Raw genomic sequence first — 57,671 nt, 5'->3', positions numbered from 1 at the left:
CTAGCTGAAGAATATCAAATATTCGCGCGCTAGCCAAACTCCCGTTTTCACAGTGCGAGTGCAACATTCCAGGAAGGGTTGTGGGTTGAGGGAAAGATTACAGGTCCCAGAGACAGTTGCATTGATGTCATCCTGCAGCCATTTGTTGGCGGACGAGCGGATTGTGATTTCTGGGCTGCATATCCGCGAGAACTGGATGGTATGCCAGATTGCGGCGGTTACCGGTCGCAGCGCGTCCATTATCAGCCGTGAGTTGAGATGCTACCTGTGAAATCCGTTTGATGAGGGCGAGTCGTGTCGCGCGTACTGTTCTGCGCGTCAGGGGAGCCGTTCAGAATGGGTGACGAAGCTGTCCGGAAAAAGTGACGACACCGTACGGGTTTGTTTGAGAACATGCAACCTAGGGGAAACGAGCTTGACGGGATCACCCGGCGGACTGACATACGTCTTTGACGGTGCTCTGCTGACTCATGCCCGCAGAGGCGTGGGACGAGCTGATGATGCGACTCGTTGCCAAACAGAACGCCCATCACCGGGTGTTTGTGTAATCTAGCCCCAAACTGCGTCCCAAGGCAATGTTGCATTGCAAACTAGAAAACGGAGCCGGCCTGGCACAGGCGTTGGGGAAAGACGAATGCGGGTCGAGTTTCATGGTTATGGAGATTGACGATTGCTGTTGATGTATTCTCGCTTGGGAGCAGCGACAGTTGGGGGAAGTTGGATTGACATATCCCGGGCTCTCGGGGAAAACCAAGGAAGATTTCGGACATGGCGACGCACGATTCGTAACCTACATGAACGTGTATTCGAATGCTGTGGCGAATCCAGATGGAGTCGAAGCGATTGAGAAAGATGATCGGCAGCACGAGGTGATGAACGGTGACGTGTTCTTCACCGGTAGTTCAGAGACACCTGATGAGGTTGGCCTTTCTTCCGTATGGCTTGGAAATTCAACCGATACATACTTGAACAGCTTCTGCTTTGGCTACCGTCCCAGTAAACAACTCGATTCGCTTTTCCTCGCGTCATCTCTTCGAAGCCCCCAGATGCGTTCTCGAATAATTCTTCTTGCACAGGGAATATCACGTTTCAACATCTCGAAAACGCAAGTCATGCAACTACCGCTATGCTTCCCCTCTCTCCCCGAACAGCGCCGCATCGGCGACTTCTTCTCCACCCTCGACAGCCTTATCGCCGCCGCCGAGCGACAGGAGACCCTCCTCAGGCAGAAGAAACAAGCCTACCTGCAGCTCATGTTTCCGCAAGAAGGCGAAACCGAACCGCGTCTGAGGTTCAGCGGATTCATCCAAAACTGGCGCATGCACAGGATGAGTGAAATGGTTGCTCCGCTGAACTCAATTCAGCAGATAATGCCTGATCGGGATATCGAATACAGATTGTGGAGTGTCCCCTCTTTCCAACTTGGAGTGCCTGAGAACGTCAGGGGATCGCGAATTATGAGTTCAAAGCTTGTGCTTGAACGTGATGACATTCTTCTAAGCAAAATCAATCCACGAATTCAGCGCATTTGGAGAGTTGACTCGGATGGAACGTTACCAGACGTCGGCTCTACAGAATGGGTCGTTTTTCGAGCAAAACCGTCCAAGGCTTCTCCACTCTTCTTGAAAGCCTTGTTGTCTTCGCCGCTCTTCTATCGATACATGGTCAGCACAGAAAAGGGTGCTACCGGCTCTCAGAAACGTGCCGATAAAACACTATTGATGAGCTCTTGTTATTGGCTTCCGTCACTCTCGGAACAACAACGTATAGGCGCATTCTTCCATCTGGTCGATGCTACCCTTTTGACAGTTCAAAGAAATCTGGCAGGGCTCAAAGAGCTTAAGAGAGCATATCTTCAAAGAATGTTCATTTGAATTTCGAATTGCTTGTGGCCTGAAACGGTTACACGCTTCAGGCCACAAGCAGCTTTGTTTTTATACGAACAACTTCTGCAAATACGAGGATTTCATCTTTCTAAGTTGCGCGATTCTGCCTTCGGCATTCTCTATCAAGCGATCCAATGTTTCGAAGAAATCACCAATTTCCAATTGCTCTTGGAGAGATGGCATCGGAGTCCGTTGCTTGAGGAAATCATCGACCACGAGTTCGTTCATGAGAGTCCCTCTCATCGTTGAGCGCAACAGCAAAGGCGTCATTATATAGCGATTTTGGAGCAGGTATTTCCAGAAAGGAACACAGATTAGTTGTGTTGGCCGAAAACTACGGAACCGCGATGACATCAACCCATCACCTATATCGTTAATCACCACGTGTCCATATGGGTATTCCTTATGGCGGTTCCCCTCGAATGCGACATCGCCCACTCGCAGCACCCGGTATGTTTCGAGGGAAGCATGGGCTGCGCCATTGCCTTCGGGTTTGAAACGCATCGTTGACACCGAGATGGTTTTGTCGAAGCCGAATTCGGAAGCAGTGTTGCGCTCCTCATTGATTTTCAGTACCGATCTCAGTGCTATGCGCTTCCATGCATCATTGAAACCGCTGAACCTGAGCTGGGGTTCGGTCTCGCTTTCTTGCGGGAACATGAGCTGCAGATAGGCTTGTTTCTTCTGCCGGAGGAGGGCCTCCTGTCGCTCGGCGGCGGCGATAAGACTGTCGAGCGTGGAGAAGAACTCGCCGATGCGGCGCTGCTCGGGGAGCGAGGGATAACCTATCGTCCACTTTTTCAGCTTGCTACCACTGAGATTGGGCTGAGTACCTGTCGAGACTAGTACATCCCATTCATGCCTTGATTCGGCACATTGAAGTCGAGAATACACAAAATCCCGGGTCACGTTTGAGCGAAAGACAATATTGAAGAACGCTTGGCTTGTTGCCATAGGTCGCGCGAGAATCGCTGATTTCCCATAGCTTGCATACATTGCCAATGAGATAGCCCCCTCAGGAACAATCCACGCGGCGCTGTTCGCCACGCCTTCCTCAGTAAGCGTTTTCTGCGTCGTATCTACATAACGGCCATTGATGTCGCCGATGCCGAGGAAAGGTATCGAACCGCCATAATACCGAGGATTAGATGATACCGGCGTGCCACCGGAACCAGTCTTCTCCGCCACCTCTCCCAACTGTCGCTGCTCCCAAGCATGAGAATCCGTTCTCAGCTCTCCCGTTGAACAGGAGATTCGAGAAATTTCGTGCTGTATCAATTTGGATTGAGTTACGGCTACGGCACTTCACAATGAGTGGCATGGCGCCGGATGTAGTGTCAGACCACACAATCGAAAACATGTTCGCATCATGTTAAGTATTTGTTGAGCGATGAACATACAATGACAATCTCAACCGTCTTCTGCATGCATTTTCTAATCTCTCCTTTGCCTGCCGCCACGCTTGGGAGCAGCGACAGTTGGGGGAAGTGGCGCAGCGAGTCACTCGAAAGAATCTGAATAACGAGTGTTCACGTGTGCTTACCGCTTCCGCCGAAGCCGGGCTGATAGATCAGCAAGAGTATTTCCAGAAACGTGTCGCTTCTCATAACCTGTCGCACTATTACCTACTTGAGCGCGGGGATTTCGCATACAATCACAGTTCTTCGGGAAATGCGGTACTGGGCATTATCAAGAGGCTCGACGCTTACGATTCCGGCTGCCTTTCAACGCTCTACATAGTCTTCCATCCCAAGCGTGACATTGACTCGGACTATCTGTTGCATTACTTTGAATCTTCTGCGTGGCATGGCGATGTAGCGGGAATGGTTACTGAGGGAGCGCGCAATCACGGTCTACTGAATATTTCTCCTGATACGTTTTTCACGGCTCGCTGTTCCTTCCCCTCGCTCCCCGAGCAGCGCCGCATCGGCAAGTTCTTCATCATCCTCGACAACCTTATCGCCGCCGCCGAGCGACAGGAGGCCCTCCTCAGGCAGAAGAAACAAGCCTATCTACAACTCATGTTCCCGCAGGAAGGAGAAACACAACCCCGGTTGAGGTTCGCCGGATTCAGCGGCAGATGGGAGCGGCGACAGTTGGGAGATGTTATTTCTGCTGCCGGCATCAAGAATAAAGAGCGGCAGAATCTCCAAAGCTATTCCATCTCAAACCAATCCGGATTTGTCCCGCAATCAGAACAATTCGATAATGGCGGGAAGCCTCTCGACGCGGACAAAAGTTCATACTGGATAGTCGCGCCTCATTCTTTCGCATACAATCCCGCAAGAATTAACGTAGGATCAATCGGATACTGGGACGGCAAAGAGCCCGTTATTGTCAGTTCACTATACGAGGTATTCCAGACGCATGAGTCCGTGGATGATTCTTTCCTTTTGAACTGGTTCCAGACATGCTTGTTCACAAATCAAATCGCAAAACGACAGGAAGGCGGAGTACGACAGTATTTCTTCTTCGACAAACTCCAAGAAAGCCTGATCTCCCTCCCTACGCTCCCTGAGCAACAACGAATCGGAGAGTTCTTCTATATTCTCGATTCCCTCATCGCCACCGCAGAAAAGCATACGGAGTCTTCCCGTGCGTTAAAGTCCTCCTACCTGCAGCGCATGTTCGTGTGAGGAGATGGTCTCTATCGTTTCTTTCCGGCCCGCTTCAATTCGAACGCATACGGGTCGGAAAGGATTCACAATGTATCGAAACCAACTCTTGTCTAGGTTCTTCGCAGAATGGGTGGATACCTACAAGAAAGGTGCTGTCACACAGGTCACTTTGTGCAAGTACCGCATGACCCAACGTCAGCTGGAACTCCTTGCGCCGGAAACCACGCTCGCTGATTTGACGCGTCTCGAATACCAGCGCATCCTCAATCAATATGCCGCCGACCACGAGCGGCAGACGGTGATGGACTTTCACCACCAAGTGCGTGCCGCTGTGCTGGACGCTGTTGAGGACGGTGTCATTAGGCATGATCCAACGCGCAAGGCCGTCATCAAAGGCAAAGACAAGGCTGAACGTAAGCCCAAGTTCCTCAATCAACATGAGCTTGCCAATCTTCTTGCTGCTCTCACGGTGGACGCTGAGCACCCGACGGATTCGATGCTCATGCTGATTGCGAAAACCGGACTGCGTTTCGCCGAGGCACTTGGCGTGACACCCGGGGACTTCGACTTCCATCACCAGACGTTGAGGGTGTCGAAGACATGGAATTACAAGAGCCCCAATGGTGGTTTCGCGCCAACCAAGAATGCGTCGAGCAACCGACTTGTGCGGCTCGACTGGATGCTGTGCATGCAGATGAAACAGCTGTGCGAAGGCCAATCCCAGGAAAAGCCCCTGTTCGTCAAGGAAGGCGAGCGTGTCTTCAACGCGACCGTTAATGACCGTCTCGCATCCCTATGCAGGAAGAATGAGATACCCGTAATCTCCGTGCACGGTCTGCGTCACACGCATGCCTCGCTGCTACTGTATGCCGGGGTCTCCGTGGCGTCGGTGGCCAAGCGGCTGGGGCATTCCAACATGACGACGACCCAGACAACGTACCTGCACATCATCAAGGAGCTTGAATCCCAGGACAACGACAAGGTGATGCAGTTCCTCAGCACGCTGTAGGAACTGCATGAGAGATGACTGTTTTGCCCCTGCGAAGCAGGGGCAAAACCTCAGGCGAACATGCGCTGTAGATAGACGGACTTCAGGGCTGTTAGGGCTTTCGTTCGCTCCTCTGCAGCAGCGATGAGACTATCTAGTACTTTGAAGAACTCGCCAATGTGATGTTGCTCAGGAAGGGAAGGATAACCAATTGTCCACTTTTTCAGCTTGCTACCGCTGAGGTTGGGCTGAGTCCCGGTTGAAACCAAGGCATCCCATTCATGCCTCGATTCGGCACATTGAAGTCGAGAAAACACAAAATCCCGGGTCACGTTTGAACGAAAAACAATATTGAAGAAGGCCTGGCTCGTTGCCATAGCTCGCGCGAGAATCGCAGATTTGCCATAGCTCGCGTACATTGCCAATGAGATAGTCCCCTGAGGAACAATCCACGCAGCGCTGTTTGCCAGGCCTTCTTCAGTAAGCGTTTTTTGTGTTGTATCTACATAACGGCCATTGATGTCGCTGATGCCGAGGAAAGGTATCGAACCGCCATAATAACGTGGATTAGATGATGTCGGCGTGCCACCGGAACCAGTCTTCTCCGCCACCTCTCGTAGCTGTCGCCGTTCCCATCCTCCACTGAATCCGGCAAACCTCAGCCGTGGTTGTGTCTCTCCTTCGCGGGGAAACATGAGCTGCAGATATGCCTGTTTCTTCCGCCTGAGGAGGGTCTCCTGTCGCTCGGCGGCGGCGATAAGGGAATCGAGCGTGGAGAAGAACTCGCCGATGCGGCGCTGCTCGGCGAGGGAAGGGTATCGCACGGTTGCGTTGCTCACCGTTGTTCGAGAGAGCGAGATGACTTTTGTCCCTTGCATCTTGGGAAAAAGCTGATTTCGGAAACTTGCTGAATTCAGATACTGTCCCCAGTATCCATGGCTTGACGGTGTGGCTGGACGCAAGGGAATGGTGTGCAATCCAGCAACAACATTTTGGTGCATAATACCTTCAATTTCAACGCATTTCCCTGCGCTCGTGTCTTCAGCGGTATCTGCCATGATGATGTCGCCATCAGTCAACCGATCGCCCAAGAAACGATTATTGGTAATGTTGATGGACGGTCCTTGCAGCGTGGAAACATCAACCACCGCTCGATAACGAATGAGCACGTCGCCGTAATGAATATCCAAGACCCCCTTGCGGTCATTGCTCAAGTCCGCACGAGAAAGTGTGTTATTACGGAGCATGTTGAAGGATTCCCCCAACTGTCGCTGCTCCCAAGGGTCAGTGAAGCCGCGGAAACGTAGATCTGGCACCGTTTTCTTGCTGTTCTTCTTAGCCATTATTACCTCGTGTTCGTGAAAATCAATGCACATTCTTGGGTGTGCTAAACCCGGTCGGGATGGAAGAAATCGTCATCGAGCACCCATGCCGTGACTTCTTGGGCGTGCAGATGGTAGCGTCTGACGAGTTCGGCGATTTTCGCGCCGTTGATCAGCGTGACCATCCGTGTGTAGGAGCGAGATGCGCGGATGGCGTCTTGCGAAAAGTCGGACGTGGTGATGAAGATACCGTATTCGGCATTGAACTTGTCCATTGCACCACGGAATCGGTCAATCTCCGGGCTGGACACCATTCCCTGCCAACGCTTCGCCTGGATGGCGACGCGAGTGGTCCGAAAATCGTCGCCAGTCACGTAGCCGAAGCCGTCAATCCCGCCATCACCCGTTGCTTTGATGCCGAGGTCGGGGTCAATGGTGACGCCCATTTCCTTCACCAGCTCGCGGGCGAATTCCTCAAACCGTATCGGTGTCAGGCCCATGAGCGCGTTGTGCAGCCTAGATTGGAACTCGGTTTCAGGGTCTTCGGATTCGGGAAGCTGCATCTCGGTTTGTTCGATGGTGTCACCGGTGCCTTCCGCCTGTTCCACGGTAGGCACAGGTGCTTCGGTCTCGACGGGTTGCACGGAATTCTCCGAGTTGGCTTCACGCAATTGCTTGTTGCGCTTCGCACGGCGGTTCCACTCCGCACGAGCCGGCTTGAACACTTCCTTCATGAGATCCCATGAATTCATGTCCACTTCACGGCCCTTGTCCGTCAGGGCAACCGTATGCCTGTCTTCGTCAGACAGGTACCCAGTGAAGACCAGGTCCTTGATACTCATGTAGAAGGGGAAGTCGAAGGGGCGGAACGTCTCGCCGGGCCGGTTCGGGGAGTCCTTCTCCGCAGTGATCGTCTCTACATCGATGACGCGTGAGGAATTCTTCAATTCCTCACGAATCTGAGCGCGCGTCGCACGTCCGCCCAACAGGCGAACGACGCGGATGATCTCCGGGTAGAGCAGTCTGCTCATTTCCGGGTAAGTCAGTCTGTGCTGTTCGTCTTGCTGCAGATTGTGGAATTCGGTCATTCCTGTGCCTCCGGCTTCGCGTCGCCGGCATGCTCCGACCCGGTGCCATTCATCGCCGACGTCGGCACGAGCTGGTCGATCATGGCCTGGAGCTCCTTCTGAAGGCGTTCCATCTCCTTGGCGTTGCTCTCGAGCTCGCGGTTGACCTCGTCGAGATCGATGGGCTCCTCTTCCTCGAAGGTGTCGACGTAGCGGGGAATGTTCAGGTTGTAGTCGTTTTCCTTGATTTCGTCGAGTGTCGCCACATGAGCGTACTTGTCGACATCCTTGCGGGCGGCGTAGGTGTCAATGATCTTCTGGATATCCTCGTCGCGCAGATGATTCTGGTTCTTGCCTTTCTCAAAATCCTGGGACGCGTCGATGAACAGGATATCGTTCGTTGTCCGATCCTTGCGGAATACCAGCACGACGGTAGGGATTGAGGTGGAGTAGAACAAGTTCGACGGCATACCGATGACCGCATCGAGATAGTTCTTTTCGATGATTGCCTTGCGGATGGTGCCTTCGGCGGCACCGCGGAAGAGCACACCGTGGGGGAGCACAATGGCCATGCGTCCGGTTGGCTTGAGATGGTAGATGCAATGTTCCACGAAAGCGTAGTCGGCCTTGGACTTGGGTGCAAGCTTGCCGAACGGCCTGAACCGTGGGTCTTTCAGCTTGGCTTCAGCGTTGTCCCAATGCTGTGAATATGGCGGATTGGCGACGACTGCATCAAAAGAATGGGGATGGTCGATGCCGTTGGCATCGCTGCCATCGGGCCAATCCTGCTCCAGCGTATCCGCATTGCGCAAATCCATCCACTGATAGTCCACGTCGTGCATCATGAGGTTCATGCGGGCGAGGTTGTACGTAGTGCGGTTGAGTTCCTGCCCATAGAAATGCACATGCTTATCTGCTGGCATAGTGCCGCCGTTTGCGTTCTCCAGCTCCTGACGTACCGTAAGCAGCAAAGACCCTGAGCCGCAGGTCGGATCATACACTTCGAAATCCTCGCCGGGCGAATGCACGGCGTCCTTCTCTTCGTCGCTTGAATCATCCGGGGTGAAGGTGACAAGCTTCGCAAGCACTCGCGAAACCTCGTGCGGAGTGTAGAACTCGCCTGCCTTCTTGCCGCTGTTGCCAGCGAACTGAGCGATGAGGTACTCGTAGACGTTGCCCAGAATGTCATGCCCGGATTCGTCAAGGAAATTCACCTCGTCGATGCGCTCGACAAGATCTGCGAGGGCTTTTGTACGTGCCGCGGTTGAATTTCCGAGCGAAGAGTTCATCAGGTTGATATCGTCGAACACATCGCGGAAGTCGCGGCTTGCATTTGCATTCAGCTGGGCGTTCTGCTTGAAGTGGTCGAAGATGTTGCCAAAATCCTCAGGACGGACTTGCTGGTCTTTCACTTTGTGCACGAGTGTCGCCCATGTGTCGTCCGGGTCAATCGCGTAGCCCAGTTCCTCGGAGAGCGCTTGGTGCCACTCGTCAATACCTTCCTCCTGCACATCGCGTGCGAAGGCATCGTTGATGGTTTCACCATCATTGACAATCAGCAGCCCGGAGTCTTTCAAGAAGCGTTCCTGTTTTGCAGAGAGGTAACGGTAGAAGATGAAACCGAGGATATAATCACGGAACTCGCTGGCATCCATCTTGCCGCGCAAAGAGTTCGCCATAGCCCACAATTGGGATGTGAGCTCTCTTGCTTTGCTTTCGTCTGTCGATATCGTAGTCGAATTAGTCATTGCTACCTTTTTCGAGTCTGTCATGATGTTCTTTCTGATGTTGGTTTACTTGTGTCCAAGTTGATTTCCGTGTTAACGGTTATCAGTAATCACGAACCATCCGGTCGGCGAATTCCCGCAGCGCCCCGCTGAGCTTGTTGCGATATTGCAATCTGGAAAGGGAGCGGATTTCAGGGTCTTCGGCATCATGTTGGTAGTAGCATCCGTTACCGTCGCGTGTGAGCGCGCCTTTGAGGAGTTTTTCCAGTTCGCTGCCTTGGTTCAAATCGTCGTTGCCTTCAACATGCCGATCGATGATATGGTCAATGAGAATCTGTGCTGTAGTAACGTCGACCAGGCCCCATTTCTTCTTGAACTCAAGCACTTCATGGCGTCGGGTTTCCTGAGTGTGTTGGTTGATGACATCGTCCATATCTTCAGGTTTCGCCGGATAATTGACAATACCATTATCGAGTTGTCCACTCAGCGCTGCCCTTGCCGTGCTGAGCACGCGAGTTGCCTGATGGCGATTATCCATAGCAGCTGTCTGCTGTTCGAGTTCGTTATAACGTTGTTGTACATCATCATCGCCGTTATGGACAGCATTCAGCAGGTCGGCTAGAAGCTTGGTGATGTAATCGTAGTTCACGCGGACATCGGTGATATGTTCAACACGGAATACCAATGAGGGCATGACGGGGTTTGGAGATGGCGGCTCTGGTGCAACCATCCGCCACAAAGTCGATACCGTCCATTCGTATTGTTCTTTTTCTACGTCGAGCAGATTGTACAGCTGTTCCGGATGGTCATAATCGAACTCGGGATACTGTTTCAATGCGGCGACGTCATCGCTGACCTGCATAATCAGCTGAGCGAGATGTTCCTTCTCGTTCTCGCTTGGCGGGCAAATCCGGAATCCATCAGTCATGTTGCTGATTTCAGCGAGTAAATCTGCTGTCTGTTTTGTTTTTTCCTTGAAGGCAGGCATGATGATGGGGTTGGGTTCAGGTGTCGGAGGTTCCGGTTCGGGCAGCGTATCCTGGACGACAGCAGAGTCGCGGTTGGCATACACGCTGATTGCTTCGTCCATGAGTTTCTTCGCAACTACCGGATAGCGGTAGTTGACGATATGTCCAAATGGCTTGAGATGTGGGTCTTCGATGCGATTAGTGCGGGAATACGCTTGAATGAGGTTAGCGCCGGCGAGCAAGCGGTCGACGTAGAGTGTGTTGACTTTGGGGGCATCATATCCGGTGAGCAGTTGATCGACCACGATGACCAAATCGAGTTTTTCACCTTCGCGCTGCTTGTCTGCTAGTCTGTCCATGATGTCAGAGAAATAGTCATCGACATTCAACTCATCGCCCGCGAATGAGGTGTTGAACATACTGTCGTAATCTCGAATGGCTTCCCTTAATCCGTTATTGTCATCGAATTGGCGAGAGCTGTTGTCCGTTGCATATGAGAATGTCACCGCCACTTTTATAGTGCGTTTGCCTTCGGATGCCAGTCGGTTATTTGCCTTCTTGAACTCCCGGTAATAGGCGAGTGCCATAGGAATGGACGAGCCACCGCTACGCACATGCGTGGTCAGGATTGCATCATAGCGGAAGTTCTCAGACCGGTTGCGCCACTTCTTGACGATGTCCTCGACGACCTTTTCGATATGTTGTGGATTGTTGTCATAGACTCCGGAATCCACATAATCCTCCGCCTCGTCATTCGACATGCGGGCAATGGCATTGTCTATTTCTTTATCGGTCCATGACGGATACTTCTCTTTGAGAACGACAGGCAGCACTTTCTCACGGATTTCAGCATCTGGAAGCGTGTGCTCGAAATCAACATGGAAACCAAGAACATTCTTATCTGCTATCGCTTCGCGAATCGTATATGCGTGGATGAGATCGCCGAAAGCTGCTTGTGTGAGACCGCCGTCGAATGCCGGGGTACCCGTGTACCCGACCCATGCCGAGCGCGGGAATTTCTTCTTGATTTGAGGGAGCATTTCGCCGTTCGTTGAGCGGTGTGCTTCGTCCACGATGAAAACCACGTTCTTATTGTCTTGAGTCGGAAACGCATCTGATTTGCAGAGTTTCGCGAGCTTCTGTATCGACGTGACGATGATTGAATGCCGCGTTGAGCTGCTTCTGAGCTTTCGTCTTAGATCGTTGACATTGGCGGTATCGGAAATGATACCCTGCTTGTCGTCGCTGCCTACTGCCTGTTCGGGATCATAATCGGGGTCATACGCCTGATAGTTGTCGAATGTCTGTCTGGTCAGTGCCCTGCGGTCAACAACAAACACGACCTTGTCAACATTCGGCAAGCGCGAAGCGAGCCAAGCAGTTTTGAAACTGCTGATGGTTTTTCCCGAGCCCGTGGTGTGCCAAATATAACCCACCTCTTGGTTGTCGGTTCCGAATGTATGGTTGCGCAGACGCTCCAGTACGCGCTTTGTTGCATATACTTGGTAAGGGCGCATAACGATGAGATTCTTGTGATTCTTGGCATTGTCAAGAATCATATAACTTGTCGCCATTCGATGCGCTTGCGGAATCGACAAGAACGAGTTGCAGAATTCCTTCCATCCAAACACGGGTGTGCTTCGTTGCTCGTCTTGCCAGTGGAATGCGAATGCAGTGTTGAAGGAATCGGCGTCGGTGTTTGCCATATATCGCACGTCCGTGGGCGTCATGCCGATAAGAATCTGGACCGTTGAGTAGATGTCCCCGTACAGACCGCATCCGATATATTGGCGAATCTGGTTCAGCCCCTCAAGTGCATCGTGCGATGAGGTCTTTTCCTCGATTTGGATAATCGGCAGCCCGTTGATGAGTAGCGTGGTGTCGAAGCGGCAGTCTTTCGTTCCTGCTTGGACGTGGTGCCGCTGCACTTGGTTTACTATCTGGTAAGTAGTATTTCCGGCGCCGACTTGGTCTTGGTCGAACACCGTCAGATAAATGACGTTGCCACCATTGACGTCATCGCGTTGAACGGTGACCTGTGTTACGCCACCAACTCCGTAAATCCATTGTCCTGCTTTGAACGGTGATGAAAGGGCTTTGATCTCCTTTTGAATCTGGGCGAACTCCTGATCGCTCAGCGGTCGTCCTTGAAGCTTATCTGCATTATTGCGTTCAAGGATTTCGCGAAAATTCTTCCACAGCCCCGGAATGGTTTTGATATCCGGCCGATACTCCCACTGCTTGCTACCACCGATATGCTGCAGATAATCAATGAGGTTCTGTTCAAAATCGAGTTCGCTCTGTGGTTTTTCAATGAACTCCATAGTTCTTGTATCCTCTCCTCAACATGACCTTGCATGTCCTTGCCGCTGCAAACAAGCGACAATGCTGAGAAAAGCTTAGCACCGGTAGACGGTGTTCCGAAAATGATGGTATATGGACATGATGCTTGTTACGAAAAATATGCCATTCTACGGAGAAAAGGGCAAGCTTGAAAAATGTTATTATCTGACAGGGTACAGTCCGTTCTCTTCCACAAGATCCCCGGACCACAGCAATACGTTCATGGCATCCGTAACAGAGGTGTCGCACATGAATGTTGTCATTCCATGCATATACCGTTCGACGCCCGTCAACCAAGGTTCGGCGCGCTCCCGGGCATGTCGTGGCGTCACGCCGTATGTTCCGCCATATCCATCGTCAATGCACGCTGCCTGGATCTGGAACCGAAGGCTGGATTGCAGCGTTCTCATCCAACGCGATTGCTCATCCTCGTGGGGGAGCGGCACAATCCCTAGGTCATCGGCAATCGCCCTCAATACATCAACGGACATGATGATGCCCGTCCAACGCCGCAAGCAAATCCTGAACCGCGTCAACCGGACCGAACCCTCCGCTCAGCGCCTGCGCATGTTTCGCATCCTGCGCTGCATTGGTCCGCACAGTCAACTGATACTGCAGCCAGACGTTCGCACCGCCGAGTCCCTTGGTGGCGGCACGGAATGCGGCGAGATGTGCAAGCGATTTGAGGGGGAACGGTATCGGCAAGCGTGAAACCCAAATCGTTCAGTTCGTCCACGACCTGCAGGGAGTTGAGCGGTTCGGTGGGAGGGATTTTCACGCAATGCCGCACAGCACGATGCGCCGCCGGGACGCGACCAGTTGCTCGGAGAGAACAAGCAGCATGTTCTCCCACACTTCCGGGGCAATCAACGGGAGATTCGTGTATGCGCCTACCGGGAAGATAAGCGTCTTCTTGCTGTCTTGCCTTGTCGGCGAAAACAGCAAAGCCTCGTTGACTATGTCCGGTGTTCCCTCAAGCACGATAATCGAGGACGGACACTGGTCAATCGCTGCGGCCACTGACCTTGAACCGAATGCTCCTGGCTCGTATCAATCCGGAATGCGGGCGTGCCATCGAGCGCAAACGACCATGCATTTGCGACTTGCATGACGATATTCGAAGCCACGGCGAACAACGGGGTCACCGCACGGCTGCGTGTGAGCAGCGTTGCGAACGGTTGCAACGAAACCTCCTCCTGCATGGATCTCACGCCGAGTGTCTCCAGATTATATGCGAGCGCATCGGGCAGGTAACGCTGCCCGTATTCAACTGTTCCATGCCAGGGATTTTGCTCCCATGGCGCCGAAGAAGATGCGGAGATTCACCCCCGTACCGGGTATATCCCATGGAGTGACGCTAAGCAGGCTTGTGTCAACGCGGAAGAATCTTATCGGGGCGATATCCCCGATGCAGATTGTGTCAGGGTAAGGGTCAAGGGCAGTAGCTGTCAGTCTGAGCTCCCGTCATTCTGAGCTCCCCGTCATGCTAAGTTGCCCATATCGGGGCGATGACAGTATCTCGTATATCAGTGGTATCGAAGAGCGAGTATCTCCCTTATCTGTAGTACCCCGCGAACGATATCTCCACTATCTGTGTTCGTGCGTGCCTGATACCGCGAGTATGATCCGCGGAATATCGACAGTCGTACTTGCGGTATCGCCAGTCGTCGAACCCTGATAAGCGAGATGGTCTCCGGCAGGTACTACAGATACCGCAGATACCCGCAGATCGGCGTGCGGTGTTCCGGTGTCGCGACGCCAGTGCCGCATCGTAAGCTGCGTCTGCCGCGATCTTACCTGGTTGCCTGCCATGCCCAGTCGTATCGGCATGGCCCGGGCAGACGATTATCGTAACAGCGTATGTCTGGAGTTTTTGCCTACGGGACAGGCAGATGAAACCATTGGCCGGTGTGATACAACCACACTGCTGGCTCCAATTTCCCGTTGAAAAGTCTTGAAGTGTTGCGCCGCCATTGTGATAATGAACCTGCATTCAGCGTTTCTGCGTATCGCCAGGACGCGACTCGTGCAAGATTTGTCTCATACCGAATACAGAAAGAGAGGCGTTATGGCCAAAACAACTGTTTCCGAATCTGTCGTGAGTACCGGAATCAACGAGAATCTTCCCATTCTTGATGACACGACCACCTCTCGCGTAGTGGTGAACAACCCGTTGTTGCGACACGTGTTCTTTACGTTCGGTGAAGGGCAGGTGCTCACTGATCACGCGTCAGCGCGCGCGGTGATCGTCAATATTCTTGAAGGCAAGTTCGATTTCACGGTCGGCGGGACAAGGAATATCGTCTCAGCGGGCGACGTGATTTATCTGGCGCCGGGGGAGAGGCATGCGTTGACGGCATTGGAGCCGAGCCGTATGTCGTTAACGCTGATTGACGTGGAATCGATGCGTCAGGCGCAAGAGAGCGATGCTCGCAATGCGCAACCGGATTCGTGTGACCCGTCTCACCGGGGTCATCATGGAACCTGCGGATGCCATGGGCATGGGGGTCGGCACGGTGAACGTCTTCAAGAACAGGAAGATTTGCAACTCGAACAGCAGGATGGTGATCGGTGATCGCTTCGGACATGTCCAATAAGCCAAATACTTCGGGCACTCCTTCAGACGAGCAGAGCGTCATTGGCTCGCGGAATGCCCGGATAACGCAAAGTGTCCACGGACAGCGTTCCGGCCCCGAGGAACAGCGCCTGCAGGGGCACTGGTTGCTCGCCAAGATGGGCAAACGCGTGCTGCGCCCTGGTGGCATCGAGCTGACTTATGCCATGCTTGATGCCGTTGGCGTGAATGCTGACGATGACATTGTAGAATTCGGCCCCGGGGTAGGCAAGACCGCAGCGTTACTGCTCGCAGTGAATCCCCGCAGTTATACGGGTGTCGATCCGAATCCGGAAGGCGAAACGGCGATGGGTGAGATCGTCGGTGAACACCGTCAAGCGAGAATGGTCAAGGCGGATGCCGCGCGTACCGGTCTGCCGGACGCGTCTGCGAGCCTTGTCATTGGTGAGGCCATGCTGACCATGCTCCCACTTGAACGCAAGCGTGCCGTAGTGCGTGAATCCGCGAGAATCCTCAAACCCGGGTGTCGCTATGCGATCCATGAGATGGGATTGAAACCGGAAGATGCCGACCGGCAATTGCGTAGTGACCTGGAACGCGGAATCTCGCGGGCGATTCATGTCGGGGCAAGACCGTTGACGCTCCCCGAATGGGTGGACATGCTCGACGGCGAAGGATTTGACGTCACCGCCACAATGGAACGTCCGATGCACCTACTGGAGCCTGCCCGCATCGTCAGTGACGAGGGATTCGGCGGCGCGATGCGGTTCGCCGGCAATATGATACGCAATTCGGCGGGTAGAAAGCGGGTTCTTGCTATGCGCAAGGTGTTTCGCCGGTACGATGCGAACCTGTGCGCGTATGCGATTGTCGCCGTGAAGAGGGCGTAAGACGGAAGGACGGTAATTTGCTGATGGTCGGATGATGACTTGCCGGATGATGCCGGTCGCATATCTCTTTTGAGCTGATATATAGCTGATTGTGGCGATTGTGGTCCGGCCGTTGACAATTGCGTTGTCTATTGTCATTGTCCGTTTGATGACCAATGGCTGTCTGCTGGGTAGATTATGGATTATTCTTGATGCTTGGTTCACGCGAAATGTGACGTCGGTCACAATTAGCTCGTTGACTGTGCACTGTCCGATGCACATAAGCTGTGAATCTGCGCCCGGTCAGTCGTTGACCGGGCGGTCAAGGAATTCACGCGAGGGCTTCTGCGGAAGCGCCCGAGGAATTCCTCTAAGGAAGTTTCAAGAAGCCCAGACGGAATTCATTCAAGGAAATATCCCAAGGAAAGTCAGTTATCGAAGGAGATTGATGTGACATCAACCAGTCAGGCATTGTCGCGAATACTCGCGGCGATCGCAGCCAGTGCAATGCTAGCAACAGGATGCGCGACAGGCGTTGCAGCCGTGTCCGCGCAGTCCGCCGTCGCAGCCCAGCCAGCTGCTGCGAGCAGTGTGGACTACACGCAGGCGATGAAGTCTTTCACCGCGGACGCCAGCGGCGATCAGCTCGCCTACGCGGTCAACGGCGAGTTGAAGGACGTGGCTTACAAAGACACTCCGGTAGGCCGGCACGGCAAGTTGTCCATCGGCAAGGCGGCAGGATTCAGCGCGCCGACCGTACTCGACGAGCACGGCCAGCCCTTCCAGCTGCGCGGCGCGAGCACACACGGCGTGCAATGGTTCCCCCAGTACATCAACCGCGATGCATTCCAGTCGTTGCGCGACGAATGGGGCATCAACATGGTGCGCCTGGCGCTCTACCCGCGTGAAGGCGGTTACCTGCAGGGCTCACAAGCAAAGATGGACGCCAAAATCGAAGAAGCCGTCACCGCTGCCAACGAACTGGGCATGTACGTCATCCTCGACTGGCACGTCCTCAACTACAACCCCAACGAGGACGCCGCCAAGGCAGAAGAGTTCTTCACCAAATACGCTGCCAAGTACAAGAATCTGAAGAACGTCCTGTACGAAATCGACAACGAGCCGACATCAACCTCCTGGTATGACGGGTCAGGCAACGACCTGTACACCTACAGCAAGCGTCTTACCAAGGCGATTCGCGCCACCGGCAACCAGTCCATCGTCATCTGCGGAACCAACACGTGGTCGCAAGACGTGGACGCGGTCGCAGCCAACCCACTGTCCGCAGACGGGCTCACCAACGTGGCATACACGCTGCACTTCTACGCGGGCACGCATTACGACAACATCAAGAACAAGCTGCGTACGGCTTTGTCGGCCGGCACTCCGGTGTTCGTCACCGAGTTCGGCATCACCGACGCATCCGGCTGGGGTGGAATCGACATCGCGAACGCGAACGATTGGATGACGCTGCTGACGCGCAACAACATCAGCTACGCCGCCTGGTCGCTGTGCAACAAGGGGGAGGGAGCCTCCTACCTGAAGGAATCCACGAGCAAGACCAGCAAGTGGACCGGCAGCGAATTGTCCACCAGCGGCATCTGGCTGGTCAACACCAGTCGCCGTATCCAAGCCATGATTGACGGTGCCAGCCAATCAAGCGGCACCGACACTGACGGAAGCACCACGGAGCCGACCACGGACCCGACGCCTGATCCCACGCCGGATCCGACACCGAGCGAACCAAGCGAGCCGACAAACCCGATCGCTCCGACTGAACCGACCACGCCGAGCGAACCGCAGACCACCACCACCGGTCTGACCGCGGAAGCAGCCGTCAGCAGCAACTGGGGTATGGGCGCGAACGTCAACGTGACCGTCAACAATCCATCCGATGCCACGTACACCGGTGGTTGGAAGGTCGAATTTGATCTGGACGGCACCATCACCAACCTGTGGTGCGGCAAGATCGTCAGCCATACCGGCAATCACTACGTGGTCTCAGATGCCTCGTGGAATGCTTCGATCGCGCCGAAACACGGCACGTCCTTCGGCTTCGGCATGACGAAGGCTCCGACCAGCAGCGCGCTGCCGGCGAACCTGACGGTGAACGGTGTCGCTGCGGACGCTTCGCAAGGTGCGTCGGATGGAGTGTCGGATGGGGCTTCGGATGGGGCTTCGCAGGAATCCGGGGCAGCAGAATCATCGAAGGATTCAACTGATCCGAAGGCTCCCGACACTCCGAAAGCATCCGATGACCAGAAGGCGTCCGATGATCAGAAGACTGACTCCTCTGACTCCCAGTCGACTGACACCAAGCCTGCAGATCCCAAGCCTGCCGCATCGGACCTGACCGTTGAAGCGAAAGTCAACAGCAACTGGATGCTCGGCGCAACAGTTCAGGTGGAAGTCGGTAACACCACCGATACCGCACACGAAGGTGGATGGACCGTCGAATTCGACCTCGACGGCGACATCACCAACCTGTGGAACGGCACCATCGCAAGTCACAAAGGCAATCATTACGTGATTACCAACGCTTCATGGAACGGCACCATCTGGGCGAAGCAAAACGTGACGCTCGGATTCACCATGTCCAAGTCGCTGTTCGCCGACGCCCAGCCGACGAATGTGATCGTGCGATAGACAGGCAATCGTCCTGACTTGACGAAACTGATCCGCAATGACCGGAAAGTCACCAAGGTGGGAAAGTCACCAAGGAGCGAAAGTCACCAAAGTGGGAAAATCACCAAAGACACGAGTGATGTCTGAATTTCCGTGATTGCGGTGAAGCAGGATTCGCGAGCTGGACAGGAACAGCCCGGGTAGTGCTCTTTGATAGGGCATTGCCCGGGCTGTCTTCATACTGCTGGTTGTTGCGGATGGTCTTCCGCATTCCCGTCATCGCGAGACCGGACATTCTGACCGGTCTGTCTGCGAGGAAGGACAGGCTGCCGGAACGCCGTGTTGCTGTGGGGAAAACAGACAATCGGAAATACCGTATTGCTGCTGGTCTGCGTGGGTTCTGCCGTTTCTGACGATTCTGTCGCCTGGACGGGTGCGTCGCCTGGACGGGTGTGTCTGATGATGTGGGTTGAGCATGTCAGCGCATACATATCGTGACGAATGTACGCTGATTGGGCTTGAGCTGCCGGAGGTGTAGCGAGATATGTATGCCGTGGCATCCGCGATTGATGGTTTCGGCAGTGATGTGGCTTGGCTTGGGCGGGATTGTCGCGTTGCGTGTATGTGATGGCATACTCAACCGGCGCTAGCGGCGGCCCCGTTATCTGAGTGTGTTATCTGAGCGGTGGCGTTATGCATGTGATGGCAGGACACGCCCCCAGCCATGCTTCGCGCGTCCCCGTCATCTGAGCGGTGGCATTGTGCATGTGATGGCATACGTAGAGTGTTGGGTGTGCGTTGTGTGGGGTTAGTTCGTGTGCGGCGTGTTGATTTGTGTATGTCGCAGCATGCAAAGTTGGCGGTTTCGACAGCGATGCCGGCCGGACAGCAGTGTAATGTCGTTGTTGCGCATGCCCGGGCATGCGTGGTGTGATGAATGCCGGCTGACCGGGCATGGTTTTCTGATGATGTGTCGCGTTGCGTATGCCGCCGCATACGCAGCTGATCGCGGGTCTGCCAATCCGTGACGTCGTGTGAGGATTGGCTCACAATCTGGGTGGCACGACCACCCTGCGATGGTGATTCGTGGTGTGCCGACCCCTGTTGTGTGAGGATTAGCTCACAAACCGGGTGTTGGAGATGCGAGGAGGTGCCGATTCTGATGTGTCCGATTCCCATCGTGTGAGGATTGGCTCACAAAGTGGGTAGTGGAGGTGACGGAATCGCTGCTGTCTGGTGAAGCCGATCCCTGTTGTGTGAGGATCGGCTCACAAAGTGGGTGGCACGACCACCCTGCGATGGTGATTCGTGGTGGTCTGGGTACCATCGTGTGAGGATTCGCTCACAAACCAGGTAATGGAGGAGACGGCATCGCCGGTTGTGGCAATGGCAACGTACCGTCGTGTGAGGACTTGCTCGCAAACCAGGTAGCGGAGATGCGGAGAAGCACAGGTTTCGGGAGGCAGGTCCCCGCCATATGAGGATCGGCTCACAAACAGGCGCCCCTCGGAGCTTTCCACCCATAGGACCTCCGTACCTGCCCTCCGACAACAATGCTGAGGGGCTCTTTGCACGAATCGATTCTCGCACAAAGAGCCCCTCGAACTCAGCAATTGGGCGGAAACGAGACTATCCGAACTGGCGAACCATTCCGGCGCTGTTGCACGATTGCACTAGTACACCGAGTGCACGATTGCACCTGACACCTACTTTTTCGCCGGCTCCAACACCTTGTCGTACGTCAGCGCAATGGCGAGCACGTAAATCGCACCCACCGCCACGACGATAATCGAACCGGCTTGACCCATCGCATCGGCGGCAGCACCCATGATCGGCGGGAAGATTGCCCCTCCGATCAGGCCCATCATCATCAGGCCGGATACCTCGTTCTGGCGGGAGGGCAGGGTGTTCAGCGCGTGAGACAAGCACAGCGAGAACACGTTCGCGTTGCCGAAACCGATCAGCGCAACCGCCAGGTAGAACAGCCACTGCGGCGGGTTGGACGACATCGTGGTGAATACGGCGAAGCAAGCAACGGCCAGCACCATGATCACACCGCAAATGCGCAGCGCCGTTTTGTTATCCATCTTCTGCAGCACGATGCCGCCAAGTCCCGTACCGATGGTGCGGAACGCGAAGTACACGGAGGTCGCGCCGGCAGCGGTGGCGAGCGGCACCGCGGTATGCTCCATCAGGATGCGCGGCGCCTGAGCGTTGATGCCGACATCAATGCCCACGTGCGCGATAATGCCCAGGAAGCACAGCAACACAATCGGGTTGCCGAGCAGTTTGAAGCAGCTGGCGACACTGGTCTGCCCCGCGTCGGGTGCGGGTTCGTCGATCTTGTCAAGCGCCAAGGACACGCCGACGATCACGCCGATGACCAGGTAGATGACGTATAGCACCCACCATGCGCCGAGCTTGGATGCGCCCCACCCGGCAATCAGCGGTGCGAAGAACGACGCGAACGCTTTGACGAACTGCCCGGTGGTGAGGGTGGAGGCGAGCTTGTCGCCGTTCACGAACACGGTGAGCAGCGGATTGAGCGACACCTGCATCAGTGTATTGCCGATGCCCAGCAGTGAGAACGAGATAATCATAAGCACCAGTCGTGGCGTGCCGGCGACCGCAGTGTACGCGACAACCGGCAGCAGCATGGCCACGGCGGTGACAATCAGTGAAATAAGCACCGTTTTGCGCCGGCCGATTTTATTCATCAACACGCCGGTGGGCACGGAGAAAATCAGGAACCAGAAGAACACCATGGAGGTGAACAGGTTCGCTTGGGAGTCGGACAGGTTGAATTCGGGCTTGACGTAGTTGGTGGCGGTGCCGACCAGATCGACGAAACCCATGACGAAGAATGTGGCAATCACAGGGATGAGTGCCTTGATGTTGGTTTTCTTCGCCGTCGCAGTAGTGTTGCCCATGATATTCCCCTTTTGTTGCAACGCGATTGATAACGGTTAATGCTGATAGAGATAGACGCTGATAAGGGCGATGGTCCGATCACGTTGGGCTGTCGCACAAGTGAGCGTTGAGAGAGAGGAGACGCCTGACTTGTCCTGGTTGCATCGGCGGAACAGTGTTGCCGCGAAGAATCTCGATTGGGGAAGCCGGGCGGTGGCATCGCGTGGTAGTGCGCGGTATCGTACGGTATCGCGTGGCTATTCCGTAGAATCGTGCGAGATTGTGCGGAATAGCACGGAATCTCACGGAATAGCACGGGATCGTACGGAACAACACGTAATAGCCGCGGAATAACGCGATGTTGAGAGAAGGATCAGTATTTGATGAGACTGGAGCTCACGGAGCTGTAAGACCCGCAGAGCTCCAGCCGATAACGATTCGCAGAGTCCGAAAACTGTGCGAATCCAGCGAAATCACATGCCGGCTTCGGCCAGATAATCCGGAATCTGCGCCGGATACTCAGGCCAAGCGCCATCGTTGGTGCACACGAAGGCGGCGGTGTTCACAGCCGCGCGGTGAGCTTCCTCAAGGCTCGCGCCGGTGAGGATCTTAGCCGCGAAGGTGCCGGAGAACGAGTCGCCGGCACCGACGGTGTCCGCGACCTCGACATGCGGGGTGGACAGCGTGGAGCTGTCGCCGGTCTTGGAAATGATCGTGCTGAAGGTCGATCCACCGGTCAGAATGATGTAATCCAAGCCGTACTGGGTGAGGAACCAGCGGCAGGCCTCGTCGTCGGAAGTGCCGCGAATGCCGAACATATCACGCAGCAGCAGGAGCTCCGCATCGTTGAGCTTGAACACCGTCGCGTAGCCGAGCAGCTCCTCAATCAGTTCCTTGGAATAGTGGTCGCCGCGGATGTTGATATCGAAGAACTTCATGGCGCCGGTCTTCGTGTGCTTGAGCAGTTCGACGATCGTGTCATGCGATTCGGGGGAGCGCAGGCCGAGCGTGCCGAAGCACACGCAGTCAGCCTTCTCCACCTGTTCGATCAGTTGGCGGGTGTACAGGATGTGGTCCCATGCCACGCCACGGACGATTGTGTACTCGGGGATGCCGTTCTTCAGCGCGACATCGACGGTGCCGGTCGGCCAGGCGTTGCGCTGAACAATCGCGTTGATGCCGGCGTCCTTGGTGACCTTGACCAGCTCATCGCCGAGCTCATCCTCGCCGACAGCGCTGATTGCGTAGCCGTCCGCGCCATTGTGCATGGCGTGATAGATGAAGTTGACCGGGGCGCCGCCTGCGCGCTTGCCGCTGGGGAGCATGTCCCACAGGAGTTCGCCGAGTGAGAGAACGATTGGCTGTGCCATGATGATTCCTTTCAATAGGAGGTTGTTGTGGTTGTGTTTGTGTTATTTTCCGTTCGGGAAATCTTGGTTTCGTCGATTCGCCGTGGTTGCGGTGATACCGGCGGTGGGGTAGCGGTTATGTGATGGTGAAGAACCTTGAGGGATGTTCAAGGAACTGGGTCACGGCGACCGCGGCGGCACCGATGACAGCGGCATCCGCGGGAAGCTTGGACAGGCAGATGGTGGTTGCCTGGTTGAGTTCGGGGATGACACGTTCGTCCACGACTTCGCGCGCCGCGTCCAGCAGAGGTTGGCCGCCTTCGGCGACGATATCGCCCAAGACGATGCGCTCGGGGTTGAATGTGTTGAAGATGGTTACGCAACCGTAGCCGACATACCGGCCAATCTCGTGGACGAGTGCTTGGGCGTCGGCATCGCCCTGCGCGGCTTGTTCGAACAGCGCGTGGCAGGCTTGCTTGTGAGTCATGTTGTCGGAGTCGGGAATGATGCCGGTCTCAGTGAGCCGACGGTGGATTGCGACCGCCGAGCAGTAGAGTTCGAGGCATCCGCGGTTGCCGCAATCGCAAGGCAGGCCGTTGACGTCGATGCTGACATGACCGATTTCCGCTGCGGCGCCTTGGGCTCCGTTGACGAGTCTGCCATCGTCAATGACGCCGAGGCCGACGCCTTCGCCCAGCAGATAATACGCGAGGTTTCGGCAATTGCTGCTCGACGGGTCAAGCAGGTATTGCGCGAGCACGCCGGCGCGGGCGTCCTGCTCAATGAATATGGGCACGCGGAATGCACCCAAAAACTCGTCAATGAAGTTGAATGTGCGCCAACCTTGCATTGATGATACGACGGCGGTTCTGCCTTCATGCCGCAAATAGGGGCCGGGGACCGCCATGCCGATGGCGACGATCGATGGGTCGTTGTCAAGCAAGGTGGTGATGGTTTCGTGGATGATGCGAATCGTGTCGGGAATCGCGTCATTCTTGACGGGCGGCAGGTCGGTGAGGCTTGAGGTCTCGCCCTTAAGGTCGAATACGCCAATCTCAACGAGGCTGCGGGCGAACTTGACGCCGATGAAATGGAATTGGTGCGGGTCGAGTTCCAGACCGATGGATCTGCGGTTCTTGCGGCCTTCGATGCCGCCCACCTCATGGATGATGTCGGCGTCGATCAGACGTGCGGTGATTTTCGTGATTGCCGCGGCGGACAGGCCGAGTGCTTCAGCGATGCTGGCGCGCGAGCTGATGCCATGGGTGTACAAGTAGTGCAACACGCGTGAGCGGTTGGTTTCCGATACGGTTGATCGGGTTGCTGTGGCGGCAGATTCTGTGTTCATGGCACCTCCTTGCGGCTGTTCTCCTGCTCCGCTTGCGGGCGGACGGTTCGTCGTTGAATCTGAACTTGATTAAAAGTTTAACTCTGTTAATCAAAAGCGGCAAGTGGCGACGCCGGCGTGTCGCGGCGATATTTGGGGCTGCGTATGCCAGAACATACGCAGCGGTCTGTTTCATCCGATTATGCTGGAATATGCAGTGGTATCTGATTGGTTGCGCATGTGGGGGCATACGCAGCATCGGAATCGAGCCACGATTGTGCTCGTAGGCGTGGGTATCTGCGGCATCATGTATGTCACGGCATACGTCATGCATCAGTCAAGACGAATCCGCATGCAAACAGCTCATCATTGCGTAGATTATGTATGTCGTCACATGCGTATAACGCCAATCAAGCTCACTCCGGTTGAATCTCATTGAGCTCATGGCTCTTGGGTCGCCGCATATGTGTGGTATGAATCAAACACGCTCCGCGATATTGACTGTGCGGCACTTACTTTCTTGTTGTGGTTCCTGTCACGCGATGCCGGATGCGTTGTGCAGTCTGCGATGTATGACCATTCTCAACTTTTATCCACATGTCCCGCTTTGAGATGCGCAACGTTGTATGCGCGGATACTGTCGAATTATGACAGATATGTGGCAATGCTCGGATCTCATACAACGTTCGCTCAAACTCGGAACCGGGGATTTCTTCGAATCAACGCGGACCAAACTGATTCGAATACGGGCTGTTACGGTCCAACGGTGCTATGAAGCGCAATCTCGTAGTCGTAGATGTCTGATATTCGGCTTGGAAACGGCTTTGAAATTGATGTGTGTTGAGGTTCCGTCGGAAATCGACTATGACGGCTTGACTGCCGTGGCTCCCGATTGTCCCAACAGACCGCAGCTTCATGGTGTCCGATCGATTGTCTGGCCGCATGAACTGCCGACCGTAACCATCAATGATATTACCTGCGTGACGCCGGCTATGACATGGATTATGTATGCCCGCAAGACGGGATTGCAGGAGATGATATTACTCGGGGATGCACTTACCCGTCGCGATATTGAACAGAAGTGGTATTCCAAAGCGCAGCTTGAATCCTGTGTAGCGGATTTCATACAGACGAATGGGTATAACGGGCGCAATAGATTTCAGGTATGCAGCCGAGCACTGTCGTTAATGCGAGAAAATACTGATTCGTTCCCCGAAACGTTGCTGCGATTGACCCTGATGCAGCATGGGTTACCGTGCCCGGAGGTTAATTATCAACTGACACCGCCGAACTGCGATGAACGGCTGTTCTTGGACTTGGCGTTTCCTCACGCGCGAGTTGCAGTCGAATATGATGGCAGACAGCATGCTCGACAGTGGGATCGTGATCAGCGTCGATTGAAGGCAATCGGAGATGCACGTTGGTCGCATGTTGCCGTGACTGGCGCCGACTTGCGCAGCGCGGAATCCCGTGTGGCGCTGGCGGCGAGCGTCGCCGATCGGTTGGAGCGACAGTTGGGGCGGCGGGTGCAGATAAGTAAGCCATTGACATTGCGGCAGCTATCTGATCCGCGTCGTGTTCGAGCGCGCTGAGTTGTGCGTGTATGTGGCGGCATGCGGAGTGAATGGGTTTGTGGAGGATGTGCTGGTTCGGAGGGAGGGTTTGGCTGGTGCGTATGTCTGGGCATGCGCAACGCGTCGGATGGTGTTGCTTGGGGGCGTGTTCGGCCGGGTATTGACGGGTTGCGTATTCCGTGACACGCGCAACGTGCCGGATGGGGCTGGCTGGGTCCCGTGTCATGGGGTTTCGGCCGGGTTGCGTATTCCGTCGCATGCTCAACGTGCCGGATGGTGATGCTCTTGGGGTGTGTCCGGCCGGGTTTCGGCCGGGTTGCGTATGGCGGGGCATACGTGATTGCCGGTGTTGCCGACGTTGTAGGCACGCCATCGACGGTATGCTCGCGTTTCGTTTGCCGAGGACATATATAGCCGGACGCGTTGCCGAAGAACGGAAGACCATCGGTGGCACGTCTGCGTTGCGTGTGGCGGGGCATGCGCAACGTGCCGGATGTCAGTGTGTGGGGCGGTGTCGAGTTGGTCTTCAGCATATCGTGTATGTGGTGGCATGCGGAGCGAATGGGTTTGTGGAGGATGCGCTGGTTCGGAGGGAGGGTTTGGCCGGTTGTGTGTGTCTGGGCATGCGCAACGCGTTGGATAGTGTTGCTTGGGAGCGTGTTCGGGCGGGTATCGGCGGGTTGCGTATTCCGTAACACGCGCAACGTGCCGGATGGGGCTGGCCGGGTTCCGTGTCATGGGGCGCCGGCGGATCACGTATGCCGTCGCATGCGCAACGCGGCGGATGCCGGCGTTTGCGGCAATCGTGACCGGCGGGTATGACTAAAGTAGCAGCAACAACAACGATTCTTGTGTTGGAGGAGTGACATGAGTTCGGTAGTGACCGAAGCAGATAAGGCATACGAGGCAGAGGAAAGCAAGAACGCGCCCGGCCCGGACCAGCCGATGGCGGACCGGGTGAACAACCGTTCGTTGCGCCCGAACAGCGAGACGTTCCGCCAGTTCATGACCACCGGCTGGGATAACGCCGAGCCGGCAGTCGAGCCGCTGGAATCCAGCAAGTACATTGGCAAGCGTCTTGAGGCGCTGGGTCAACGGTTCCCGGGCGAGCGCATTGTGATTCCTGCGGGCCAGCCGAAAGTGCGCAACAACGATTGCGATTACGCGTTCCGTCCGGATACTGCGTTCGCATATTACACCGGCCTCGGTTGCGACTATGAGGCGGGTGCCGTGCTTGTGCTCAACCCGCTTGATCCGAACAGTCCGGAGGCGAAGGCCGGCAAAACCCATACGCCGGAACTGTTCGTCGCCCCGCGCGCCGATAACAGCACTGCGGATTATTATCGCGATACCCATTATGGCGAGTATTGGGTCGGCCCGCGTGCCGGTTTGCGTGAGTTGAAGGCGATGACGGGCATTGAGACCCATGACATCGCCACGCTTGAGGACGCGATAAGCAAGGATGTCGGCGCTGAGGCGGGCGCTGTGCAGTTGCGCGTGGTGCGTACGACGGACCCGTCGATCACGCAGATGGTCGAGCGGGTGCGTGAGGCGAATGGTTTTGGCGATCCGGATGCGAACACGAAGGCTGATGAGGCGTTGGCGGAGTTCGGTTCCGAGCAGCGCATGATCAAGGATTCCTATGAGATTGGCGAGATCCGTAAGGCTGTTGAGGCCACGAAGCACGGGTTCGACCGCATGCTCACCCATTTGCCGCGGGTGATCGGTCGCCCACGTTCGGAGCGCATGCTGGAGGGCGCGTTCAATTCGGTCGCCCGCGAGGAGGGCAATGCGGTCGGCTATGACACGATTATCGCGTCGGGCAAGCATGCGCCGATCTTGCATTGGATGCGCAACACCGGCGTGGTCGGCGATGGCGAGCTGCTGCTTGTGGATGCGGGCGTCGAGGTCGATAGCCTGTACACGGCCGACATCACGCGCACGTTCCCGGTGAACGGCAAGTTCACGCCGTTGCAGCGCAAGCTGTACCAGGCGGTGTTGGATTCCCAGCAGGCCGGTTTTGAGGCGGCTCAGCCGGGTGCCACGTATTCGGATATTCATCATGCGTGCATGCGTGTGATTGCGGAGCGTCTGCACGAGTGGGGTATTTTGAAGGTTCCGGTCGAGGAGTCGCTGTCCCCGCAAGGCCAGCAGCATCGTCGTTGGCTGGCGTGCGGTGTCGCGCATCATTTGGGTCTTGATGTGCATGATTGTGCGCAGGCTCGGTACGAGTCGTATCAGGGCGCGAAGATTATGCCGGGCATGATTTTCACGATTGAGCCTGGCTTGTATTTCGCTGCGAATGATTTGCTGCTGCCGCCTGAACTGCGTGGTATCGGCATCCGTATCGAGGATGATGTGCTGATGACCGAGCATGGTCCCGAGTGGATTTCCGCGGGCATTCCCAAGCAGATCGACGAGGTCGAAGCGTGGCTTGCCGAGCGTGCTGCGGCTCGTGAGGACTGAAGACCGAGCTGAGGCGTGAGGCATCGTGGTTCGGGCTCAGGCACAGTCTGAGCCCGTGCCGTGTACTGAGCGCAGGGTTCGCGGCGGAAACCGGGGTGGAAGGCGGCATATGCACGAGAGGAGACAGAGGACTGCGGTCCGAGTTTGGAATTCTGCGTGTGCCTGCTGCCTGCCTGTTGCAACCGCCGGGGCGCCGCACCTATCTCCAAGCCGCCCCGGACATACCCCATATTCACCCCCACCCATTCCCGTAAGGAGCACCCATGCCGACACCAGATTTCATCGTCGAATTGCGCAAATCCATTGGTCACAGCCTCCTGTGGCTGACCGGCGTCACCGCGTATGTGCGTGACGCGTCGGGCCGCGTACTGCTCGGCAGGCGTTCGGATACCGGGCAGTGGGCGCTGGTGTATGGGATTGTCGAGCCGGGGGAGGAGCCCGCGGATACGGCGGTCCGTGAAATCAAGGAGGAAACCGGCGTGGATGCGATGGTCACCGATCTGGTGGCGGTCACCAGCAGCGATCGCGTCATCACCTACGCCAATGGCGACCAGGCGCAGTATATGGATCACTCCTTCCTGTGCTCGCTGCGTCCGGGCGGCAACGCGCAACCCTTCGTCGGCGATGAGGAAAGCCTTCAGGTCGGCTGGTTCGCTCCGGATGAGTTGCCCAGTCCGCTCGCGGCCAGCACCGTCGAACGCATGGCGGTGTTCCGCGAGTTCATCGAGCGCAGCGAGCATGGCGACCGGTCTGCCGTGTTTCGCGGCGGGCGCTGATTGTGGGTTTCGCATAGAATAGGAGCAAAGCGCCCGAACCGGCCGTTGGCTGGACATTCGGGCGTGCGTATGCGGTCTGCCGCCGTGGCGGCCGCGTCATCATCACAGGCATAGGAAAGAGACCAGCGGGCATGTCGTTTGAACATCCGAATCGCAGTGGCGAGAACATCCGTGACGTTGAGCGCGAAATCATGAAGCGCCCGCCGGAACATAACAAGACGAATCTCGACCTTGACCGCATGAAGATGATGGTCGATCTGCTCGGCAACCCGCAGGACAGCTTCCGTGTCATCCATATCACCGGCACGAACGGCAAAGGGTCAACGGCCCGCATGGCGGAGGCGATCTGCCGCGCATACGGTATGCGCACCGGCTTGTATACGTCCCCGCATCTGGAGAAGATCAACGAGCGTATCGCCATCGACGGCCAACAGTTGTCGGACGATGATTTCATTGACTCGTGGGATCAGATCAAGGATCTGGTCGCGCTTATCGATCGCAAGATGGAGCAGGAGAACAAGCCGCCGATGAGCTTCTTTGAGGTGCTCACTTCGATGGCGATCTGGAAGTTCGCGGACGCTCCCGTCGATGTGGCGATTTTCGAGGTCGGTATGGGCGGCGCCTGGGATGCGACGAATGTGATGGATGCGGATGCCGCGATCATCGGGCCGGTGGACATGGATCATATGCAGTGGCTGGGCGATACCGTCGAGAAAATCGCCACTGAGAAGGCGGGGATCATCAAGCCCGGATGTACGGCGATTATCGGCCGTCAGCCCCACGCCGAACAGGTGCTGCCGATTCTGGAGGCTGCGGCGAAACGCAATAATGCCACGCTGATCCGCGATGGGGAGGAGATGGAAGTCGTTTCCCGCGTCCCCGCGGTCGGCGGCCAGATGGCGACGTTGCGCACACCGGAAGGCGAATACCGTGATGTGCCGATCGCAAAATTCGGCGAACATCAGGCGCATAATGCGTTGGCGGCGCTTGCGGCGGCGGAAACCGTGATTCCGGTCAACGGCCAGCTTGACCAGGATTTGGTTGATGAAGCGCTTGGCGGTGTGAAAGTGCCGGGGCGTATCGAGCAGGTCCGCACGTCGCCGACGATTATCGTCGATGGCGGGCACAATGTGAATGCCGCTCAATCGTTGCGTGCTGCGATTGAGGAGAATTACAGCTTCCAGCAGCTGGTCGGCGTGGTCGCCATGATGGGCGACAAGCAGGTCGAAGAATATCTTGGCGTGCTTGAGCCGATTCTGAGCGAAATCATTGTCACGGAGAATTCGTGGCGGGATCGTGTCATGCCGGCTGAGGATTTGGAGAAGATCGCGGTGCGGGTGTTCGGACCGGATCGCGTCACCGTGATCAAGGATCTTCCGGATGCTATTCAGGCTGCCGTGGACAAGGTTGACGCCGAGGACGATCTGGGTGTCGGATACGGTCACGGCGTGCTGATTTGCGGCAGTTTTGTCACCGCGGGCGATGCAAGAACGTTGCTGACCGAGCATATGGCGACCGATTTGGCCAAACCGAAGGCCGAGCGTGTCAATCCGCCTGTGGTCTCGCCTGATGACACCGACGACCATGCCGATGGAGCAAATGCCGCAGACGGCGCTGATTCCACCGATTCCGCAGATTCCGCCGACGGCAAGCCGGACACCGATGATGTGATCAATGAGATCCTCAACGCCGGCGAAGAAGGCCTCAAGTTCACCATCGACGCGCGGATGTCCCGCAATGCAGGCGCGTCGGGCGGCACAGCATCCGAAAGCCACGCCGCCTGACGGCCTGAACCTGCTACGCCCATGTATCTCAAGGAACTGACTCTCCGAGGATTCAAATCCTTCGCGAACCCGACGACGCTGCGCTTCGAGCCAGGCGTCACCGCTGTCGTCGGCCCGAACGGGTCCGGCAAATCCAATATCGTGGATGCGTTGACGTGGGTGATGGGCGAGCAGGGCGCCAAGAATCTTCGCGGCACTTCGATGGAGGACGTGATTTTCGCGGGTACCTCCACACGCCCGCCTGCCGGTCGTGCACAGGTCTCCTTGACCATCGACAATACCGATCACGCGCTTGACATCGATTATACGGAAGTGACGATCAGCCGTACTTTGTACCGCAATGGCGGTTCGGAATACGCGATCAACGGGTCGGCATGCCGTTTGCTCGACATTCAGGAACTGCTGTCGGATTCGGGGCTTGGCCAGCAGATGCACGTCATTGTCGGCCAAGGCAGGCTTGATGCGATTCTGCGTGCCGATCCGAGCGGACACCGTGCGTTCATCGAAGAAGCCGCCGGCATCCTCAAGCACCGCAAACGCAAGGAACGCGCCCTCCGTAAGCTGGCGAACACGGAAGACAATCTCGCCCGTCTTGACGATCTGCTGCGTGAAATCCACCGCCAGCTTGGCCCTCTTGGACGTCAGGCGCGCGTTTCGCGGCGTGCGGACACCATCCAGATGACAATCAGGGACGCTCAGTCCCGATTGTTCGCTGATGACGCGTGCCAGCTGCGTGAACGGCGTGACAGCCTACGCAGCGACCTCGCCGATACCCGGCGTCGGCTTGCCGCCTTGCAGCAGGATCTGGCGAAAGCCAAAGTGCGGATCGAACAGGTGGAGGCCATTACTTCGGGGTCCAACCCGCGGCTTGCCCAAGCCAACCAAACTTGGCATGACTTGTCGCGTCTCGAGGAACGATTCAGCTCGCTCGCCTCTGTGGCAGCGGAACGTGCCGCGTCCATCCGTTCGCAGATTGTGACCGATACCGGCGAAAATCCCGACATGCTCGCCAAACGTGCCGATGAACTCGAGCTGCAGGCAGGCAAGCAGCGAGCAACGGTCGATGATGCGCGGCTCGCCTACGATCAAGCCACAGAGGCGCGTGCGGACCATGAGCGGCGTCTCGCGTCGATCCGCCAGACGTTGACCGAACTGCGCAAAACCGCGCAGCAGCGTGACGCGCATATCGCCAATCTGCGGGAGCTGATCGCCCGCGAGGAATCGGCGGTTCACGCGGCGGACATCAGAATCGCCGACCTGTCCACACAACGGTCCGACATGCGGACGCAAGTGGAACAAGCCAAAACGCGCGTCGCCGAACTGGACCAGGAACGTCAAGACGCCGACGATGACGGGGGAGCCGCCCTCGACGCCGCCAGACAGGCACTTCAGCATAGTCAGGAGCAACTTGATGAAGCGCTCGACCGGCAGCGTGAAATCAACGGGAAGATCATTTCCTTGCAAGCCAAAGCGGATGCGCTCGCCGACACGCTGGACAATCGCAACGCCGCAGGCGAACTCGAATCCGACCAAGAGATCGCCGTGATGGGGCGGCTGTCGGATTTCATCCGCATCAAAGAAGGCTGGGAGGAAGCCGTAGCCCACGCCCTCGGCGACTATGCGAGCGCCATTGTCGTTCCCGGCGAGCAACAGATGCTTGCCGCGCTTGAACGCGCGCAGGATCACGCACTCGGCAAGGCGGTGCTTCTGCACCCGCTGGATCGGCAGGACGATGCCGGTGATGCCACTGTGGATGCTGCTGATGCTGTGGATGCTGCCGGTACCGCCGGTGCTGTCGATGTTGTCGATGTGCCCGGCAATGGCAGCATGGCAGATATCGCCGGTGCCGCCGGCAATGACCACACCGCCGCCGCACTGGTCGGTGTGAATCCGCATGCGCACGACCCTGCCGCCGCCCGGCGAGTCGTCGCCGCAGTACGCGCGTTGCTTGCCGACACCGTGGTGAAGGAGACCCGTAGCGAAGCACTCGACGCCGTCAATCACGGCCCATGGACGCGCGCCGTCACCCGTCAGGGGGAGATTCTCACCGCGGTAGGGGCGCAAGGCGGATCATCCCTGTCACAAAGCGACCTGTCCCTGGCTGCGAAACGGGACAAGGCGCTCGCCGACATGCAATCCTTGCGTTCCAAGCTTGACAGCATCGATGAGACCGTGGCCGAGCTGACCGCGCTGCGCGACCAAGCGCGGCTTGACGTTGACCGGCAGGCACAGTTGCGAACCGAGGCAAGGGTCAAAGCGCAGCAGGCGCAGCGCACGTTGAAAGCGGCACAGGAGCGAGTCCAGACCGCCGGGCGACAGCTCGCGCGTGTCGAAGAAACGCTGCACAACGCGTCACAAGGGCGCGACGATCATCAGAACAAGCTTGAGGACTTGCGCAACGCTCTGACAGCCGCGCAAGCATCACAAGGCACAAATGCTGACTTGGACGAGCTCGCCGCTCGTGAGCATCAGCTCGAACAACGGCTCGGCCAGACGCGTGAGCAGGAGGTATCCGCAAAACTCGCATGGAAGGAAGCCGATCGGCAAGCCCAGTCCTTGCAACGGCAAATCGGCCTGCTGCGAGACAACGCGGAGCAAGCAAAACTCAGGCAAGCGCGGATCCAAGAACAGAACGAAACCCGACGCCAGCGCGCCGAAGCCGCGGATCGTGTGTCCCATGATGCCGCCGCATGCGCACAACTCGCCCGTGCGAGCGCTGCCGGGGCTGCACAACGCCGTGACCGTCTGCAAGCGGAACTTTCCACGCATGACGAGGAATTGAAAGCCTTGCGTGCGGAACGCGACCGGTTGGAACCGCAGGTGCAGCGCTTGCAGCGCGACGAGCATGAGCTTGATGTGGAGCGTGAACGGCAGGCGGCCGCATGGGGACAACTCACCCAGAAAGTCGCCGACACGCTTGGCATGGATATGGATGAACTGGTCAATCAGTATTCGCCCGATCATCCTGTGCCGGTGCTTTCACCCGACCATGCCGTGTCCACAACAGGCCGCAAGCAGCCGGCGCAGTCCGAGGGCGAGAGCGAGGCTCAAACGCAGGATATGAAGGCGACGACCGGCATGACCCCGACCGTTACCCCGGCCCCGGCCACGACCCAGGCGCCGACGCAGAACCAGACCCAGACGGCGGCAGCGGCACAGGAGGCTGAGAATGCCCAAAGCCCCGCAACCGTCCCATACGTGCGGCAGGAGCAGGTCAAGCGCTTGGAGCGTGCCCAGCGGGATCTCAAGGCTCTCGGCAAGGTCAACCCGCTCGCCACTGAAGAGTATGAGGCGCTCAACGCGCGCAACCAGTATCTGCACGATCAGCGTGACGATGTCGCCAAAAGCCGTCAGGACCTGCTCAAACTGGTACAGGATCTCGACCAGACCATGGTCAGCGTATTCTCCAGTGCATTCGACGACACCGCCGCCGCATTCCAGCATGTTTTCGCCACGTTGTTCCCGGGCGGCACCGGCAGATTGCGGCTCGAAGACCCGGACGACATGCTGGGCACGGGCGTCATCGTCGAAGCGAGCCCGGCCGGCAAGCGCGTCAAGCAGTTGAGCCTGTTGTCAGGCGGGGAACGTTCGCTGACCGCGCTCGCCCTGCTGTTCGCGATATTCACGGCCCGACCCAGCCCCTTCTACGTGATGGACGAGGTGGAAGCCGCACTGGACGATGTGAACCTGACGAGACTGTTGGACGCGCTGGACGACTTGCGTGAGCACGCCCAGCTGATCATCATCACACACCAGCAGCGCACGATGGCGATCGCCGACGCGTTGTACGGCATCACCATGCGCGCCGACGGTGTGAGCGCCGCCATCAGCCAGCGGCTTGAACGTCACGGCTGACGGCTGATAGCGGCGGCATCACGACGCTCAGAATCCGGTCGACGTGGGCTTGGGATAATACCGGTTGAATTTACGATACTCGTTAAGTTCGGATTCCAGTACATACAACCGACGTTTAAGGCTGGCGTCCTTCGGATTGCGCTGCGGATTGACCCTGCCGGCGCGTTGCAGGCGACGCACCTGCGCCATAAGCTGCGGATCAATGATATATCGGCGCAACAGACGGTCAGGGATAATGGAGTATAGGACTTCCTTATCGGCTGTCCGCTCAGGAAGATTCTCGCCGCCGATGATGTCGCGAATCATGATTTCCATCGGGTTGATCCCCGCAGCTTTCACATAGAAATTGTTCCGACCGATACGCGGATTGATCTCCAGGAAGTAGAATTTACCGCTGACCGAATCACGTTTCACATCGAAATTAGCGAATCCGCGATAAGGCATGGATTCGAGGAAACGCTGGGCATGGTCGAGAATCTGAGGTACCGGTTCGGTGATCATCGCGCACGGATTGCCGAGCGTCGCAGGGTGATGCTCCTCAAGCAGCACATGTGCAGAGCAACGCATGGTCACCTTCCCATGGGAATCCACATATGCGGTTACCGAATACATGCCGGTGTCGTCACCGCGGACAAGCTCCTGTGCGACGAATGTACCGCGGAAACCAGCGTCGGCAAGCGTATGCCACAAAGCGTCAAGCTCTTCACGGCTGTCGATGCGGTATACTTTCTTGCGTCCTTCAAACAGCAGGTTCTCATACTGTGAGCTGTCTGCCGGCTTGGCCACGACCGGGAACGATAAATCATCTGGCACGGGTTGAGGTGTCCAATTCGAATCGTCTGCCTGAGAAAAATCCTCGTAAAACGAACGGGGGACTGGCATGCCTTGCGCAGTGGCGAGTCGTTCGAAACCTTGCTTGTCCATCACTTGCTCAATGACCTCGAGCGACGGAATCGGCAACTGGTAATACGCTTCGAGCTGTTCACGATGCTTGGCCATCACGCGGATACGCCAATCGGTGTTCGCCATGAGCACCAATGGAGTGCGTGGATTCTGCCTGCGCAACTGCGCACCCAAATCAAGCAGATCGTCAACAAGGGCTTGCTCGTCCGAAGCATTCGCACAATACCGGCGGGTCAGAATTGCCGAGTCGCGGATGGCGTTCGGATTGTACGCCGTGACCATGATGGGCTTGACCCCGTACGCGTCATTGAATTCACGGGCGATGGCATAAGCACCCAAATCCCCGCCGATAATGACAGGCTGGAAAGACAGCATGGTTGTCCTCTCTGTTGACGTACGTGACACGCATATTATACGCGTCACCTGATATCCGCCGAGTGTGGATCAGCTGCTCATACGGCTATCCCACGCGATACTGTGAGGATATTGTTTCCGGCTCGCAAACGAATCGAGGATGAGATGGGCATTGGCAACGAACACGACCAGGCGAACGTGCATGCACTTCGCGAAGCACTTGCACGGCGCTCGCACACTGATGCCGCTGACTGGTTCCCGGTGTTCAAGGCCCGTTACGGATTGAGCGAAGTGATGCGGCTGCTTGCCGACAGAGCAACCACCACCGGCAACGATACGGTGATCACTCAGCTGTTCACGTGCTGCACGGCGGTGGTGCCGATCATCGATGCGGGCATGCATGTCACATATGCTGATATCAATGCCGATACCCTCTCCATAGACGTGCATGCTTTGCATGATCGGTTGAAGGATGGCCATGCTGCGGCCGTCATGTTGCAGCATACGTTTGGAATGATTTCACCTGACGCTGATCTGCAGATTGCTAACCAAACCAAGCAAGCCGGCGCGCTACTCATCGAAGATAGCGCCCACTGCGTCACGCGCATGGCATGCAGCAACAACGGCCTTCCGCTCGCCGACATCTCCCTCCACTCCTTCGGCGTGGAGAAGATGCTTCCCACACGCTTTGGCGGGGCTGTCTGGATCAATCCGAAGCTCGCCGAACACGACGAGGAACTCAATCACGATCTTCGGAACGCATTGTCGGCATTGCCGGCGCTGCCGAGCTCGCTCAACCGGGTGACCCGCATGTACATCAATCAGAATCGCGTCTTTTCACGATTGGGATCATTAGGGAACGCACTACGCTCCTCATGCACCCGGCATGGATGGTATGAACCGCCGATCGCAGACAGTGAACGAGCCGGATCGCTTGACTATCCGTCGTACGCACCGGCCGCGTGGATGAACGAACGTGCCGCGAGCGCCATTGAACGACTGGACGCCAACGAATCAGGGCGTCGGAGAATCATCGACCTATACAAGGAGCAGTTGTCGGATCTCGATGGCATTGATATCCCGCACGCAGCGCTCGCCGGAGCGACGCAACCATTGTTGCGCTTTCCGCTGCTCGCCCGTGACACTGCACAATCGGAGCGTCTTATCGCAGTGGTACGTTCTGCCGGCGGATATGCGGAACGTTGGTATCGTCCGGAACTGTTCCCCGGTGTGACTGATGAGAAAGCCTATGGATTGTCTGATTTAGACCGTTCACAAGTGCCCATCCACGAAGATGTCGTCCGCCGCTGCCTATGCCTGCCCACTGAGCTTGGTATCGAGACGGCACAGCATGTGTGTGATGCGATTATCCAAACCGTGTCGCATACGGCCGGCGCTGCCAACGCGTAACCGGCGATTCATCGGGTGAGAGTCTGTTCCATACTTTCAGACTCTCACCCGTGCAGTTTCGTACAGCTTTCGCTCGAGAATCACTAGCCTCGAATCCGCTTGACCATGCGCAATGCGCCGTAGAACGCCTTGCGCACAGGCACATCCCGTCCGGGCGCTACGGGCGTGACCTCCTCAGTGAACTTGGTCTTGAATTCGTTCAGTCCCTTCAACGTGGGGGAGAAGTCGCTGCCGATGCCCATCAAGTCATAAGCGGCAATGCCTTGCGAACCCAAGATGCAGCATTCGCTGTATAGCAGTTTATCGGTGACATGCAACCGCATGACATCTGAACGCATCGCCGCATAATACCGTACGGCATGATCACCGTTGACAGTGACGATGGACCATGCCACGACTCGACCATCGATACGGGCGGCGAATACACGGCAATGATCTGCACCGAGGGCGGCAAGCATATCTGAATAGTCGGTAATTGGGGCGGGATTGAACCCGTCGCGCTTGCCGGTTTCGACCATGATGTCGTAATATTCCTCGAACGATTCGAGCGCCTGACTGGTCTCGTCCTCGCATTCAGCTGGGCATTCACGCAGTGCCTTGCGGACGTCCCTGCGTCCGCGGCGCTTCATTCGCTTAAGGATGTCTTCGTCCCCGCCGGCAAGATCGATGACGACGGTCTGGTCATACGGTACGGTGGACAGCACAGGACACGTGCCTGCGGTATACCACAAATCCATACGCAGGAATACGACCTTGCGATCATGCGCGTGCACATAGTCGGCGATCGCCTTTACTGCGGCACGTTCATCGTCCTCTGACGGTTTGGCTGCCCAGACCGGGCCATGCATGGAGCGCAGGTAGTGGTATCCGTGGGTGAGATAGTCGATGAAACTCAGTACAGCGACGACCGTGTCATCCTTGCGGATAGCCAAGCAGCCCCATGGGGTGCGACCATCGATATCCTTCTGGTATTCCGCCCAGACTTTGGTCTGTTCGATTGGCAAGGTCACGCCGAGCTTCTGCGCAGCGTGCTCCATGGCAGTGTGATCCATCGCTTCAATGGTGAACATATTCTCCTCAGTTCGTATCAGCGCCGCAGCATACGGCATCCACTCATTTCGGTTGAGACGTAATCATCCCAGCATGCGGGCGAATATCGCGTCATCGCCTTCATACGGGGTGTGTCGATTCAGTCGTTTGATCCACCGTTCGTTGCCTTTGCCGATGGCAAGGATGACATCGAGACGGTCGGGGTGGCTTTTCGCGGTGCGCACGGCGTCCTCGATGGCTTGCCCGCGGTCAAGGACAATGTCGGACACGACATCCGGATCGGTGACATAGCTTGCCATTTGCTTGCAGATTTTCTCCGTCGGCTCGGTATTCGTGTCCTCCTCGGTGAAGATGAACCGGCTGAGACGGTGTTGCGCCGCCTCGACGATTTCCTTGCGACGGTCATATGCTTTGTCGCCGGCGGAACCGGTGATCAGGGTGATATACGGGTGGCGGTCGCCGAAGCGTTCCTTGACATAGTCGAGCAGCGCTGTCATGGAAATCCCGTTGTGTGCGTAATCGACGATGGCGACAGTATCCGTTGACGGGTCTTCGAACCGTTCCATCCTGCCGGCGATTTTCACCTGCTCCAGGGCGTGCACTGCGGCGGACGACGTGTCAAGCCCCAAGGCGTGGACGATCGCGAGCGCCGCGGCGGCATTCGCATAGTTGAAATCGCCGTCAATCGCGAGCGAGAACAGCCCCAAATCGGTACCGTCTGCTGCAATCCGATATTGCGTATGATCGGCGTTCGCCGGGCTTGCTACGACGTCGGCCTGCGTGCCGGGCTTCAAGCCGTCGTGCAGTGCGAAGGTGACGACACTGCGTCCATCGCGCGTCGCCTGCTGCCTGATCAGATCGGCGTGGTCCGCGTCCGCGCCAAGCACGAGGGTGCGGCAGTTATCGACGATCTGCCGCTTGCACCACAGGTAATCCTCGAATGTCGGATGCTCGATGGGACTGATATGGTCGGGGGAGATGTTCAGGAACGCGCCGACATCGAAGGTCAGGCCGTATACGCGATCCACTTTATAGGCCTGTGAGGAAACCTCCATGACCAGGTAGCGCATGCCGTGTTCCACGGATTCGCCCATCATGCGGAACGCATCCAGCGATTCCGGCGTAGTCAGATCGGATTCGACATACGTGTGACCGTCCACGCAGTTGTCGACGGACGAGAACAGCGCCGCCTTGCCGCCGCTGATGGCGTTGAGCACGGCGTGAGTGAAGTATGCGGTCGTGGTTTTGCCTTTGGTGCCGGTGATGCCGACGACGGTCAGCTTCTCCTGCGGACGGCCGTAGAATTCCGCGGACAGCAGGCTCATGGCCTTGCGCACATCGGAAACGATGAGTCCGGGGGCGGCGGTGCGGTCGTGGAATTCGGTTTCGGACACGTACGCCGCCAGTCCGCGCGCATCGATGCCATCAAGATACTCAGGGCGGAATGCGCCTTTGCAGAACAGGAGCGTGCCCTGATCGACCTTGCGCGTGTCATAGGTGACCGTCGAGAATGCAGTGTTCGAACCTTCGAATTCGCCGGCGTCCAACGTCCAGCGATCACCGCGGATGATCTCGTGCAGCAGATGATGCTCCTGCAACAGGTGTGCGGCCGAAGCCAGAGTCAAAGCCATGAGCGAACCTTTCTTGTCGTTCCCCGTCTGCCCGCCCTCATTGTAGACGGTGCGCTGTGTCGGTTCCGTGCAGGCGTGTACCGGATGTCCTGCCATGCTGTCGTCGTGTCGCCGGCATACGGGCGTGGATTTACAACCATCGGTCGTGCAGTGGCGCGCGACCGCGGCTTTCCAACCACTGGTTGAACGATGCCTGCCACGTGTCATGCGCCTGACGCTGCCAATCCATGAGCTCGCCCATGGTCAAATGCCCAACTTGAGGGTACAGGGTGCTCATCGGCTTGATCAAATCCACCGCGGCGACCGTATCGGCTGTGGCGTTGTGGAAATCGCCGGTGGGAACAACGCCGTAATATTCCGTAGTCAAGGTCAGCGTGCGCTTGCCGTGACGCTTGGATATCGCGCGATCGATGACGAGCGGATCGACGACCAGCAAACCGGATGATGACGCTGCCGCCTCCATCCGTTCACTGACTTGGGGAAGCTGCCAACGCTCCAAATCGCCGGCGAGCATATGCACATCGAAGGGAGCGTTATATGCCAGCAGCGGGATATGCTTGTCCTGAGCCGTGGCAATCGCCCGCGCAATCTGATCGATGGCATCCGTCGGCTCCATACCGTGCTCGGCGAGATACTCATCAGTGAAGCCGTTGACCGCGCTCGCCCTCGGATTCATCCGCCTGTGCGGGTTGATCACCCATTCGGCTTCAGCGTCGCCGTCATGGCCGCGTTGCGGGTCGCGCAACACCAGCGTTGCGGACACGATGGCGTCCCGCCCGGCTGTAATCCCGGTGGTTTCGGTGTCGAAACCGAGCAGCCACGATGAGCCGAGCTGCGTGTCCTCGGATTGATGCGGTGCTTGCTCCAACGCCGCAATCAGTGCGTCAAAAGTCATGGTCATAAGGAGTATTGTGCGCTGCGAAACAGACAATGCCATCCGCCGGACGGTGCGGCTCGCCGTCGTCGCCGGATATGAAACGCCGTGTGCGGCGCGTCATAGAATGGTGGGGTGAGCAACGAGCTGAATGAATCAACGGAAGAGAAGCGCAAGCGCTTCGAAAAGCTCGCCATGCCCGCGGTGGACACGTTGTACCGTCAGGCAATGAAACTGACCAATAATCCCGATGACGCGCAGGATCTGGTACAGGACACCTTCGAACGGGGGTTCAAGGCGTTTGACAGTTTCAAACCGGGCAGCAATTTCGAAGCGTGGATGACCACGATCGAACGCAACTCGTATTTCAACCAGTACGCCAAAGCGAAGCGTCGCCCTCAACGTGCGAACGATTCGACGGGGGAATACGACGATTGGGACATCTATTCGGCGTCAGAACACACGTCGCAAGGTTTGGAGTCGGCTGAGCAGCAATACCTCAATGCCTATGCTCCCGAAGAAATCATGGCGGCGCTCAACAAACTCAGCCCCGAACGCCGGCAGGTGTTCATCGACGCGGCCATCGACGGCAAGTCCTACCAGCAGGTGGCGGATGAGCAGGGTGTGAAAATCGGCACGGTGATGAGCCGACTCAACCGCGCGCGCACCCAACTCAAGCAGGAACTTGCCGCGTACGCGAAGGAACGCGGGTATGACGTCGGACGCACTCGTGCGCGCGGCGACGCTGATTCTTCTTCGCCTGTTGCGAATTCGACGCGTCGCAGCCATGCCAAGTCCGTCACGACGGGTCATAATGAGTAGCGACATAGAGATACCACCGGGTGCCGTGAACATCGTTGGAAGGAGTCGGCATGAACCAGTATGAGCATCATAGCCATATCTCCATCACCCGCCATACCCGCGAAGGTGTGACGCGTACGGATGTCCATATCGCGCGTCTTGGCTCGTTCTCCGGCGAGGATGCCGGGGCCGCGAATGCAGGTGCCGCTGGTGTTGAGACAGCCGGTGTCGGTACTGCCGGTGACGCTCATGAGTGTTTCGATCCCGAATCCTGTTGTGATGCGCAGGAGCGTGCGCTGATCGCGATGATGCGCGCGTATTTGCGTCCGCAGGCGGCTCCCGAATGTCTGATCGAGCGGTTGCATCGCACGCTGGACGCCTGCTGTCGCGAGGAGGAATGCGAGCATCACGATGTTCGCGGTGCCGACGGGCGTGTCGTGGACTTCCAGCCTGATGATGCCGTGCGTCATGTGGATGCTGCGAATCAGGCGAGTAGCGCGGTGGTGGTTCGGCGCGTGCAGGTGCCTGGCACGGAGATCGTGACGGTCGCTGATTTGTCCGTTCCCGAAGGGTGGACGTTCCCCACATATCCTGATGTGCGCTGAATAGCGCGAGCGGTGTGGCTGTGAGCTGTGAACGGATGGCTTGTGCTGCTGGAGTTGGCGGCTTGAGTGGCTTGTGTGGATTGAGCAGTTTTGCGCGGTTATGCGCTCTGTCGATTGATTCTTGAGCGCGAGTCTCGTATTCGGACTATTGGTTTGTAGTCCCGTTGCCTGCTTCGGGGCAGCCGGCAGATTCGGCGTGTTGCTTCGTTGTACGCGCTATTGAGGGTTCCTTGCCGTGGGGCGGAATCTTGTCTTGGGCGCGGAGCCCGGCATATAGACCGTCGCGTATGCCGTGGCATGCGTGGCTGGTGGGGAACGGCATGGAAGTGGGGAAATCCGGTGGTTTCTGACGGGTTGTGTACGTGGTGGCATACGTGGCTGGGTGGGATGTCGCTGTGTGTGGCGTGGCGGGTTGGTGTTTGTCGTGTTGTGTATGTTGGCGTATGCGTAACTGGTGGGGAATGGCATGGAAAGCGGTGAATCCGGTGGTTTCTGTCGTGTCGCGTATGTCGTGGTATGCGTGGCAGTCAGAGGAAGCCGCGGAAGACGGTGATATCAGGCGGTATCCGGCGGGTTGCGTATGTCCAGTCATGCGACGCTTGGTATATTGCAGTCTCCCGATGATATGGCTGTGGCATGCCCCCAATCTCCCCGCCGACCACGAATCAACATCCATACCGATTGACTGTCCTACGGAACGTCCCCTCCCGCAAAGCTGCCTGCCATGCCATCAACACCACCTTGATTGCCCGCAGAGTTCAACGATTCATGGCATAGAAAAACCCTGCGGACGATGCTTGAACATCATTCGCAGGGTTCGTGCAGCTTGTGCTGTGATGCGATGTCGCGGATGCCGCCACCGTGAACCGGCGTGTCGCGACATCCGTCAGCGCAACTCAGGCATTTGGCCTTTTGCCGTGATTAGCGGCTTTTTTGCGACGTGCCTTGCGCTTGCGTCCACGCATACCCATAATGGACTCCTTTGCTAAAGATTGGTAAGCCTACGGGATTATCGCACATCGGCGAGACGTTTACAAATCGGGTGGCCCCGCTCAACGTTGCTCAGCCGAGATACGGATACTCGTCACGCTCGTCTCACCCGGCTTGATGACAATGAGATCCTTCCCGCTGCGGAACGCATTCGCGTACGCGGTCTGCGGTTCCACGGCGACCCCTTGCGGGCGGATCGCTTCGGGGAATCCAGTTCCCGTGCACACTTGGAACGAGGTGATGGTCGGCCCGCCGGTGACAGTGATCACCATGCCATCCGGACGGGTGAATACCGCGGATGCGTTGCCGTCGGCATCATGCCGCAGTCCCGTCCACGCGTCGTCGAAGGGGCGTCCCTCCAGCGTCGGATCGTCACGCAAATCATAGATGGTGCCATCCACAGGTTCCGTACCGAGTGGCAGCAGCCTATCGTCGGCGATGACGTGGGTGTCCGCTGGCACGCGCAAACGGCATGCGGCATTGTCGTGCTCGATCGCATCGCCGGTGCTGTGCTGCCCGTTGGCGAGCCACGGATGCATGGCTGCCGCCCATGGAGCGTCGGTTGAACCATTGTTCAGCGCGCTGAGCGTCAAAGCTATGCCATGCTCGTCCAACCGATAATCCGCTGTGACGATCACGTCGAACGGATACCCTTCCAATGCGGGTGCGCGCCATTGCAAACTGACGCTGTTATCCGTGCGCGCGAGCCGCGTCCAATACGCGCGGTGGCCGTACCCGTGAATCGCGTTATGCCGCTCATGTTCATCGATCGGCAGCACATACTTGGTGCCTTCGAACTCATATTCGCCGTCTTCGATGCGGTTGGGGAAGGGAATAAGCAGCTGTCCGCGGCAACAATTGGGAATATCGTCTTCGTCGAACGGCACGATGACGTTCTTGCCGTCGAGGGTGAGGCTGCGCAACGCAGCGCCCTGCTCGGTTACGGTGGCGGCGTACCTGCCGAATACGAGATGATACTGCTGTCCTGTCCTTGGTGGGAACATGCCCTGACTCCTGTCCGCTGAAAGTTGGCGTCGGTGCGGCTTTGCGTCCGCACCAGCGCGGTTTGTTGATTCCATGCTATCGCGATGGGCGCATAGTGCCATATGCCGCAATGTCGCACGATACGCAATATGGTCACGGGCGGCGTGTTGTGCACGAACTGCATGAGGCTCGCCGAAACCGCTTACGGCATGACGGCCGGCATTACGATGAATGGTGCCCCGTGCGGGGCGCGCAACACACGATTGGCAGACGGGAGCGGTATGAACGGCGACGGCAAGCACATTATTCTGGCTGATCCGAGGGGATTCTGCGCCGGGGTCGACCGAGCGATCGCCACCGTGCAGACCATCCTGAAATCCGCGAGTCCTCGCAACGGTTTGCCGCCGGTGTATGTGCGTCGCCAGATTGTGCACAACCGTCATGTGGTCGATGATCTTGCCGCCCAGGGTGCGGTGTTCGTCGAGGAGCTCTCCGAAATCCCGGATGATGCTGTCGCTGCCGGTGTCCCGGTGGTGTTTTCAGCTCATGGCGTATCGCCGCAGGTACAAGCGGAAGCCAAACGGCGTGGCATGTTCATCGTCGATGCGACCTGCCCGCTGGTGAGCAAAGTCCACCGCGAGGTGTCGCGTTTTGTTCGTGAGGGGTACGAAATCGTCTATATCGGGCATCGAGGGCATGATGAGGCCGTCGGCGTGGTGGGGGAGTCGCCGGAGCATGTCCATCTGATTGAGCATGAACATGATGTCGCGGATCTTGATTTCCAACCCGGACAGAAGTTAGTGCTGCTGACACAGACCACGTTGAGTGTGGATGAGACCGCAGGCGTGGTGGCGGCGTTGAAGGAACGATTCGATTGGATTGAGGAGCCGCCGAGCTCCGATATCTGCTACGCCACACAGAACCGGCAGACTGCGGTGAAAACGGTTGCTGAACAGGCGCAATGCGTGGTGATTGTCGGGTCGGCGAACTCGTCGAATTCGGTGCGGCTTATGGAAGTCGCGCAGGAGGCGTTGGGACGGCGGGGGCGTGCCCACCGTGTGGATGATGCTTCGGAAATGGATCCGTCATGGTTTGACGGTGTGGAGACCGTCGGCGTTTCGTCCGGTGCTTCGGTGCCTGACGCGCTGGTCGACGGCGTGGTTGAAGCGCTTCTGCCGCTTGGGTTCTCTGATGTCTCCTATGTTGAGACCGTCAAGGAGAACATGCATTTCGTATTGCCTGCCGCGCTGCGCAAGCGGTAGGAGGCGTGAGCGCTGTTTGCTGTGATGCGCTGAGTTGTGTTGTGCAGTGGTGCGGCGTGATGTGGCGTGATGTGGCGTGGCGCGCCATGATGTAGCGCAATGCGATGTGTGTTGTGCTGTGTTGTGCTGCACTGTGATGTGGCGTGATGCGGTCTGAGTTGTGCGGCCTTGCGTCGCGGCGTGCTGTGCTGATGTGTAGTACTGCGATGAGCCGTGTGACCTGTGGTATGCCGCGTAATGACGCGCGGCGTATACCCGGAGAGCAGCGTGGTGCCATCTTAGGTGATGATTGGCATATGTCCCGGGATGCGCAACCCGCTGAATCCCGCCCGGTTCGCTGGCTGGTGGGGTGTTTTGCCGGGTTGTGTATGTCCCGGGATGCGCAACTCGTTGGATCCTGCCCGGTTTGCTGGTTGGTTGGGGTGTTCTGTCGGGTTGTGTATGTTTGGGCATACGCGGCGTGATGGTTGCTGGTCGGTGGTTCTGTCAGGCGGGATGATTTGGTCGGTTGTGTATGTGCGGGTATACGTGGGTGGTTGGATGTCGGGTGGTGTTGTGGTTGGTTGGAACGTTCTGCCGGGTTGTGTATGTATGGGTATACGTGGGTGGTTGGATGTCGGGTGGTGTTGTGGTTGGTGGGGTGTTCTGCCGGGTTGTGTATGTGTGGGCATGCGCAGCTCGTTGGATTCTGCCTGGCCTGCTGGTTGACTGGGGCGTTTTGCCGGGTTGCGTATGCCGTGACATGCACGATTGAGGGGCACCGCCTCATTCGGCGTCGTCGCCCCTTGGCAAATGTGCCGTGCGAGACGCGTGCCGACGGCATCGTCGGATGTTGCGCACGAGGCATTGCAACACTAGGCATTGCGGCGCAGCATCATACGGCGCACCATGCCGGCGCTATGCCGTCACCATGTGCCAATCGGCGCGGTCGTCGCGCTGAGCACTGCGACCAGATCATGCGGATTGACGCCGACGCTCAAGCCGCGTTTGCCGCCTGACACGAGGATTTCATCGAATTGCAGGGCGCTTTCGTCCAACACGGTTTTGTGCCGAGTGCGCTGGCCAAGCGGGGAGATGCCGCCGACAACGTATCCGCTCTCACGCATCGCGACTTTCGGATCGGCCATTGCCGCCTTTTTCGCGCCGACCGCAGCGGCCAACGCCTTCAAATCCATATGTCCGCTGACCGGAACGACACCGATGACGCGCTCCTTGCCGGTGTCCGCCATCAATGTCTTGAACACCTGTTTGGGGTTGAGACCGAGTTTCTCCGCCGCCTCGACGCCGTATCCCTCGTCCATATGATCGTTGGAGTGGTCGTATTCGTACAGCTTGAAGGTGACGCCGGCGCGTTCCAGCTGCAAGGTCGCCGGGGTCGAGCCCATGCCTTTGTCATTGTGTTTCTTCTTGCCCATGCCCCACATGCTTGCACTACCGGTTGACGGGAGGCCTTTTCGGATTTCGCACGGAAACCCGAAGGCGTCTCAGCGATATCCGTTTTCCTGGCGTGTTCCGGATTACGTGGTCGAATCCGAAGTCCCCGCAGAATAACGAAAACCCCTCGGAATCGCTTCCGAGGGGTTGTTCAGCGCTGGAACGCTATGCTCACTTGTTGAGCTCAGCGAAGTACAGCAGGGTACGGATCATGTTGGAGGTGAAGCCGTACTCGTTGTCGTACCAGGAGACGGTACGAGCCAGCGTCAGACCGTCAACGGTGTTGACGTCGGTCTGCGTCGGATCGAACACGCCACCGTGGGTGTCGCCGATGATGTCGGAGGACACGATGCCATCAGCGTTGTAGCCGTAGTAATCGGTGTTGGAGAAGGCTTCCTTGAAGGCTTCGTTGATCTCGTCAACGGTGGCGGCCTTCTCGAGAACGGTGGTCAGCTCGGTGACGGAGCCATCTGGGACCTGGATGCGCTGGGCATGGCCCTGCAGCTTGCCGTTGACCTCCGGGACGACCTTGCCGATGGCCTTTGCGGCGCCGGTGGAATGCGGAATCGTGTTGATCGCAGCGGCGCGGTTGTTGCGGGCCTTCGGGAAGCGCGGGCCGTCAAGCAGCATCTGGGTGCCGGTGTACGCGTGGATGGTGGTCATGAAGCCAGCCTTGATGCCGAACTTGTCGTTCAGCAGCTTGACCATGGCGGCCATGGAGTTGGTGGTGCAGGAGCCGGCGGACACGATGGTGTCGGTCGGCTTCAGGATCTCGTGGTTCACGCCGAACACGACGGTCGGGGTGGTCTCGTCCTTGGCCGGAGCGGAGATCAGGACCTTCTTGGCGCCTGCGTTGATGTGTGCCTGGGACTTCTCAGCGGAGGTGTAGAAGCCGGTGCACTCGAGCACGTACTCGACACCGTCGTTCTTGACCCACGGGATGTTGTTGGCGTCCTTCTCGGCGTACACGGTGTATTCCTTGCCGTCCACGATGATGGAGTGATCGGTGGAGGTGACCTCAACCGGGGTGCCATCGTCATGACGGAAGGTGCCGTGGGTGCTGTCGTACTTCAGCAGGTAAGCCAGCATGGACGGGGTCGTCAGATCGTTGATGGCTGCGACCTCGATGTCACCGGCCTGACCACCACGAGCCTGCAGCTCGAAGATGCGGCGGAACGCAAGACGACCGATACGGCCGAAGCCGTTGATACCAATCTTTACTGTCATGTATATCTCCCTTAGGGATCAGGCTTCAGCGTGTGCGAGCACATGCCTCTGCCATTGTTTACCAACGCTCTCCACTGTAATGCTCACGGTGTACGAATGCCGGGAAAACGGTCATGCCGAAGGCGCAATTCCTATGCGATTGCGATGGGTGTCATCTGTGATGTTGCTGAACGCTGACATCTTTTGCAAACGTTTTCTTGCATGGATTGCTTGCGCATCGTGACCGGTATGCCGATTGGGCCATACCAGCTCCCGGTTCCTTGCAATCGTGCTCATCCATCATGCCGATGGGTCGCGCTGGTAGGTCACGCCGAACGTCGCGGTGCTGCGAGTGCCGCCGACACGGCGGTGCTCAATGCGCCCAAGTCGCCGCTGAACGCGTGCAGACGCTCGACATTCGGCAATCCCGCTTCTGCGGGGAATGTGACGACAAGCGTGCCTTTGCCGACGCTGACCAGAGCAGGCGTGGCCGTGAGGAACTCATTGCTGACCCCTTGGACCGTGTCGTTGAGCATGGTCGCGTGCTCGAGCTGATACTTGAGCCCGCGCTCTGTGACGTCGGTCGATTGGTCGCTGTGCGAAAACACTGATACCATGCGCCCGGCGCCGCGTGTCGCAGCGTCGGCGGTGAATGCGAGCGATCCGTCGCAGATCGCGGTGACGACGGTGCCGTCGCCGAACAGGTAGCCGATGCCCCCGTGCGCGGCCAGGCGTGCGAGTATCTGGATATTGGCGATGGAATGGTCGACGCGTCCGCCGAGAGCCCCATAGATATGGAAGGTCCGCGCGCCTTTGGCCCAACCGACTTTCAGAGCGGACAGCAAATCGGGGTCGTCTTTCTCCTCGGGCAGCCGAATGGTGCCGGATTGTTCGGGCACCGGCCCGCTGATCGAATCGAAATCACCGATGACCGCATCGGCGCGGATGCCGAGTGCGCGCGCGTGATCAAGCCCGCCGTCGGCGGCGACGACGAACGCGTCGTGCGGGATTGAGGGGCGATCGTCGAAATACGTGCCCGCCGCGAATACGACGCATGTCGTGTCTACCTTGCCGGTGTCATGCAATTGCTGGCGCTCTCGTCCCATGGGACTCCCTTCCTGATATGCGTCCAGTATAGTGGGGTAGCGGTGCGGTGTAGGCGAGAACGCGATGGTGGCGGGCGAGAACGCTTCGTGGTGCGGACGTGGGGTGTGTGGGCGTGGGGGTGTCTTCGGCCTCTATATCGGCGATGTATGGTGCGGTGAAGAATGATTGGGTTCGGGCGCGACACGCTGGCGTGTTTTGTCCGCTTATGTGCTAAGCTATTGCACCGGCTTGAGAAATCAAGAAAGCGGGTGTCAGCCCCACCTGGAAGCCTGTCGTGGTTTCGGGTTCAAGGTTAGACCTTGATGCGTGCAAACGCATATGAATGACGGTTGAGTCGTGCAAATTCGTATGGCGAAATCGCATGATGTCTTCCATGAACTCACCGCGAACGGTTTCGGGGAAATCCGCTTAAGGAAATATGAGGATTGGAGTCATCATTAGCGACGAACCACGCATTAACGACGAGATTCGCGTCTCCCAAGTGCGCTTGATCGGCCCGAACGGCGAGCAGGTTGGCGTCATCGCGACTACGGTCGCGTTGAACTTGGCGAAGGAAGCGAACCTCGATCTCGTCGAGGTGGCACCGAACGCGAAGCCTCCGGTGGCCAAGCTCATTGATTACGGCAAGTACAAGTACAACGAGAAGATCAAGGCCCGCGAGGCGCGCCGCAATCAGAGTACCGCCGAAATCAAGGAGATCCGTTTCCGTCTCAAGATCGACGCCCACGACTTCGAGGTGAAGAAGGGCCATGTCATCCGCTTCCTTGAAGGCGGAGACAAGGTCAAGGTCACCATCATGCTGCGTGGCCGTGAACAGTCCCGTCCGATCGGCGGCGTGGAGCTTCTCGAGAAGCTTGCCGACGAAGTGCAGGACTACGGTACGGTGGAATCCGCGCCGAAGCAGGAGGGTCGCAACATCATCATGACGCTTGCGCCCAAGGGCAAGAAGGTGCACACCCAGTCCGAGCAGCGTCGTCGCGGCGCCGAGTCGCGCGCGGAGCGCCAGGCGCGCCAAGCGGCACGTCTCGCAGCCAAGCAGGAGTCGAAGGCCAAAGCGGCACAAGCCGCCAAAGAGGCTGTCGCCTCCGTCGAACAGAAGGAAGACAAGCCTTCCAAGTAGGCCAAATGAATGTGTCGGATGGGCCGAGCCCATTCGCCCACGCTATCCAACACGATGTGATAGATGATCACAAGGAGGGCAGCAATGCCGAAGATGAAAACCAATTCCGCCGCTTCCAAGCGCGTCCGCGTCACTGGCTCGGGCAAGCTCATGCACGCCGGCACCGGTATGCGCCACAACCTCGAGCACAAGTCGGCCAAGAAGCGCCGTCACCTGTCCGCCGACGAGGTGCTGGCCACGTCGCAGGCGAAGAAGATGCGCGGTCTGCTCGGTCGCTGAACCGAAGCCCGTTGAGTTATTAGACGAATAGAAAGCTGAGGAAATAACTATGGCACGTGTCAAGCGCGCAGTCAACGCCCACAAGAAGCGTCGCGTCGTTCTCGAGAGGGCTTCTGGCTATCGTGGCCAGCGTTCCCGCCTGTACCGCAAGGCCAAGGAGCAGCTGCTGCACTCCTTCACCTACAACTATCGTGACCGCAAGGCACGCAAGGGTGACTTCCGCAAGCTGTGGATCCAGCGCATCAACGCCGCTGTCCGCGCTGAGGGCATCACGTACAACCGCTTCATGCAGGGTCTGCGTCTCGCCGGTATCGAACTTGACCGTCGTGCCCTCGCTGAGCTCGCCGTCTCCGATCCGGAAACCTTCAAGAGCATCGTCGAGGCTGCCAAGGCTGCGCTGCCTGCCGATGTGAACGCTCCGGTCGCTGCCTGAGCCTATCAGGAGCATCTCGGTCATGCGGCGTGAACACCGCTGGCCGTACTGGATGTTTTGCAATGCCCCGACTTCGTTGAGGAGTCGGGGCATTGCCGTATGTTCTGCCCGTTGGTCGGTACGCGTGTCCTACGGAGCCGGATACGACGGTGACATGCGGTGACACGTGGTGACACGTTATGGATCGGGTGCCGACGCCACCTTCACAAACTGTCTACGCCAAGAACGGTCTTGGCGTAGACAGTTTGTAGAAGTAGCATGTTGTTATGAGCAACCCGTAGTGTCAGCCGTCCGTTGTATTGGCAGCACGTTGTATCCGACACCCGTCCGGAACCGAGGCATGGTGCGTGGCTCCGGGAAACCTGCGTCATGAAGACGGAAACGAACGGTCGCACTCATGTCGTCGCACCTGTAGGATTGCAACAGCAGTACAGTCGCAAACGCCTACGCGCACACGCAACGTGCGAACGTTATCTACACCGGCACAGGAGGTGATGGAACCATGACCGAGCGATGGAACCGGTCGACGACGCCGTCTTCCTCAATGCGCAATCAGTTGTCTGCCTTCATCGGGCATATCGCCGTGGAACGCGGGCTCGCCCACGCGACTGTCGAGGCTTACCGGTCCGATCTTGACCGCTATCTCACTTGGATGGAGGATCACGGCATCCATTCGCTTGATCAGATCCGGCCGCAGGACGTGCAGTCGTACGCCGAATCGCTTGCCGGCGATGGCCAGAGCGTGGCGAGCCGGCGGCGGCATTTGGCAAGTATCCACGAGTTTCATCGTTTCGCTCTGTCGCGTGGCGCGGTCAGTGATGATGCCTCAGCGAAAGTACGGGCGCCGAAAAGCGCATCCCACCTGCCGGACGTATTGACGATCGACGAGGTATCAGCCTTGTTGGATGCCGCGTCGTTGAACGGAAGCGATGACCCAGTGGTTCTGCGGGACAAGGCGCTGCTCGAATTCCTCTACGCCACTGGCGCTCGCATTTCGGAAGCCGTAGGCGTGGATTTTGCAGACATCGATATGAATGACCGGCTGGTCAGGCTCACCGGCAAAGGCTCCAAACAGCGTCTGGTCCCAATCGGCAGCTATGCATGCGAGGCGCTGAAACGGTATTGTGAATCAGGCAGACCCGCGCTTCTAGAAAAATCAACGGCCAGACAGCCTGAAGATCGTGCGGTGTTCCTGAACAAACGCGGCAGACGGTTATCTAGGCAGAGCGCTTGGGATGTGGTGCGCATCGCGGGGGAGCGGGCGCATCTGACTCGACCGTTGCATCCGCACACGCTGCGTCATTCGTTCGCGACGCATCTGATTCAGGGCGGTGCGGATGTGCGTACCGTGCAGGAGTTGCTGGGGCACGCCTCGGTTACGACGACGCAGATTTACACGCATATCGCTCCGGAAACCCTGATTGAAACCTATATGACCGCCCATCCGCGGGCGAGGTAAGCATGCTTCCGCGCTCAGCCCGGCGTGTGTTTCAGCGTGTGCTTCAGCGTACACTTCGGTGTGCGCTTCGGCAGGAATGACGCTGGGGCGTGCGGGCGATACGATAATGTGTGGTGTGCGGCGGCGTGGTCGCACCACAGGCGTATCCGCGGCGGATACGCGGGAAGGAGTAGGCGTGGATGACACAATGATCCCGATGCGCGACACCCGTCAGGGATTGTTGCCGATTACGGGCACGAATACCGGTGCGACCCGATTCATCCATGACACGAATGATGACGAGCTCGAACCTGAAGACGGAATCCAGCCGGGCGTGGACACGCCGCTTGCTACAGTGAACGGTATGCCAACGGATTTACTGGGACGAGAATATGAGACGTTTCCTGCGCCGCAGCCGCGCCACGAGCACGGGCCAGCGCGTGTCATCGCGATGTGCAACCAAAAAGGCGGTGTCGGCAAGACCACCAGCTCCATCAATATCGCAGGAGCGCTCAGCCAGTACGGTCGTCGTGTGCTGATTGTCGATTTCGACCCGCAAGGCGCGGCGACGGTCGGACTTGGTATCAACGCGAACACCGTGGAAAACACCGTGTATACGGCTCTGTTCGACCCGTCTGTCGATCCGCACGACATCATTCAGCATACGGATTTCAAGGATCTCGACGTCATGCCTGCGAATATCGACTTGTCTGCCGCCGAAGTCCAACTGGTCACCGAGGTCGGGCGCGAACAGATTCTCGCCAGCGTCCTGCGTAAGATACGCGATGAATACGATCTCATCATCATCGACTGCCAGCCGTCCCTTGGGCTGCTCACCGTCAATGCGCTGACCGCGGCGGACGGCGTCATGATTCCCGTCGCCGCCGAATTCTTCGCATTGCGTGGCGTTGCACTGCTCATGCAATCCATTGAGAAAGTGCAGTCGCGCATCAATCCGTCCCTCGAGATTGACGGCGTGTTGGTCACCATGTACACGCGCACCCTGCACTCCGAGGAAGTGCTGCAACGTATTTACGAGGCGTTCGGCGACAAGGTGTTCCATACGGTGATCTCCCGGTCCATCAAACTGCCTGATGCGACAGTTGCCGCGGCGCCGATCACCATCTACGCGCCGAATCACAAGACCGCGCAGGAATACCGTGAAGTGGCTCGTGAGATGGTCGCACGCGGGGTCATCGACTGAACACCGGCAGACACGCTGTGAACGAGCATTCGCCGTCCAGGCAGGAATCGCCGTCGGCTCCGCATGGCACGCAGGGCGTTGAAACCGGCGTGACAAACATGGCGGACGGTGTCTCGGACGGCTTCTCGGTCAATCTGGACAATTACGCCGGGCCGTTTGACGTGCTGCTCGGCATGATCGCCAACAGGCGTCTCGAATTGACCGAAGTGTCCCTGTCCGCGATCACCGAAGAATTCCTCGCATATGTACGCACGCTCGATACCGAACGCAATATGGACGAGGCGAGCGCGTTCCTTGACGTGGCGTCCGTCCTGATTGAAGCGAAAAGCGCCGCTTTGCTGCCGCATGACGACGACGGCACCCGGGATGAGCGCAGCATGGAGGCGTTGCGGGAGCGCGATCTCTTGTTCGCCAGACTCCTGCAATACCATGCATTCAAGCAGGCGGCATCCGATTTCCGGGCGCGTATGGAGGACAATGCGCGGCACGCGCATCCCGGCAACGCAGACCCTGCCTTCGCTGCGATGCTGCCGCAACTGGTGTGGACGCTCACGCCGCAGGAACTTGCGGGCATCGCCGCGGCCGCTCTGACGAATGCACCGTTGGAACATGTCGCAACTCATCAACTGCACGTGCCGCTGGTGGATTTGCGCGAACAATCCGCACTGGTCCGCGATCGGTTGCGCGCATTGCCCGCCGGCGAAGGCATGGCGTTCTCCAAACTGTGCGAAGACGCGCACGGCACGCTTGAAGTCGTCGTACGGTTCTTCGCGGTTCTGGTGTTTTTCAAGCAAGGCGCGTTGCAATACCGCCAGTCCGGTCCATTCGAACCGTTGTTCGTCAGATGGGTGCCCGGGCGGGAGACTGCCGAACTGGTGGGTGAGAAGGATATGTCATGATCGAACATGATACGAATGGACAGAACCCCATGCCGCAGGGCACGGATGTTCGGCAAGGCGCCGACGCTTCGGACAGTCCCGCGGCCGCCCGCAATGAAAATGAATCGGCCGGCACCCACGTGCGATCCGACGTATCGGCACAGCAACAGGCCTGGCAGGCGGAAGACTTCCCGGGCGGCTTGCCGGCATGTCTGGAGGCGGTGCTCATGGTCGCGGACGGGCCACAGCAAGAGCGGGATCTGGCACACGCATTGCATTGCGATTCGGCGGATATACGCGAGGCGCTTGACACGCTGCAACATGCATATGATGGGGACCCTGACCGCGGAATCGCCCCGAGAGGGTTCACCCTGCGCAACAGCGCCCGAGGATGGCAGTATGTGAGCCGTAGCGAATTTGAGCCGGTCGTCAGCGAGTTCGTCACTGACGGGCAGACGTCACGACTGTCGCAGGCGGCGCTCGAAGCACTTGCCATCATCGCGTACAAGCAGCCGATGACGCGCGCGCAGGTCGCTTCAATCAGAGGTGTCAATTCCGACGGTGTCATCCGTTCGCTCACCGTGCGGGGACTCGTGCAAGAGCACGGCGCCGACCCCCAGACGCATGCCGCGCTGCTGGAAACGACCGGGCTGTTCCTCGAATATTTGGGACTCAACTCGTTGGATGATCTGCCTTCGCTGGCGCCTTTCCTGCCGGCCGACGCGGGGCAGGTGGTCCGTGAGGCGGCGCAGGAGCAGCTTGGCTCGTTGTAACAGCCGGTTCCTGTGCTTTGCGGACTGCTGATTCGTACTGTCGTGGTCCGCCGGTAATCTTGTGACGGTTTATGTGTAAGCGGTAGGTGGGTGATTCCCGCATCCGAGAGTGATACGTAGACAAATCATGCAATTAAGAGAGGTAATTGATGGCAGTTCGCGGTGATATCCGTAATGTGGCAATCGTAGCGCACGTCGATCACGGCAAGACCACCTTGGTCAACGCCATGCTCCAGCAGTCCCACGTCTTCAACGAACGTGAGGAAGTCCCGGACCGCGTCATGGATTCCAACGATCTGGAACGCGAGAAGGGCATCACCATCCTCGCCAAGAACACGGCGGTCAAGTACACCGGCCCGCTTGCCGCGAAGTACGGTGAGCCCGACGGCATCACCATCAACGTGATCGATACCCCCGGCCACGCCGATTTCGGCGGCGAGGTCGAGCGCGGCATCTCCATGGTCGACGGCGTGGTGCTGCTCGTCGACGCGTCCGAAGGCCCGCTGCCGCAGACCCGTTTCGTGCTGCGCAAGGCGCTCGAGGCGAAGCTGCCGGTCATCCTGTGCATTAACAAGACCGACCGCCCGGACGCCCGCATCTCCGAAGTCGTCAGCGAATCCACTGATCTGCTGCTCGGCTTGGCTCAGGACGTCATGGAGGAAGGCGTTGACCTTGATCTCGACTCCCTGCTCGACCTGCCGGTGATTTACTGCGCCGCGAAGGTCGGCTACGCTTCCGCTGACCAGCCGGCTGACGGCGCTCTGCCGGACAACGACAACCTCGAACCGCTGTTTGAGTCGATCATCGCCAATATCCCCGCCCCGCAGTATGAGGAGGGCGCGCCGCTTCAGGCCCATGTCGCGAATATCGATTCTTCCGACTTCCTTGGGCGTCTCGGCTTGGTGCGTGTGTACAACGGCCTGCTCGAGAAGGGCAAGACCTACGGCTTGTCCCGTGTGGACGGTTCGATTGAGAATTTCCGCGTGTCCGAACTCCTGCGTACGCAGGGCCTGGACCGCATCCCGGTGGAATCCGCAGGCCCTGGTGACATCGTCGCCGTCGCCGGCGTGAGCGACATCATGATCGGCGAAACCATCGTCGATCCGAACGACCCGCGTCCGCTTCCGCTGATCCATGTGGACGATCCTGCGATCTCCATGACCTTCGGCGTCAACGATTCCCCGCTGGCCGGCCGCGAAGGCAAGGATCACAAGCTCACCGCCCGCATGATCAAGGATCGTCTCGACCGTGAGCTCATCGGCAACGTGTCCATCAAGGTGCTGCCGACGGACCGCCCGGACGCGTGGGAGGTTCAGGGTCGTGGCGAACTCGCGCTCGCCGTCCTCGCCGAGGAGATGCGCCGCGAAGGCTATGAGCTGACTGTCGGCCGCCCGCAGGTGGTCACCAAGATGATCGACGGCAAGATCAACGAGCCGATGGAGAACACCACCATCGACGTGCCCGAGGAGTACATGGGTACGGTCACGCAGCTGCTGGCCGACCGCAAGGGCCGTATGGATTCGATGACCAACCACGGTTCCGGCTGGGTGCGCCTGGAATTCACCGTGCCGTCCCGTGGTCTGATCGGTTTCCGCACCGCACTGCTGTCCGCCACTCGCGGTACAGGCATCGCGAGCTCCATCTCCGCTGGCTACGCCCCGTGGGCTGGTGAGATTGTGACCCGCCAGAACGGCTCCATGGTCTCCGATCGCGCCGGTGTCGCCACCCCGTATGCCATGCAGCGTCTGCAGGCCCGCGGCCAGTTCTTCGTCGAGCCGCAGTCCCCGGTCTACGAAGGCCAGGTCGTCGGCATCAACAACAAGCCTGACGAGCTCGATGTCAACATCACGCTGGCCAAGCATATGACCAATATGCGTTCCTCCACCGCCGACGTGCTTGAAACGCT

General features: G+C 57.8%; 41 protein-coding genes and 1 pseudogene (1 of these 42 running past the window's edge). 23 read left to right on the top strand and 19 right to left on the bottom strand.

Features of this window, described 5'->3' with window-relative positions:
• The first annotated feature begins 683 nt into the window (after nt 1–683).
• A complete protein-coding gene (locus DSM100238_RS00855) occupies nt 684–1,874 on the top strand; it encodes a restriction endonuclease subunit S (protein WP_152354853.1) in 1,191 nt (396 codons plus the stop codon).
• 60 nt (nt 1,875–1,934) lie between these two features.
• On the opposite strand, the gene DSM100238_RS00850 is transcribed toward DSM100238_RS00855, so the two are convergent.
• Nucleotides 1,935–3,164, bottom strand: a complete 1,230-nt coding sequence (locus DSM100238_RS00850) for a restriction endonuclease subunit S (protein WP_152354852.1) — start codon at nt 3,162–3,164, stop codon at nt 1,935–1,937.
• Nucleotides 3,165–3,421: 257 nt separating this feature from the next.
• Here DSM100238_RS00850 and DSM100238_RS00845 point away from each other — a divergent pair, with 257 nt between their 5' ends.
• Together DSM100238_RS00845 and DSM100238_RS00840 are read left to right on the top strand one after the other, a co-directional pair.
• On the top strand, nt 3,422–4,522 hold the full coding sequence (locus DSM100238_RS00845; protein WP_152354851.1) for a restriction endonuclease subunit S: 1,101 nt from the start codon (nt 3,422–3,424) through the stop codon (nt 4,520–4,522).
• A 70-nt stretch (nt 4,523–4,592) separates the two neighbouring features.
• The gene (locus tag DSM100238_RS00840) at nt 4,593–5,513 is read left to right on the top strand and encodes a site-specific integrase (protein WP_152354850.1); all 921 of its coding nucleotides are present in this window, start codon (nt 4,593–4,595) and stop codon (nt 5,511–5,513) included.
• 50 nt (nt 5,514–5,563) lie between these two features.
• Here the strand turns inward: DSM100238_RS00840 and DSM100238_RS00835 are convergent, their stop codons facing one another.
• From DSM100238_RS00835 to DSM100238_RS00810, 6 genes are all read right to left on the bottom strand, one after another.
• Nucleotides 5,564–6,835 carry a restriction endonuclease subunit S gene (locus tag DSM100238_RS00835; RefSeq protein WP_167510953.1) on the bottom strand — a complete coding sequence of 424 codons (1,272 nt, stop codon included), beginning with the start codon at nt 6,833–6,835 and terminating at the stop codon, nt 5,564–5,566.
• A 44-nt stretch (nt 6,836–6,879) separates the two neighbouring features.
• The gene (locus tag DSM100238_RS00830) at nt 6,880–7,902 is read right to left on the bottom strand and encodes a restriction endonuclease (RefSeq protein WP_152354848.1); all 1,023 of its coding nucleotides are present in this window, start codon (nt 7,900–7,902) and stop codon (nt 6,880–6,882) included.
• The gene (locus tag DSM100238_RS00825) at nt 7,899–9,629 is read right to left on the bottom strand and encodes a type I restriction-modification system subunit M (RefSeq protein WP_152354847.1); all 1,731 of its coding nucleotides are present in this window, start codon (nt 9,627–9,629) and stop codon (nt 7,899–7,901) included. The genes DSM100238_RS00830 and DSM100238_RS00825 overlap by 4 nt, the downstream gene beginning before the upstream one ends.
• Nucleotides 9,630–9,711: 82 nt before the next feature.
• Nucleotides 9,712–12,900, bottom strand: a complete 3,189-nt coding sequence (locus DSM100238_RS00820; protein WP_205730658.1) for a type I restriction endonuclease subunit R — start codon at nt 12,898–12,900, stop codon at nt 9,712–9,714.
• A 499-nt stretch (nt 12,901–13,399) separates the two neighbouring features.
• Nucleotides 13,400–13,624: a hypothetical protein gene (locus DSM100238_RS00815; RefSeq protein ID WP_152354846.1), complete on the bottom strand. Its 225-nt coding sequence runs from the start codon at nt 13,622–13,624 to the stop codon at nt 13,400–13,402.
• Between the two features lie 69 nt (nt 13,625–13,693).
• Complete coding sequence (locus DSM100238_RS00810) at nt 13,694–13,939, bottom strand: hypothetical protein (protein ID WP_152354845.1); 246 nt, start codon at nt 13,937–13,939, stop codon at nt 13,694–13,696.
• Nucleotides 13,940–14,987: 1,048 nt separating this feature from the next.
• Here DSM100238_RS00810 and DSM100238_RS00805 point away from each other — a divergent pair.
• The 3 genes from DSM100238_RS00805 to DSM100238_RS00795 all read left to right on the top strand — a co-directional run bounded on the left by DSM100238_RS00805 (nt 14,988) and on the right by DSM100238_RS00795 (nt 19,009).
• Nucleotides 14,988–15,494, top strand: a complete 507-nt coding sequence (locus tag DSM100238_RS00805) for a cupin domain-containing protein (RefSeq protein ID WP_152354844.1) — start codon at nt 14,988–14,990, stop codon at nt 15,492–15,494.
• Nucleotides 15,495–15,505: 11 nt separating this feature from the next.
• Nucleotides 15,506–16,384 carry a class I SAM-dependent methyltransferase gene (locus DSM100238_RS00800; protein ID WP_152354843.1) on the top strand — a complete coding sequence of 293 codons (879 nt, stop codon included), beginning with the start codon at nt 15,506–15,508 and terminating at the stop codon, nt 16,382–16,384.
• 429 nt (nt 16,385–16,813) lie between these two features.
• Nucleotides 16,814–19,009, top strand: a complete 2,196-nt coding sequence (locus DSM100238_RS00795) for a cellulase family glycosylhydrolase (protein WP_152354842.1) — start codon at nt 16,814–16,816, stop codon at nt 19,007–19,009.
• A 1,685-nt stretch (nt 19,010–20,694) separates the two neighbouring features.
• On the opposite strand, the gene DSM100238_RS00790 is transcribed toward DSM100238_RS00795, so the two are convergent.
• From DSM100238_RS00790 to DSM100238_RS00780, 3 genes are all read right to left on the bottom strand, one after another.
• Nucleotides 20,695–21,918 (bottom strand): MFS transporter, encoded by a 1,224-nt coding sequence (locus DSM100238_RS00790; protein WP_152354841.1) that lies wholly within the window; start codon nt 21,916–21,918, stop codon nt 20,695–20,697.
• Nucleotides 21,919–22,371: 453 nt separating this feature from the next.
• A complete protein-coding gene (locus DSM100238_RS00785; RefSeq protein ID WP_152354840.1) occupies nt 22,372–23,268 on the bottom strand; it encodes a carbohydrate kinase family protein in 897 nt (298 codons plus the stop codon).
• Nucleotides 23,269–23,383: 115 nt separating this feature from the next.
• A complete protein-coding gene (locus DSM100238_RS00780) occupies nt 23,384–24,595 on the bottom strand; it encodes an ROK family transcriptional regulator (RefSeq protein WP_152354839.1) in 1,212 nt (403 codons plus the stop codon).
• Between the two features lie 791 nt (nt 24,596–25,386).
• Between DSM100238_RS00780 and DSM100238_RS00775 the strand changes: the two genes are divergently transcribed.
• The 5 genes from DSM100238_RS00775 (at nt 25,387) to DSM100238_RS00755 (ending at nt 35,029) form a co-directional block, all read left to right on the top strand.
• Nucleotides 25,387–26,166, top strand: coding sequence for a hypothetical protein (locus tag DSM100238_RS00775; protein ID WP_152354838.1), 780 nt, complete (start codon nt 25,387–25,389; stop codon nt 26,164–26,166).
• An 849-nt stretch (nt 26,167–27,015) separates the two neighbouring features.
• A complete protein-coding gene (locus DSM100238_RS00770; protein WP_152354837.1) occupies nt 27,016–28,614 on the top strand; it encodes an aminopeptidase P family protein in 1,599 nt (532 codons plus the stop codon).
• Between the two features lie 263 nt (nt 28,615–28,877).
• Nucleotides 28,878–29,390 (top strand): NUDIX hydrolase, encoded by a 513-nt coding sequence (locus DSM100238_RS00765; RefSeq protein ID WP_152354836.1) that lies wholly within the window; start codon nt 28,878–28,880, stop codon nt 29,388–29,390.
• Nucleotides 29,391–29,521: 131 nt separating this feature from the next.
• On the top strand, nt 29,522–31,174 hold the full coding sequence (locus DSM100238_RS00760; RefSeq protein WP_152354835.1) for a bifunctional folylpolyglutamate synthase/dihydrofolate synthase: 1,653 nt from the start codon (nt 29,522–29,524) through the stop codon (nt 31,172–31,174).
• Between the two features lie 21 nt (nt 31,175–31,195).
• The gene (locus DSM100238_RS00755; RefSeq protein ID WP_152354834.1) at nt 31,196–35,029 is read left to right on the top strand and encodes an AAA family ATPase; all 3,834 of its coding nucleotides are present in this window, start codon (nt 31,196–31,198) and stop codon (nt 35,027–35,029) included.
• A gap of 27 nt (nt 35,030–35,056) precedes the next feature.
• On the opposite strand, the gene DSM100238_RS00750 is transcribed toward DSM100238_RS00755, so the two are convergent.
• Nucleotides 35,057–36,307, bottom strand: a complete 1,251-nt coding sequence (locus DSM100238_RS00750; RefSeq protein ID WP_152354833.1) for a carboxylate--amine ligase — start codon at nt 36,305–36,307, stop codon at nt 35,057–35,059.
• Nucleotides 36,308–36,451: 144 nt separating this feature from the next.
• Here DSM100238_RS00750 and DSM100238_RS00745 point away from each other — a divergent pair, with 144 nt between their 5' ends.
• Nucleotides 36,452–37,696 carry a DegT/DnrJ/EryC1/StrS family aminotransferase gene (locus tag DSM100238_RS00745; RefSeq protein WP_152354832.1) on the top strand — a complete coding sequence of 415 codons (1,245 nt, stop codon included), beginning with the start codon at nt 36,452–36,454 and terminating at the stop codon, nt 37,694–37,696.
• Between the two features lie 83 nt (nt 37,697–37,779).
• Here DSM100238_RS00745 and DSM100238_RS00740 read toward each other — a convergent pair whose 3' ends face one another.
• From DSM100238_RS00740 to DSM100238_RS00730, 3 genes are all read right to left on the bottom strand, one after another.
• Nucleotides 37,780–38,766 carry a lipid II:glycine glycyltransferase FemX gene (locus DSM100238_RS00740; RefSeq protein ID WP_152354831.1) on the bottom strand — a complete coding sequence of 329 codons (987 nt, stop codon included), beginning with the start codon at nt 38,764–38,766 and terminating at the stop codon, nt 37,780–37,782.
• 63 nt (nt 38,767–38,829) lie between these two features.
• A complete protein-coding gene (locus DSM100238_RS00735; protein WP_152354962.1) occupies nt 38,830–40,377 on the bottom strand; it encodes a UDP-N-acetylmuramoyl-L-alanyl-D-glutamate--2,6-diaminopimelate ligase in 1,548 nt (515 codons plus the stop codon).
• A gap of 130 nt (nt 40,378–40,507) precedes the next feature.
• A complete protein-coding gene (locus tag DSM100238_RS00730) occupies nt 40,508–41,278 on the bottom strand; it encodes an exonuclease domain-containing protein (protein WP_152354830.1) in 771 nt (256 codons plus the stop codon).
• A gap of 168 nt (nt 41,279–41,446) precedes the next feature.
• Between DSM100238_RS00730 and DSM100238_RS00725 the strand changes: the two genes are divergently transcribed.
• Both DSM100238_RS00725 and DSM100238_RS00720 read left to right on the top strand, forming a co-directional pair.
• A complete protein-coding gene (locus DSM100238_RS00725) occupies nt 41,447–42,073 on the top strand; it encodes a sigma-70 family RNA polymerase sigma factor (RefSeq protein ID WP_240812274.1) in 627 nt (208 codons plus the stop codon).
• 50 nt (nt 42,074–42,123) lie between these two features.
• Nucleotides 42,124–42,450: pseudogene (locus DSM100238_RS00720) on the top strand (hypothetical protein); the annotation flags it as partial.
• Between the two features lie 1,103 nt (nt 42,451–43,553).
• Here DSM100238_RS00720 and DSM100238_RS09665 read toward each other — a convergent pair.
• Together DSM100238_RS09665 and DSM100238_RS00715 are read right to left on the bottom strand one after the other, a co-directional pair.
• Complete coding sequence (locus tag DSM100238_RS09665; RefSeq protein WP_369803150.1) at nt 43,554–43,628, bottom strand: 50S ribosomal protein bL37; 75 nt, start codon at nt 43,626–43,628, stop codon at nt 43,554–43,556.
• 81 nt (nt 43,629–43,709) lie between these two features.
• Nucleotides 43,710–44,651 carry an aldose 1-epimerase family protein gene (locus DSM100238_RS00715; RefSeq protein WP_152354828.1) on the bottom strand — a complete coding sequence of 314 codons (942 nt, stop codon included), beginning with the start codon at nt 44,649–44,651 and terminating at the stop codon, nt 43,710–43,712.
• A 261-nt stretch (nt 44,652–44,912) separates the two neighbouring features.
• Here DSM100238_RS00715 and DSM100238_RS00710 point away from each other — a divergent pair, with 261 nt between their 5' ends.
• A complete protein-coding gene (locus DSM100238_RS00710) occupies nt 44,913–45,893 on the top strand; it encodes a 4-hydroxy-3-methylbut-2-enyl diphosphate reductase (RefSeq protein WP_152354961.1) in 981 nt (326 codons plus the stop codon).
• 905 nt (nt 45,894–46,798) lie between these two features.
• Here the strand turns inward: DSM100238_RS00710 and ybaK are convergent.
• The 3 genes from ybaK to DSM100238_RS00695 all read right to left on the bottom strand — a co-directional run bounded on the left by ybaK (nt 46,799) and on the right by DSM100238_RS00695 (nt 49,639).
• Nucleotides 46,799–47,308, bottom strand: coding sequence for a Cys-tRNA(Pro) deacylase (gene ybaK / locus DSM100238_RS00705; protein WP_152354827.1), 510 nt, complete (start codon nt 47,306–47,308; stop codon nt 46,799–46,801).
• Between the two features lie 190 nt (nt 47,309–47,498).
• Nucleotides 47,499–48,554, bottom strand: a complete 1,056-nt coding sequence (gap, locus tag DSM100238_RS00700) for a type I glyceraldehyde-3-phosphate dehydrogenase (RefSeq protein ID WP_015450196.1) — start codon at nt 48,552–48,554, stop codon at nt 47,499–47,501.
• 305 nt (nt 48,555–48,859) lie between these two features.
• Entirely contained in the window at nt 48,860–49,639 is a 780-nt protein-coding gene (locus DSM100238_RS00695; protein ID WP_152354826.1) for a thiamine diphosphokinase, read from the bottom strand.
• Between the two features lie 419 nt (nt 49,640–50,058).
• On the opposite strand from DSM100238_RS00695, the gene infC reads away from it, so the two are divergent.
• The 8 genes from infC to typA form a co-directional block, all read left to right on the top strand.
• The gene (gene infC / locus DSM100238_RS00690) at nt 50,059–50,760 is read left to right on the top strand and encodes a translation initiation factor IF-3 (RefSeq protein ID WP_033492305.1); all 702 of its coding nucleotides are present in this window, start codon (nt 50,059–50,061) and stop codon (nt 50,758–50,760) included.
• A gap of 84 nt (nt 50,761–50,844) precedes the next feature.
• Nucleotides 50,845–51,039, top strand: coding sequence for a 50S ribosomal protein L35 (gene rpmI, locus DSM100238_RS00685; protein ID WP_015450200.1), 195 nt, complete (start codon nt 50,845–50,847; stop codon nt 51,037–51,039).
• Between the two features lie 49 nt (nt 51,040–51,088).
• Complete coding sequence (gene rplT / locus DSM100238_RS00680; protein WP_152354825.1) at nt 51,089–51,472, top strand: 50S ribosomal protein L20; 384 nt, start codon at nt 51,089–51,091, stop codon at nt 51,470–51,472.
• A gap of 544 nt (nt 51,473–52,016) precedes the next feature.
• Nucleotides 52,017–52,931: a site-specific tyrosine recombinase XerD gene (xerD, locus tag DSM100238_RS00675; RefSeq protein WP_167510973.1), complete on the top strand. Its 915-nt coding sequence runs from the start codon at nt 52,017–52,019 to the stop codon at nt 52,929–52,931.
• Nucleotides 52,932–53,274: 343 nt separating this feature from the next.
• Nucleotides 53,275–54,114: a ParA family protein gene (locus tag DSM100238_RS00670; RefSeq protein ID WP_152354960.1), complete on the top strand. Its 840-nt coding sequence runs from the start codon at nt 53,275–53,277 to the stop codon at nt 54,112–54,114.
• A 17-nt stretch (nt 54,115–54,131) separates the two neighbouring features.
• Nucleotides 54,132–55,013, top strand: coding sequence for a segregation and condensation protein A (locus DSM100238_RS00665; RefSeq protein ID WP_376831187.1), 882 nt, complete (start codon nt 54,132–54,134; stop codon nt 55,011–55,013).
• A 29-nt stretch (nt 55,014–55,042) separates the two neighbouring features.
• Nucleotides 55,043–55,765 carry an SMC-Scp complex subunit ScpB gene (scpB, locus tag DSM100238_RS00660; RefSeq protein ID WP_152354958.1) on the top strand — a complete coding sequence of 241 codons (723 nt, stop codon included), beginning with the start codon at nt 55,043–55,045 and terminating at the stop codon, nt 55,763–55,765.
• 149 nt (nt 55,766–55,914) lie between these two features.
• Nucleotides 55,915–57,671 carry the 5' portion of a translational GTPase TypA gene (gene typA / locus DSM100238_RS00655; protein WP_015450206.1) on the top strand. It continues 172 nt past the right edge of the window, so only the first 1,757 of its 1,929 coding nucleotides appear in the window; the start codon lies at nt 55,915–55,917; its stop codon lies off the right edge, out of view.

The organism is Bifidobacterium apri (genome assembly GCF_009299485.1).
In the GTDB taxonomy this organism is placed as follows: domain Bacteria; phylum Actinomycetota; class Actinomycetes; order Actinomycetales; family Bifidobacteriaceae; genus Bifidobacterium; species Bifidobacterium apri.
This window is presented reverse-complemented; position numbering and strand designations above follow the sequence as displayed.

What these genes read in the sequence shown, in the direction of transcription:
- DSM100238_RS00765 (WP_152354836.1), top strand. Translation starts at nt 28,878, where the DNA reads ATGCCGACACCAGATTTCATCGTCGAATTGCGCAAATCCATTGGTCAC.
- DSM100238_RS00710 (WP_152354961.1), top strand. Translation starts at nt 44,913, where the DNA reads ATGAACGGCGACGGCAAGCACATTATTCTGGCTGATCCGAGGGGATTC.
- DSM100238_RS00770 (WP_152354837.1), top strand. Translation starts at nt 27,016, where the DNA reads ATGAGTTCGGTAGTGACCGAAGCAGATAAGGCATACGAGGCAGAGGAA.
- DSM100238_RS00730 (WP_152354830.1), bottom strand. Translation starts at nt 41,278, where the DNA reads ATGACCATGACTTTTGACGCACTGATTGCGGCGTTGGAGCAAGCACCG.
- DSM100238_RS00825 (WP_152354847.1), bottom strand. Translation starts at nt 9,629, where the DNA reads ATGACTAATTCGACTACGATATCGACAGACGAAAGCAAAGCAAGAGAG.
- DSM100238_RS00750 (WP_152354833.1), bottom strand. Translation starts at nt 36,307, where the DNA reads ATGCTGTCTTTCCAGCCTGTCATTATCGGCGGGGATTTGGGTGCTTAT.
- ybaK (WP_152354827.1), bottom strand. Translation starts at nt 47,308, where the DNA reads ATGGGCAAGAAGAAACACAATGACAAAGGCATGGGCTCGACCCCGGCG.
- DSM100238_RS00755 (WP_152354834.1), top strand. Translation starts at nt 31,196, where the DNA reads ATGTATCTCAAGGAACTGACTCTCCGAGGATTCAAATCCTTCGCGAAC.
- DSM100238_RS00785 (WP_152354840.1), bottom strand. Translation starts at nt 23,268, where the DNA reads ATGGCACAGCCAATCGTTCTCTCACTCGGCGAACTCCTGTGGGACATG.
- rpmI (WP_015450200.1), top strand. Translation starts at nt 50,845, where the DNA reads ATGCCGAAGATGAAAACCAATTCCGCCGCTTCCAAGCGCGTCCGCGTC.
- DSM100238_RS00820 (WP_205730658.1), bottom strand. Translation starts at nt 12,900, where the DNA reads ATGGAGTTCATTGAAAAACCACAGAGCGAACTCGATTTTGAACAGAAC.
- DSM100238_RS00790 (WP_152354841.1), bottom strand. Translation starts at nt 21,918, where the DNA reads ATGGGCAACACTACTGCGACGGCGAAGAAAACCAACATCAAGGCACTC.
- DSM100238_RS00780 (WP_152354839.1), bottom strand. Translation starts at nt 24,595, where the DNA reads ATGAACACAGAATCTGCCGCCACAGCAACCCGATCAACCGTATCGGAA.
- DSM100238_RS00840 (WP_152354850.1), top strand. Translation starts at nt 4,593, where the DNA reads ATGTATCGAAACCAACTCTTGTCTAGGTTCTTCGCAGAATGGGTGGAT.
- scpB (WP_152354958.1), top strand. Translation starts at nt 55,043, where the DNA reads ATGCCGCAGGGCACGGATGTTCGGCAAGGCGCCGACGCTTCGGACAGT.
- rplT (WP_152354825.1), top strand. Translation starts at nt 51,089, where the DNA reads ATGGCACGTGTCAAGCGCGCAGTCAACGCCCACAAGAAGCGTCGCGTC.
- xerD (WP_167510973.1), top strand. Translation starts at nt 52,017, where the DNA reads ATGCGCAATCAGTTGTCTGCCTTCATCGGGCATATCGCCGTGGAACGC.
- DSM100238_RS00670 (WP_152354960.1), top strand. Translation starts at nt 53,275, where the DNA reads ATGCCAACGGATTTACTGGGACGAGAATATGAGACGTTTCCTGCGCCG.
- DSM100238_RS00760 (WP_152354835.1), top strand. Translation starts at nt 29,522, where the DNA reads ATGTCGTTTGAACATCCGAATCGCAGTGGCGAGAACATCCGTGACGTT.
- DSM100238_RS00740 (WP_152354831.1), bottom strand. Translation starts at nt 38,766, where the DNA reads ATGTTCACCATTGAAGCGATGGATCACACTGCCATGGAGCACGCTGCG.
- DSM100238_RS00805 (WP_152354844.1), top strand. Translation starts at nt 14,988, where the DNA reads ATGGCCAAAACAACTGTTTCCGAATCTGTCGTGAGTACCGGAATCAAC.
- DSM100238_RS00715 (WP_152354828.1), bottom strand. Translation starts at nt 44,651, where the DNA reads ATGTTCCCACCAAGGACAGGACAGCAGTATCATCTCGTATTCGGCAGG.
- DSM100238_RS00830 (WP_152354848.1), bottom strand. Translation starts at nt 7,902, where the DNA reads ATGACCGAATTCCACAATCTGCAGCAAGACGAACAGCACAGACTGACT.
- DSM100238_RS00695 (WP_152354826.1), bottom strand. Translation starts at nt 49,639, where the DNA reads ATGGGACGAGAGCGCCAGCAATTGCATGACACCGGCAAGGTAGACACG.
- DSM100238_RS00735 (WP_152354962.1), bottom strand. Translation starts at nt 40,377, where the DNA reads ATGGCTTTGACTCTGGCTTCGGCCGCACACCTGTTGCAGGAGCATCAT.
- DSM100238_RS00835 (WP_167510953.1), bottom strand. Translation starts at nt 6,835, where the DNA reads ATGGCTAAGAAGAACAGCAAGAAAACGGTGCCAGATCTACGTTTCCGC.
- gap (WP_015450196.1), bottom strand. Translation starts at nt 48,554, where the DNA reads ATGACAGTAAAGATTGGTATCAACGGCTTCGGCCGTATCGGTCGTCTT.
- DSM100238_RS00725 (WP_240812274.1), top strand. Translation starts at nt 41,447, where the DNA reads ATGCCCGCGGTGGACACGTTGTACCGTCAGGCAATGAAACTGACCAAT.
- DSM100238_RS00800 (WP_152354843.1), top strand. Translation starts at nt 15,506, where the DNA reads ATGTCCAATAAGCCAAATACTTCGGGCACTCCTTCAGACGAGCAGAGC.
- DSM100238_RS00745 (WP_152354832.1), top strand. Translation starts at nt 36,452, where the DNA reads ATGGGCATTGGCAACGAACACGACCAGGCGAACGTGCATGCACTTCGC.
- infC (WP_033492305.1), top strand. Translation starts at nt 50,059, where the DNA reads ATGAGGATTGGAGTCATCATTAGCGACGAACCACGCATTAACGACGAG.